Genomic DNA, 54,418 nt, shown 5'->3' on the forward strand with positions numbered 1-54,418 from the left:
GCGGCCGTCGCTGGCGCGTCTCTTGTACAGCCCGGTATCGAAGTCGCCGCGGCCGAGCTTCTCCCAGAACAGCCGATAGCCCGGCGAGCGGGCGTGCTCGGGTTCGCAGAAGATCCGGTGATGCTTGCCGCGCACCTCGTCCAGGCTGTAACCCATGGCCGACAGGAAATTCTCGTTGGCGGTCAGGATATTGCCGTGCAGATCGAATTCGATCACCGCCTGGGCACGATCGATGGCGGCCATCTTGCCTTCGAACTCCGCGGCCTGCAGTTGCGCATCGGTGACATCGGTGGCGAACTTCACCACCTTGTAGGGCCGACCGTCGCTGTCGAGGATGGGGTTGTAGGTGGCCTGGATCCAGATCGGCCGGCCATCGCGGCGGATGCGCTTGTAGACGCCGGTATCGAAGACGCCCTGCCCCAGGCGATTCCACAGCAGGGCGTATTCCGCCGAGCGCGCATAGTCGGCCGGGCACATCAGGCTGTGATGACGCCCGCGCAGCTCGTCCAGCGCATAGCCGGTCATGCCGAGGAAATTGTCGTTGGCCCAGAGCACGTTGCCCTGCAGATCGAATTCGATCACCGCCTGGGAACGATGGATCGCCTCGATCTTGCCCTCGTACTCGACCGCCTGCAGGCGCGTCTCGGTGATGTCGGTGGCGAACTTGATGATGCGCTGCGGGCGCCCTTGCGCATCCAGCAACGGATTGTAGGTGGCGCGGATCCACCTCAGGCTGCCGTCCTTGTGCCTGCGGCGATAGACACCGCTATGGAAATCGCCGCGCCCCAGCGTTGCCCAGAAATCCTGATAGTCATCGCTTTCCGCTACCCCGGGCGGGCAGAACAGCCGGTGATGCCGCCCACTGATCTCCTCGAGACGATAGCCGAAGGTCTCCAGGAAGTTGTCGTTGGCGTGCAGCACATTGCCCTGCAGATCGAATTCGATCACCGCCAGGGAGCGGTCCAGCGCCTGGCGCAGCGCGTGATAGGCAGAGGCGTCGTCAACAGCGACGAATTCGGCAGTGGCGGAGGACATGGGACAGCTCCAGGAAAGGACTCGGCGATCAGGTTATCGGCAATCGCGATAACAGTTTTAATACCGCCTATCCTAGAGATGTTTTGCACTAGCGGATCGCCAGTAGTCGTCCGATGAACGACCTTAAGTTTTCCATCTAGGCTCAGACCACCAGCTTGGTGCCTATGACCAGCAGCATGACCGCCAGGCAGGGCCGCAGGACAGCGTCCGGTACCCGTCCGGAGAGATGACTGCCCAGGAAGATGCCCGGCAGCGAACCCAGCAACAGAAAGCCCAGGACATGCCAGTCCAGATTGCCCAGGCCGGCGTGTCCCAGCCCTGCCACCAGTGTCAGGGGGACCGCATGGGCGATCTCGGTGCCGACCAGACGCCGGGTCGCCATCAGCGGATAGAGCAGAAAGAGCGCCACCGTACCCAGGGCACCCGCGCCGATGGAGGTCAGGGTCACCATGAAGCCCAGTACCGCGCCGGTCAGGACCGTCAGGGCATTGAGCCGCCCGGCGCTCAGGTGGAATCTGTCGCCGGCATGGCGGCTGGCAAAGACGAAGATCTGCTTTTTGAACAGGATGGCCAGGGCCGTCAGCAGCAACACGATGCCGAGGGCATGCTTGATCAGTGTATTGGTCGCCTGCTGATCACCGGGTAGCAGGGCCAGGGCGAGCAGCGTCAGGGCCGCCGCGGGCACGCTGCCGGCGGCCAGCCAACCGGTCACCTTCCAGTCGATGTTGCTATTGCGCTGGTGGACGAAGACGCCGCCCGCCTTGGTGATGGCGGCATAGAGCAGATCGGTCCCCACCGCTGCGGCCGGATTGATCCCGAACCAGAGCAGGATGGGCGTCATCAGCGAGCCACCGCCCACCCCTGTCATGCCGACGATGAAGCCAACCACCAGCCCCGCGACCACGAAGCCCATCGACCCTACTTCCATTACAGCCCCAATTGCCGTTGTCGGCTCATCTTGCGGCCGCACAGGATAACCACTCAGGTTATGCCGACCTATATGAAAAGAGTCTTTGCTTATAACCGAAAACGCTAAACCAGGGGATCATCGGCCCTGGTGGGCATTCAGATAGGCCGCCACCTCGTCGTCGCCATAGCCGGCGCGCCGCGCATGGGTTTCGATGGCGGCGCGACAGGCAGGGTCGGTGATGGTCGCTGGTAGGGTGGACCCGCACGGCGTCAGGGCCGCCTGGGCCAGGAAGCTCGCGAGATCCTGCTTGTGTTCGTCGGCGACGGGATGGGTACCCGTGGTGGGTGCATGGGCCGCTACCGGCGGCGTGGTGGTGGCCACCACGGCCGGCTCGCTGCCGGTCGAGTCGCTGCGATGGGTAGTGGCCACCGCGGCGATCACCAGCAGGCCGAAACCTGCGGTCAGCTTCAGCAACTTGCGCGTCGAATTCCCGCTCATGATCTGTTCTTCCCTCTATAAAGCTGACATCTCGGACCTGAAAACGACATGAGCTGCCGAAAGTCCGACTTTTGACCAATCAAGTCAGACAATATTTTTCCCACCTGTGTTCAGTCGAAGCTCCCCCATGCCACACTCCGAAGCGTCAGGAGATAGGAGCGGCTCATGCAGCAGAAGGATTTCATCGGGCCCCGCCTGCGCCAGCTCAGTGCGGATCTCTCGCTCGCCGATCGGCTGGCGGAGAGCGCCCAGGTCGATCTCAACGCCGATCTCAAGCGCCGGGTTCGCGAAGACCTGGAACAGGCGCTGCGCGAAGTGGGTCAGCTCAGCGAAGAACAGACGCTCTGGCTGAACTGGGCGAACAGCTAGCCTTGATGCGACCGGTGTCGTCGCGCTGTAACGCGCGGTTGCTATCTGTAGCGGCATCTACCTTCTGGAGCCCAGCATGAAAGCGGAATACGAAATCAGTGATGACATCGCCCAGTTCGTGGGCGGCGCCTTGATCAGCCTGGTCCTGATCAGTGGCGGAGCCCTCGGCGGCGCCTTCTTCCTGCTGACCTCAACACTCAACTGACCGTTGGTCGCCACCTCCTGCCTGACCCGCCCTGGGGCGCGGCCGTCCCTGACCGGCTGCGCGGCCAGCGGCGCCGCCGCCACTCGTCCGGGCTCTCCAGGCAGCTTGCATTACCCGCCCAGCGCATTATCTTGAAGGTGCCAATAACAATTAGTGCATACGGCAAGAGGTCGGATCATGCGAACCCAATTGACCCGCTCGATCACCCTGTTCGACAGCGCCATCGATCAGTCCGCCACGGCAGGCTCGCCGCCGCCCGTGTGCCACAGGCGCACCGCGCAACGCTGGACCCGGGCCCTGCTGTTCGGCACTTCGTTGGCCTTCGCCCTCTGCGCGCCGCTGCTGCGGCATCTGCACTGAGGTCCGGCGCCGACGCTAGCGATCCTCTGGCCGCCCGCTAAATCGCGGGCACAAAAAAACCGGCACTGGGCCGGTCTCTTGCTGTGCATCTTGATTGGTGCGGACGGAGAGACTCGAACTCTCACACCTTGCGGCGCCAGAACCTAAATCTGGTGTGTCTACCAATTCCACCACGTCCGCGAGACGCTTGAAACACGAACGCCAGACACAAGGTCTGGCGTTCGCTAAATATGGGGTGGACGATGGGAATCGAACCCACGACACCAGGAGCCACAATCCTGTGCTCTACCAACTGAGCTACGCCCACCATATCTTACCTGCTTGCCGTCGCCGAACCGCCAATGGCGCGCCCGGCAGGACTCGAACCTGCGACCATCCGCTTAGAAGGCGGATGCTCTATCCAGCTGAGCTACGGGCGCCTGTTACGGCAGCTGCCCTAGCAGAGACTTCCTTGGTGAGAAGCCTCTTGCCTGGCCCTTGTCAGTGACTTGGGCTGTGCTCGGCAAGCGGGGCGAATGTTATAAAGCTCGCGCAGGTCCGTCAACTAATTTTTTAAAAATTTTTAAGCAGAAGAATGAGTTAGCCGCCGCAGAGGCTTCTCTGTTGCGAGCGGGCCCGTCCATGCGAAAATAGCCGACCCTTTTCCGTCACCACCAGAAATCGCCCATGACCGCCCAACTGATCGACGGCAAGTCCATTGCCGCCCGCCTGCGCCAGGATATTGCCCAGCGAGTCTCTCAACGTCGTAGCGCCGGACTGCGCGCCCCTGGCCTCGCCGTCATCCTGGTCGGCGACGATCCCGCCTCGCGCGTCTATGTGGCGCACAAGCGCAAGGACTGCGAAGAGGTCGGTTTCGACTCCTATGCCCATGACCTGCCGGCCACTACCAGCCAGGCCGAGCTGGAAGCCCTGATCGATCGTCTGAATGACGACACCGGCGTCGACGGCATCCTGCTGCAACTGCCCCTCCCCGCCCACCTGGACGCCACCGGGTTGCTGGAGCGCATCCGCACCGACAAGGACGTGGACGGCTTCCACCCCTACAATTTGGGCCGGCTGGCGCAGCGCAATCCCCAGCTGCGTCCCTGCACGCCCAAGGGCATCATGACCCTGCTGCACAGCACCGGCGTCGACCTCTATGGCCTGGATGCGGTGGTCGTCGGCGCCTCCAATATCGTCGGCCGCCCCATGGCGCTGGAATTGCTGCTGGCCGGCTGCACCACCACCGTGACCCACAGGTTCACCCGCTCCCTCGAGCACCATGTCAGCCAGGCCGACTTGGTGGTGGTCGCCGTGGGCAAGCCCGGACTGGTCAAGGGTGAATGGATCAAGCCCGGCGCCATCGTCATCGACGTCGGCATCAATCGTCAGGCCGATGGCCGCCTGGTCGGCGACGTCGAATACGAAAGCGCCTGCGAACGCGCCAGCTGGATCACCCCGGTCCCGGGTGGCGTCGGCCCCATGACGCGGGCCTGCCTGCTGGAGAACACGCTGTACGCGGCCGAGCAGCTGCACAGCTAGCAAAACGGGCCCCGCGGGGCCCGTTCTTCATTCGGCCAACCCTCAGGGCAGCCAGGACTTCACGCGATCCGGATGGGCAGCGATCCAGGCCTTGGCCGCTTCTTCCGGCTTCTTGCCTTCTTCCACGGCCAGCATCACCTCGTTCACCTCACCCGGCTGCCAGGCGAATTTCTTCAGGAAATCCCAGACCGGCTTGGCCTTGGCTTCGAGGGCCGGGTTGGCCACGGTGTCCACATGCTCGGAGCCACCGAACACGCCCTTGGGATCTTCGAGGAACTTGAGCTTCCACTTGGCGAACATCCAGTGCGGTACCCAGCCCGTCACCACGACCGGCTTCTGGTCCTTTTCCGCCCGGGTCAGCTCGGCGATCATGCCGCTGCCCGAACTGGCCACCAGCTTGTAGTCCAGGCCGTAATCCTTGATCGCCTGGTCGGCCTTGAGCATGACCCCGGCACCGGCGTCGATACCGACGATCCGGCCGCCGAAGTCGGCCTTCTGCGCCTGCAGATCGGCGATGCTGTTGGCCTTGACGTACTCCGGCACGATCAGACCGATCTTGGCATCGGGGGTATTGACGTTCAGATCGACCACCTGGTCCTTCATCTTCTCGTAGTAGGCGCCGTGAGTGACCGGCAACCAGGCGGAGAGCATGGCGTCGAGCTTGCCGCGCGCGACCCCCTGCCACATGATGCCGGCGGCGACCGGCATGAGCTTGACCTCATAGCCCAGATTCTGGCGGATCACTTCAGCTGCGGTATGGGTCGTGGCCACGCTATCGGCCCAGCCATCGACATAGCCGATGGTGATTTCCGGCTTGGCCGCCTGGGCCAGGCTCATGGCCGAGGTCAGCGCAACACCGAGTCCTATTCCCAACAGTTTCTTCACCATGCTCATGCAGCAGTCCTCTCGCTATGGAAGTCGGGCGGTTGCCCCACCCCCATCATTCGGGCAATGCAAGATGGCCACTACCGCCTGGACGACGCATAACGACCGGTTAGCGACAAGAGCTGCACTTTTCGCGACATCCGATGTCGCTTGACGCAGCCCGTCGACCGCTCTGTAATCGACGCCTCGCAGAAACCTTCGCTTGCCGATGCAACCTATCGGCGAGTCGTTGTCTTACCTACGCTCTCAAGCCCTCTGAAAGGACTCTGTCCATGCGTCTTCCGTTGCGCGTCGCCGCCCTGCTGGGCGCGCTGTTTTCCGGCCTCTGGGGTACCGCGCACGCGGCCGCCGAAGTGGATGCCGCCACCTATGGCTATCCACTGGTCAATCCTTTCGAAGCCACCATCGTCACCACGCCGGAAAAATTCCGCCCCGAGCTGCCGCCCGAAAGCACCATCGACCAGGATGACTACAGTCTCAACCTGCGTCCGGAGCGGGAATACCAGCTGCCCGGCAACTTCTGGCCGGTGAAGAAATTCCACTACCGCCTCGCCCGCCAGGACCATCCGGCGCCGCTGATCTTCCTGATCGCCGGCACCGGGGCCAACTACTCTTCTAGCACCCAGGAATACCTCAAGCGGCTGTATTACGCGGCCGGCTACCACGTGGTGCAGCTGTCCTCGCCCACCAGCTGGGACTTCATGGTGTCGGTGTCGCGCACCGCCACCCCGGGCTACACCCCGCACGATGCCGAGGACCTCTATCGGGCCATGCAGGCGGTGCGCGCCCAGCATCCCAAGCTGCCCGTCACCGACTACTACCTGACCGGCTACAGCCTGGGCGGCCTGGACGCCGCCTTCGTCTCCTACCTGGACGAAAGCCAGCGCAGCTTCAATTTCAAGAAGGTGCTGATGGTCAATCCGCCGGTCAATCTGCTTACCTCGGTACGCAACCTGGATCGCCTGGTGCAGACCGAGGTGAAGGGCGTCACCAACAACCGCACCTTCTACGAGCTGATCCTGTCCAAGCTGACCCGCTACTTCCAGGAAAAGGGCTACGTCGACTTCAACGACGCCGTGGTGCGCGACTTCCAGCGCTCGCCGGAGCGGCTGAGCAACGAAGAACTGGCCATGCTGATCGGATCGTCCTTCCGCTTCTCGGCAGCCGACATCGCCTTTACCTCCGACCTGATCAACCGTCGCGGCCTGATCACCCCGCCGACCTACCCGATCAGCGAGGGCACCAGCCTGACGCGCTTCTTCGCCCGTTCGCTGCAGTGCGACTTCGACTGCTACATGACCGAGCAGGTGATGCCGTTCTGGCAAAAGAACTTCAAGGGGCAGAACCTCGACGATCTGGCGCGCAAGTCCAGCCTCACCGCGCTGGAGGACTATCTGAAGAGCAGCCCGAAGATCGGCGTCATGCACAATGCCGACGACATCATCCTCGGCCCGGGCGACCTCGGTTTCCTGCGCAAGACCTTTGGCGATCGCTTGACCGTCTATCCCCACGGCGGCCATTGCGGCAATCTCAACTACCGCGTCAACGCGAACGCCATGCTGGAGTTCTTCGCCCGTGGTTAAGTCCCTGCTCGCTCTTCTCCTGATGGCCAGTGCCTCGGTATTCGCTGCCGAATCGAGCCCGCCGCCCTCCTCCACCCTGACCATCGGCTCGGACACCATGCCGGCCGCGCCCGTGGGCGCCGACGGCTTCAGCAATCCGCTGTCGACCCTCAAGTACAACCCGGGGCTGGACCAGCGCGAATTCGAACGGGCGTCACTGGTGGCGCTGGACGTCTACGACCCCTTCGAATCCTGGAACCGCCACGTCTACCACTTCAACTATCGGCTGGACGAGTGGGTCCTGCTGCCGGTGGTCAATGGCTATCGCTATATCACCCCGCGCTTCGTCCGCTCGGGCGTGAGCAACTTCTTCAGCAACCTGGGCGACGTCAACAACCTGCTCAACAGCCTGCTGCAGTTCAAGGGCCGCCGCGCCCTGGACACCACCGGCCGGCTGCTGCTCAACACCACCGTGGGGGTGTTCGGCCTGTGGGATCCGGCGACCCGCGTCGGGCTGATCAAGCAGCCGGAAGACTTCGGCCAGACCCTGGGCTTCTATGGCGTGGGTGACGGTCCCTTCCTGATGCTGCCGATCCTCGGCCCGTCCAACCTGCGCGACACCGGTGGCCTGGCGGTGGACTTCGCCGCCGAGGCGCAGATCAACTTCCTCAACGTCAGCGACGAGAGCAGTCGTCATCCGGAGATCATGGTGCTGCGCGGCATCAACCTCAGGTACGTGACCGACATGAGATACGGCCAGCTCAACTCGCCCTTCGAGTACGAGAAGATCCGCTACTTCTACACCAAGGCGCGGGAACTGCAGATCGCCGAATAAGGCCTAGGCGCCGGCGAGAAAGGCCCGCAGCTCCGGTAGGCGGGCCTGGGCATCGGCCCGTCCCAGCGCCATGAGTTCCTGGCAATAGGCCGCCTCGAACAGCAGATAGCTGAGCAGTGCACTGCCCGAAGGCCGGTTCACCCCGACGCCGCGCAGCAACTGCCGCAAGGCCGGCGGCAGGCGCTTGCGATGGTGGGTGGCGATATCCGCCAGCGGCTGGCTGGGCGCGATCACCAGCATCTCCACGGGACGGCAGAACCGTCCGCTGACCGGATCCCCCGCCGGCAGCGCACTGCTCAGCAGATTGAGACGCCGCAGGGTTTCGGTGTCGCTGTCCAGGGCATCGACGAAGGTGCTGTTGAGCAGGTGGCCGCCGATCTGCGCCACCGTCGGCGGCCGACCCTGCAGGCCGTGCTCGTGCCCCCCGGGCGCGCCGAGCCCTATGACCAGGATGCGATCCGCCCCCAGATGCAGCGCCGGACTGATGGGCGCCGTCTGCCGCACCGAGCCATCGCCCAGGTATTCACGCCCCACCTTCACCGGCGGAAAGAACAGCGGAATGGCCGTGCTGGCGAGCAGGTGGTCGACCGCCAGCCGCGCCGGAACCCCGACGCGCCGATGGCGAAACCAGGGATCCAGGGCGCCATGACTCTGATAGAAGGTCATCGCCTGGCCCGAGGCGTAACCGAACGCCGTGACTGCCACGGCGCGCCGGGCGCGCTGGCGCAAGGCGGCGGTGATGCCGGAGAAATCCAGCTCGCGGCTGAGCAGGGCTCGCAGCGGGGCGTTGTCGAGCAGGGCCAGGGGCTCCTGGCGCCAGGCGCCGAACAGCGTCTGCAGCCCGAAGCGCACGGCCTGGCGGGTCGCCCCCGCCCAGTCGCTGCGATAGATCATCGCCGTGTCCAGCCCTGCCCAGACCGCCGCCAGGCGATCCACCGCGCGGCCGAAATCCAGGGCGCCACAGCCCAGCACGGCGGCGTTCAGCGCCCCCGCCGAGGTACCGACGAGAATCGGAAAGGGATTGTCGGAACGGACCGCCAGGGTGTCCGCGACCACCTGCAGCACCCCGACCTGATAGGCGGCCCGCGCGCCACCGCCGGCCAGAATCAGCCCCGTGCGCCCTTCGCCGCCCAAACTCATCTAGCGTTTCTTCTTCGGATAGAGCTTGGGCTCACCGGCCGGGCGGGTCTTGAAGCGCCGGTGGGCCCAGAGGTACTGCTCGGGCAACTGGCTGACGCAGTGCTCCACCCACTGGTTGATGCGCAGGCAGTCGGCTTCCTCGCTGTCGCCCGGGAAGTCGGCTAGCGGCGGATGAACGACCAGGCTATAGCCCGAACCGTCCGCCAGCCGCTCCTGGGTGAAGGGCAGCACCCTGGCCCGCCCCAGTCGGGCGAACTTGGTGGTGGCCGTCACCGTCGCCGCTTGGATGCCGAACAGCGGCACGAAGAGGCTCTGCTTGGCGCCGTAGTCCTGGTCGGGCGCGTACCAGATGGCGCGACCGGCGCGCAGCACCTTGAGCATGGCGCGCACGTCCTCGCGCTCGATGGCGGTGGCGTCCAGGTTGTGGCGCTCGCGACCCCGGCGCTGGATGAAGTCGAACACCGGATTCTTGTGCTGGCGGTACATGCCATCGATGGTATGCCGCTGACCGAGCAGCGCCGCACCGATTTCCAGGGTGGTGAAATGCAGCGCCATGAGGATCACGCCCTGCCCGTCGCGCTGGGCGGCCTGCAGGTGCTCGAGGCCTTCGATATGGGCCAGCCGGGCCAGGCGCTGCCGCGGCCACCACCAGCTCATGGCCATCTCCAGCAGGGCCATGGCGCTGCTGGCGAAGTTGCGCCTGAGCAACAGGTCACGCGCCTGTTCGTCGAGCTGGGGAAAGCAGAGTTCCAGATTGCGGCGGGCGATGGCCCGGCGCTGCCCGGCGACGTGATAGAAGATCCAGCCGAGTCCCCGGGCCAGACGCAGCAGCACGGCGTAGGGCAGTTGCACCAGCAGCCAGAGCAGACCGAGCCCCAGCCAGAGCGGCCAATAACGTGGATTGAGAAAGGCGAGGCGGAAAGACGGCCGCTCCATCGGAACTCCTGCATGAAAAAGTCGCGCCATTCTACAGGCCTCGCGCAGATTTCCCGTAGCCTTCACAGTCACGGCCCCCCGCACCCGGTGAGGGTTGCGACACGCGGGGCATCCCGCTATAAGTCCCGCCATCCAAGCACAAGTACCCACCATGACCGCAGCCGATCCTTCCGAAAGCGACTCCGTCTTCCAGCTAAAGGGCAACATGCTCGCCGTGACCGTGCTGGAGCTTCTCCGCAACGACCTGGGGCGCCTGGACCGGCAACTGGCCCAGAAGGTCGCCCAGGCCCCCAACTTCTTCCAGGAAACGCCGCTGGTGCTGGGCCTGGACAAGCTTGCCGAGGATGCCGGCCCGCTCGACCTGGGCGCCCTCCTCGATCTCTGCCGCCGCCACGGTCTGCGCACCCTGGCCCTGCGTGCCAGCCGCAGCGGGGACCTGGCCGCCGCCAACGACTACGACCTGCCGATCCTGCCGCCCAGCTCCGGTGGCCGCGAGCGCCAGGTCGAGCCGCGCGATCGCGAACCGGTGAAGCCGGCGGAACCGCCCAAACCGGTCGTACCGCCCGCCCCGCCGATCAATCCGACCAAGATCATCACCGCACCGGTGCGCGGCGGCGTGCAGCTCTATGCCCCGGCCGGTGATCTGGTGGTGCTGGCACCGGTCAGCCCGGGCGCCGAACTGCTCGCCGACGGCAATATTCATGTCTACGGCCCCATGCGCGGCCGGGCACTAGCCGGCGTCAAAGGTGATACTAAAGCGCGGATTTTCTGCCAGCAGCTGACCGCGGAACTGCTTTCCATCGCCGGCCAGTACAAGGTCGCCGAAGACCTGCGACGCCATCCACAATGGGGCAATCCGGTGCAGGTCAGCCTGGTGGGAGATGTGTTGAACATCACCCGTCTTTAACGGATACTTCCGCGAATTTTTCGCACTTGGCGCCTAAGCCGCCAACGGCAACACGAAGCGCGACACTGCCTGCAATCTCGTCACCGAGGGCACCGAGTCGCTTCAGTTATTACTTTCGATCAAGGTGAATCAGTTTGGCCAAAGTACTCGTAGTCACCTCCGGCAAGGGCGGCGTCGGCAAGACCACCAGCAGCGCCGCCATCGGTACCGGTCTCGCCCTGCGCGGCCACAAGACCGTCATCGTCGACTTCGACGTCGGCCTGCGTAACCTCGACCTGATCATGGGCTGCGAGCGCCGCGTGGTGTACGACTTCGTCAACGTGATCAACAACGAAGCCACCCTGAGCCAGGCCCTGATCAAGGACAAGCGTCTCGAGAACCTGTTCGTGCTGGCCGCCAGCCAGACCCGTGACAAGGACGCCCTGACCCAGGATGGCGTCGAGCGCGTGATCAATGAACTCAAGCAGACCTTCGATTTCATCGTCTGCGATTCCCCCGCCGGCATCGAGAAGGGCGCCCACCTGGCGATGTACTTCGCCGACGAGGCCATCGTGGTGACCAACCCCGAAGTCTCCTCGGTCCGCGACTCCGACCGCATGCTCGGCCTGCTGGCCAGCAAGTCGCGGCGCGCGGAAAAGGGCGAGGAAGCCATCAAGGAACACCTGCTGCTGACCCGCTACAACCCCGAGCGCGTGACCAAGGGCGAAATGCTCGGCGTCGAGGACGTGGAAGAGATCCTGTCCATTCGCCTGCTGGGCGTGATCCCCGAATCCCAGGCGGTGCTCAAGGCGTCGAACCAGGGTATTCCGGTGATTCTCGACGAACAGAGCGACGCCGGTCAGGCCTACAGTGATACCGTGGAGCGACTGCTCGGCAAGGAAGTGGCCTATCGCTTCCTCGACGTGAAGAAGAAAGGCTTCCTGCAACGTCTGTTCGGGGGTGGTGGCGAATGAGCATCTTCGACTTCTTTCGCGATCGGAAGAAGCAGAACAGCGCTTCGATAGCCAAGGAGCGGCTGCAGATCATCGTGGCCCACGAACGCGGGCGCCACGAGCAGCCGGACTATCTGCCGCAACTGCAGAAGGACCTGCTGGAAGTGATCCGCAAGTACGTGCCCATCGAGCAGGACCAGATCCAGGTCGAACTGGAAAACCAGGGCAGCTGCTCGATCCTCGAACTCAACATCACCCTGCCCGACCGCTAAGGCGCGTCTTGCAGGACAGCGGCGGCCCCAGGGCCGCCGTTGGCGTTTAAGCCATGTCGAATCCGCTGCGCCCGTCAGGCGCGGGCCGGCTTCGCAAGCAGGCCCCCAGGAAGCCCATGCCCCTCTCCAACATCCGTATCATTCACCAGGACGATGCCCTGCTGGTGGTCGACAAGCCCACCCTGCTGCTATCGGTCCCCGGTCGCGCCGAAGACAACCGTGACTGCCTGGTGACCCGCCTACAGGAAAACGGCTATCCGGAGGCCCGTATCGTCCACCGCCTGGACTGGGAGACCTCCGGGGTCATCGTGCTGGCGCGGGATGCCGACAGCCACCGCGAGCTGTCCCGGCAATTCCATGACCGGGAAACGGAAAAGGCCTATAGCGCCCTCTGCTGGGGCGAGCCGGAGGCCAACAGCGGTCGCATCGAATTGCCGCTGCGCTACGACCCGCCGACCAAGCCGCGCCACGTGGTGGATCACGAACTGGGGCGCCATGCCCTGACCTTCTGGCAGGTGCTGGAGCGTCACGGTCACTACAGCCGGGTGGAACTCACCCCCATCACCGGCCGCTCCCACCAGTTGCGCGTCCATATGCTCAGCATCGGTCATCCGCTGCTGGGCGATCAGCTCTATGCGCAGGGCGAGGCGCTGGCGCTCCGGCCCCGCCTCTGCCTCCACGCCAGCCTGCTGACGCTGACCCATCCCGTCTCGGGCGAGCGGATGAGCTTTACCAGTCCCGCGCCTTTCTGATCCTTCGCTGGCCTCCTGAGGCACTCGACCGGAGGAACGCCGCTTGTCGCAATGGACGTCCTACTACACCGCCACCGCCGCAGGCGGTCCGCGTGAGACCTTGCTGCAGGCGCTCTCGTCCTGGTCGAGTCCGCCAGGCTTGGCGCTGGACCTGGGCTGTGGCACCGGTCGCGACACCCTAGTGCTGCTGGAGCAGGGCTGGCAGGTGCTGGCCCTGGATGCCGAGCCCGAGGCCCTGAGCGCGCTGCGCGAGCGCACGCCGGCCCTGCTGCAGGGGCGCCTGGAAACCCGCCAGGCCCGCTTCGAGACGGTCACCCTCCCCCGCTGCGACCTCCTCAATTCCAGCTTCGCCCTGCCCTTCTGTGAACCGGCCCATTTCCCCGCGCTGTGGAACGGGATCACGGCGGCGGTCCGTCCGGGTGGTCTGTTCTGTGGCCAGCTCTTCGGCGAGCGGGACAGCTGGGCCAGCAAGGGCGTGACGGTAGTCGACGCCGCGGCCCTGCGGCGGTTGCTCCAGGACTGGGACGTCCTCCTGCACCGGGAAGAGGAAGAGGACGGCCATACCGCGGTCGGGCGGCCCAAGCACTGGCACATCCATCACCTGGTGCTGCAGCGCCGCTGAGCAAGGCGGTGCCGCTGGGCCCGGCGCTACGCTCGACTCCCCCGGGTCCAGAACCTAGACTGGACGCCTTGTCGTCCGGAGTCGTCCATGCGTACCGATCAGATCCAAGGCCTCATCGATTTCCTCGCCAGTTCCCCCACCCCCTTCCATGCCACCGCCACCCTCGCCCGCCGTCTCGAAGCCGCCGGCTACCAGCGCCTGGACGAGCGCGAGAGCTGGTCCGTGCAGCCGGGAGGCCGCTACTACGTCACCCGCAACGATTCCTCGCTGATCGCCGTACGCCTGGGCGCCCAACCCCTGGAGCGCGGTCTGCGCCTGGTCGGCGCCCATACCGACAGCCCCTGCCTCAAGGTCAAGCCGCAGCCGGAGTTGCAACGGCAGGGCTTCTGGCAACTGGGCGTCGAGGTCTACGGCGGCATGCTGATGGCGCCCTGGTTCGACCGCGACCTATCCCTAGCGGGCCGGGTGACCTTTCGCGCCGGCGGCCGGGTGCAGAGTCGACTGATCGACTTCCGCAAGCCGCTGGCGATCATTCCCAACCTGGCCATCCACCTCAATCGCGAAGCCAACCAGGGCTGGGCCATCAATGCCCAGAACGAATTGCCGCCGATCCTGGCCCAGGTGCCGGCCGGCGAGCGACGCGACTTCCGCGCCCTGCTGGCCACCCGCCTGCAACAGGAGCACGGCCTCAACGACGCCGAGGTGCTGGATTTCGAACTGAGCTTCTATGACGTCCAGCCCGCTGCCCTGGTCGGCTTGGAAGACGATTTCATCGCCGCCGCGCGCCTGGACAATCTGCTGTCCTGCTATGCCGGTCTGGAAGCCCTGCTGGCCGACGAGGGCAACGAAAACGCCGTACTGGTCTGCACCGATCACGAGGAAGTGGGCTCCACCTCCTGCTGCGGTGCCGACGGCCCCTTCCTCGAACAGGTGCTGCAGCGCCTGCTGCCCGCCGGAGATGCCTTTACCCGCACCCTGCAGCGCTCGCTGCTGATCTCGGCTGACAACGCCCATGGCGTGCACCCCAACTATGCCGACAAGCACGATGGCAACCACGGCCCGAAACTGAACGCCGGACCGGTCATCAAGGTGAATGCCAACCAGCGCTATGCCACCAGCAGCGAGACCGCGGCCTTCTTCCGCGATCTCTGCCAGCGCGAAGGGGTGCCGGTGCAGAGTTTCGTGGTGCGCAGCGACATGGGTTGCGGCTCCACCATCGGGCCCATCACCGCCGGACAGCTGGGCGTGCGCACCGTGGACATCGGCCTGCCCACCTTCGCCATGCACTCCATCCGCGAATTGGCCGGCAGCCACGACCTGGGCCATCTGATCAAGGTGCTGACGGCCTTCTATTCGAGCAGCGAATTGCCGCTCTGATGCCGGACTAGTCCGGTACCTCGACCCTGACCTGGATGGCGTCATGCCGCCAGAATTCCAGGTCGCAATCGATCAGGCGTCCCTGCTGGTCGTGGTTGATGCGGGTAATGTGCAGCGCCGGACTGCCCTGCGCTACCCGCAGCGCCTGGGCCGCTTCCGGCAGCAGCGCCGTAGGCAGGATCTCGAAGCGCACCTCGCCGTAGCGGATATCGTAGCGGTCGCGATACAGCTCGGTGAGAGAGCGCTGCAGGTCGTGCTCCAGCAGGCCCGGGAAATAGGCGGCATTGAGGTAGTGCTCGACATAGAGCACCAGTCGGCCATCCACGCGGCGGACCCGGCGGATCTGATAGACGCTGGACAGCGCCGGCAACTCCAGCAGGCGGCAGATCTCCGCGGACGCCAGCATCTGCCGCGCCGCCAGGACCTCGGTAGCCGGTCGGCGACCCTGGGCTTCCACCATGGCATGGAAATGGGTCCGCGCCAGGGGGTTGTAGGCCAGGCGCGGCGGGGCGACGAACCAGCCGCGGCGTTCCTCGCGATAGATCAGCCCCAGGGCCTCCAGCTGCAGCAGGGCTTCGCGCAGGGTGATGCGGGTGGTGGCGAAGAGTTCGCTCAGCTGGCGCTCGGACGGCAGGCGCTCCATGGCCGGCAGCAGCCCATGGGCGATCTGCTCCTGCAGAGCCTGGCGGATGGCGCCGGCACCTGGCGCACTTCTTTGGACTAGACCAGTTTCAGATTGGTGCACCCGTAACGCCTCGACTAGGGTTTGGTTGGAGACTAAGACGGCCAGATGACCGCTTGGTGACGACTGCAGCGCCCGTGCCAGCAGAGAACCTGGGCGGATTGCCATCAAATCGTCATACCCTGGTCCTAGATTGGCCTGTGTCTTGCTGACCTAGACCAAGCCCTAATCCCTGGAGCGCCCGTATGACCCGTCTGCTTGCTTCCCTGTTGGCCACAGCCGTTGCGGTACAGGCCGGTACCGCCTTCGCCGATACCGTCGATCTCAAAGCCCTCGAAGCCGCCGCCCGCAAGGAAGGCGAGGTGAACAGCGTCGGCATGCCCGATACCTGGGCGAACTGGAAAGGCACCTGGCAGGACCTTGAGCAGAAGTACGGACTCAAGCACCAGGATACCGACATGAGCTCCGCCCAGGAGATCGCCAAGTTCGCCGCCGAAGGCGAGAACGCCTCCGCCGACATCGGTGACGTCGGTGCTTCCTTTGGCCCCATCGCCGTGCAGAAGGGCGTTACCCAGCCCTACAAACCCAGCACCTGGGACCAGGTCCCGAGCTGGGCCAAGGACAGCGACGGTCACTGGGCGCTGGCCTACACCGGCACCATCGCCTTCATCGTCAACAAGCAGACCGTCAAGGACGTTCCCCATTCCTGGGCCGACCTGCTCAAGGGCAACTACAAGGTCACCATCGGCGATGTCAGCGCGGCCTCCCAGGCGGTGAGCGGCGTGCTGGCGGCGGCCTATGCCAACGGGGGCGACGAAAAGAACATCAAGCCGGCGCTGGATTTCTTCGCCAAGCTGGCCAAGCAGGGCCGCCTGGCCTTCACCAACCCGGTGGTGGCCAACCTCGAGAAGGGTGAAGTGGAAGTCGGCGTGGTCTGGGACTTCAATGCCCTCAACTATCGCGACCAGATCGATCGCTCGCGCTTCGAGGTGCTGATCCCCTCCGATGGCTCGGTGACCTCCGGCTACACCACCATCATCAACAAGTATGCCAAGCACCCCAACGCCGCCAAGCTGGCCCGCGAGTACATCTTCTCCGACGCCGGCCAGATCAACCTGGCCCAGGGCTATGCCCGGCCGATCCGCGCCGAGCACCTGACCCTGCCGGCCGATGTCCAGGCCAAGCTGCTGCCCCAGGCGCAATACGCCAAGGCCCGCCCCATCGCCGATGCCAAGGCCTGGGAAGAGACCTCCAAGCGCCTGCCGCGGCTCTGGCAGGAACACGTTCTGATCAACATGCAGCAGTGACATCATGAAGGTCATCCTGGTCGTGCTGGACGGACTCGCCCTGAGGGTCGCCGAACACGGACTCGGCTTCCTCCAGGCGCTCTGCCTGGCCGGCCGGGGTCGCCTCTACCGGCTGGAATGCGAGTTGCCCTCGCTCTCTCGTCCGCTCTACGAATGCCTGCTCACCGGGGTGCCCCCGGTGCGCAGCGGCATCGTCCACAACGGCGTGGACCGGCTGTCCAACCAGACCAGCCTCTTCCACCTGGCCCGGGCCGCCGGCCTCACCACAGCGGCGGCGGCCTATCACTGGGTCAGCGAACTCTACAATCGCAGCCCCTTCGACCGGGCACGGGACAGGCACGTCAGCGACACCGCCCTGCCGATCCAGCACGGCCACTTCTATTACGCCGACCACTATCCGGATTCCCATCTGTTCGACGATGCCGAGCACCTGCGCCTGGCCCATGACCCGGACATCCTGCTGGTGCATCCGATGAACATCGACGATGCCGGTCACCGGCACGGGCTCTCCAGCCCCGAGTACCGCAACGCCGCGCGCCGCGCCGACGGTTTGCTGTCCCACTACCTGCCCGCCTGGCTGGACGCCGGCTACCAGGTGCTGGTGACCGCCGATCACGGCATGAACGACGACCGCAGTCACGGCGGGACGCTGCCGGAAGAACGCGAGGTGCCCCTGTTCGTCTTTGGCGCAGGCTTCTCCCTGGGCGAGGCGACGCCGCTGCAGGTGGAGCTCTGCGGCACCGTCTGCACGCTGCTGGGCCTCGCCCATGACAAGCCCCTGTGTCTGGAGCTGCTGGCATGAAGCGGCCCCGACTCGCCCTGCTGCTGATCCTGCCTTTCCTGCTGGTGTTCGGCGCCTTCCAGCTGGCGCCCCTGGCCTGGATCGCCTTCAACAGCTTCAACTCCAGCGAAAGCGGCTGGGGCCTGGGCAACTACGCCGAAATCCTCGGCTCGCCCTTCTACCTGCAGGCCATCCGCTTCTCCCTGGAGATTTCGCTCTGGTCCAGCGTCTGCGGCCTGCTGATCGCGCTGCTCGGCGCCTATTCGCTGACCCGGGTCGACTCGCGGCTGCGCGGCTTCGTAGTGGCCTTCACCAACATGACCAGCAACTTCGCCGGGGTGCCGCTGGCCTTCGCCTTCATCATCCTGCTGGGCATCAACGGCTGCCTGACCCTGGCGCTCAAGCAATTCGGGCTGATCGAAGGCTTCAACCTCTACACCAAGGGCGGCCTGATCCTCATCTACACCTACTTCCAGATTCCCCTGGGCGTGCTGCTGCTTTTCCCGGCCTTCGAAGCCCTGAAGCAGGACTGGCGCGACGCGGCGGCGCTGCTGGGTGCCGGCACCTGGCAATACTGGCGGCACATCGGCCTGCCGGTGCTCAGTCCGGCGCTGGTCGGCACCTTCATCATCCTGCTCGCCAACGCCCTGGGCGCCTACGCCACGGTCTATGCCCTCACCACCGGCAACTTCAACGTGGTGCCGGTGCGCATCGCCGCCCTGGTTTCCGGCGACATCTATCTGGAGCCCAACCTGGCCGCGGCGCTGGCCATGCTGCTGGTGGCCTTCATGACCCTGATCACCCTTGTCCATCAGTGGCTGCTGCGGCGGAGTCGTCATGTCCAGAGCTGAGCGCCTCTACCATCGGCTGGTGGTCTGGATCCTGTTCCTGATCCTGTTCACGCCCCTCGCCGCGACCCTCATATATTCCCTGGCCACCCAGTGGTCGGCGACCCTGCTGCCGGCGGGCTTCACCTTCAAGTGGTACCTGCAGCTGTGGAGCGATCCGCGCTTTCTCGCCGCCTTCGGTCGCTCCCTGGCGATCTGCTTTGGCGCCCTGGCGCTGTCCTGCGTGCTGATCCTGCCGGCCATGTTCGCCATCGCCTATCACTTCCCCCGGCTGGATGCGCTGATGAACGTGCTGATCCTCCTGCCGTTCGCCGTGCCGCCGGTGGTCTCGGCGGTGGGCCTGTTGCAGCTCTATGCGAGCGGGCCGCTGCCGCTGACCGGCACGCCCTGGATCCTGGTGTTCTGCTACTTCACCATCGCCCTGCCCTTCATGTACCGCGCCATCAGCAACAACCTCCAGGCGCTGAATCTGCGCGACCTGATGGACGCCGCCCACCTGCTCGGCGCCAGCTCCTGGCGCGCCGCCCTGCTGGTGGTGCTGCCCAATCTGCGCACCGGCCTGATGGTGGCGCTGTTCCTGTCCTTCTCCTTTCTCATCGGCGAATTCGTCTTCGCCAACCTGCTGGTGGGGACGCGCTACGAGACCCTGCAGATCTATCTCTACAACCTGCGCAACGGCAGCGGCCACCTGACCAGCGCCCTGGTGATCTCCTACTTCCTCGCGGTCCTGCTGCTGACTTGGATCGCTAATCGCCTGAATCGGGAGCGGACATGAGCTATCTCGCGGTCAAGGGACTGCACAAGCGCTACGGCGCCAATACCCTGTTCACCGACATCGAATTCCATGCGGAACAGGGCGAACTGGTGACCCTGCTCGGCCCCTCGGGCTGCGGCAAGTCCACCCTGCTGCGCTGCCTGGCCGGGCTCACCGAGGTCGATCGCGGCGCCATCGTGCTGGCGGGACAGGACATCACCCACCTGCCGCCGCAGCGCCGTGGCATCGCCATGGTGTTCCAGAGCTATGCGCTGTTTCCCAACATGACCGTGGCGCAGAACGTCGCCTTCGGCCTGCGCATGCAGCGCCTGGCGCGGGACGAAATCGAACAGCGGGTGCGCGAGGCCCTGACCCTGGTAGAACTGCAGGGCTTCGCCGAGCGCTATCCGCACCAGCTCTCCGGCGGCCAGTGCCAGCGCGTGGCCCTGGCGCGCTCGCTGATCGTGCGGCCGCGGCTGCTGCTGCTGGACGAACCCCTCTCGGCGCTGGATGCCCGCATCCGTCGCCACCTGCGCGAACAGATCCGCGCCATCCAGCAGGAGCTGGGCCTGACCACGGTGTTCGTCACCCACGATCAGGAAGAAGCCCTCACCCTGTCCGATCGCATCGTGCTGATGCGCGAGGGGCGCATCGTCCAGAGCGGCGATGCCGAGACCCTCTACACCGCACCGGTGGATGCCTTCGCCGCCGGCTTCATCGGCAACTACAACCTGCTCAGCGCCGACCAGGCCAGCCGCCTGTTCGGCCAGACCTTCCAGGGGCAGGTGGCGATTCGCCCCGAGGCCATCCGACTCGGCGTCGCCGGCGGTTTCAGCGGCCGCATCGTCGGTCACAGCCTGTTGGGCAACGTGATCCGCTACCGGATCGCCACCGAAGCCTGCGAACTCAATGTCGACGTTCTCAACCATGGGCCGACGGCCTTGCAGCCGAACGGCACAGCCGTCACCCTGGCCGTCGATTCCGACAGCCTGAGAGAAGTGGCATGACCCTGGCGATTTTCGATCTCGACGAAACCCTTATCGACGGTGACTGTTCCAGCCTGTGGAGCCAGCAGATGGGCGTGCTCGGCTGGGTCGACCGCGAGTCCTTCGTGCGGCGCGACAGCGAGCTGATGGCGGCGTACGCCCAGGGCGAGTTGGCCATGGAAGACTACATGGCCTTCCACCTCGAACCCCTGGTGGGCCGCACGCCCGAGGAAGTGGATTTCGAGGTCGGGCCCTGGGTCGAGGACGTCATCGAACCCCTGATCTTCAGCGACGCCATGAAGTGCATCGCCGCCCACCGCGCGGCCGGCGACCGGGTGATCATAGTCTCGGCTTCCGGGGTGCATCTGGTGGAGCCCATCGCCGAACGCCTCGGCGTGGAAGAAGTGCTGGCCATCGACCTGCAGGTCAATCACGGCGTCTACAGCGGCCAGGTGGAGGGCGTCATGACCTTTCGCGAAGGCAAGCTGACCCGCCTGCTGGAACTGCTCGGCGGCGACCGCAGCCTACTGGCTGGCGCCAGCTTCTACTCCGACTCGCGCAACGACCTGCCGCTGCTCGAAGCGGTGGGCAAGCCGCACGTGGTCAACCCCGATCCGGTACTACGCGAGCGCGCGGCACAGGCTGGCTGGCCGATCCTCAGCTGGCGGTAGAGTCAGTCAGACACGCATGCTATCGCGGCCATGGGCCGCCCCTACAGAAGCATCACCCCTCGTAGGAGCGGCCCATGGCCGCGATAAAGACAGTTGCGCCTACAGCGGACTCGATCTGTAGGAGCGGCCGTAGCGGCGGACCGCCATGGCCGCGATAACCCTGGCCGTGGGTGCTACTCCAGCCCTTCGTCCAGCACCAGCACCACCTTGCCGTTCACCTCGTTGCTTTCCAGGGCGGCAAAGGCGGCTTCGGCGTTCTGGGCGGCGAAGCGGCGTTCCAGGTTGACGTTCAGCTTGCCTTCGGCGAACAGCGGCCACACCTTGGCCTCCAGGGATCTCATGGTCTTGGCCTTGAATTCCACGGATCTGTTGCGCAGCGTCGAGCCGATGATGCGGATGCGCTTGCCGAGCACCTTGCCCAGATCCATCTCGGCCTGGCGACCGCCCATGAGGCCGATCAGCACCCAGCGTCCGTCCTGGCCCAGCAGATCCAGATTGAGCGACGCATAGTTCGCGCCGACCGGATCGAGGATGACGTGGAAGGGGGCGAAATCGCGCAGCCCTTCCAGATCGGTCTTGCGCAGCACCCCGCCCTCGGCACCGAGGCGCTCGCAATGCGCCAGGCGATCCTGGGAGCCGACGCTGACCCAGCAGGGATTACCGAAGGCCTTGCACAGCTGGATGGCGGCCGAGCCGACACCGCTGGCGCCGGCATGCAGCAGTACCTTTTCGCCCGGCTGCAGCGCGGCCAGATCGAACAGGTTGCTCCAGGCGGTCGCCCACACCTCGGGCAGCGCCGCGGCCTCGATCAGCGACAGGCCTTCCGGCACTGAGGCCGCCTGACGCCCGTCCACCACCACCTCGCTGGCCATGCCACCGCCAGCCAGCAGCGCGCAGACGCGGTCACCGACCTGCCAGCGCGAATCCGCAGTGGTCTCGCTGACCACCCCGGCACATTCGAGGCCCAGGGTCGCCGGCGCGCCGGGCGGCGGCGGATAGTTGCCCGCCAGCTGCAGCAGGTCCGCGCGGTTGAGACCGGCGGCCGCCACCTTGATGCGAATTTCCCCAGGCGCCAGCGCGCGCGCGCTCAGTGACTGCCATTCCAGTTGCCCTTCGATACCTTGCAATGCGTTCACGGTGCCTCCATAGTGGCTCAGGCTTTGACGAAAAGCGCCTGCGCCGGCGGGTTCTGCGGGAGTCGAGCGGACCGGAAGACGCGGGGCTGTCACAGCCTTCCCCTCTGATCGCCGCTACCCTTAAGACCGCCGTCAGACGACTTTCGTCAGCGCCCGTCATACTTCCCCTGGCCGCGGAACCGCCCGGGCCGGGAAGGGCCTATAGCCTATTCCTTTCCGTGCATTAGTCGAATACACATGAAGCAGCTCTTGTCCCGTACCGCCCTCGTTGTCCTGCTTGGCGTCAGCGCAACGCCCCTCTTCGCCAAGCCCAACGCGCCGGTAGGCGCCGAGAAACTGCAACCCGATCGCGACCAGGTCATCGCCAGCCTCAACATCGTCGAGCTGCTCAAGCGGCACCACTACAGCAAGCCGCCGCTCAACGATGCCCAGTCGATCAAGATCTACGACAGCTATCTGAAGATGCTTGATCCCGGCCGGCTGTATTTCAATGCCGCCGACATTCGCGAATTCGACGCCTCGCGGACCCGCTTCGACGACTACCTCAAGCAGGGTAACCTCGAACCGGGCTTCGCCATCTACCGTCGTTATGCCCAGCGCATGACCGAGCGGCTGAACTACGGCCTGGGCCTGCTCAACGCCGGCATCGGCAAGCTCGACTTCACCGTCGACGAATCCTTCAACACCAATCGCGAGAAGGCGGCCTGGCCGGCGGACACCGCTGCGCTGGACGATCTCTGGCACCGCAAGCTCAAGGACGAGGTCCTGCGCCTGCGCCTGTCCGGCAAGACCGATCAGCAGATCCAGCAGCAGCTGACCAAGAGATACAAGAATCAACTGGCACGGCTCAACCAGACCCGCAGCGAAGACGTCTTCCAGACCTACATCAACGCCTTCGCCGAGTCCTACGACCCGCACACCCAGTATCTCTCCCCGGAAAGCGCGGAAAACTTCGACATCAACATGAGCCTGTCGCTGGAAGGCATCGGCGCAGTGTTGCAGAACGACAACGACTACGTGCAGATCCTGCGCCTGGTACCGGCCGGCCCGGCCGACAAGTCCAAGCAGATCGCGCCGGCGGACAAGATCGTCGGCGTCGCCCAGGGCGACGGCGAGATGGTCGACGTCATCGGCTGGCGGCTGGACGAGGTGGTCAAGCTGATCCGCGGACCCAAGGGCTCCAAGGTCCGCCTGGAGGTCATCCCGGCGAGCAATGCGCCGAACGACCAGAAGACCAAGATCGTCACCATCACCCGCGAAGCGGTCAAGCTCGAAGAGCAGGCGGCGCAGAAGCACGTGATCGACGTGCCCCACGAGGGCAAGCACTACAAGCTCGGCGTGATCGACGTGCCGGCCTTCTATCTGGACTTCAAGGCCTATCGCGCCGGCGACCCGAACTACAAGAGCACCACGCGTGACGTGAAGAAGCTCATCGGCGAGCTGCAGAAGGAAAAGGTCGATGGCATCGTCCTGGACCTGCGCAACAACGGCGGCGGCTCGCTGCAGGAAGCCACCGAACTGACCGGGCTGTTCATCGACCAGGGTCCCACCGTGCTGGTGCGCAATGGCGACGGCAAGGTCGAGGTGCTGGCCGACGACGAAGGCGGCGCCTTCTACAAGGGCCCGCTGACCGTGCTGGTCAATCGCCTGTCCGCCTCGGCCTCGGAGATCTTCGCCGGCGCCATGCAGGACTATCACCGGGCGCTGATCGTCGGCGGCCAGACCTTCGGCAAGGGCACCGTCCAGACCATCCAGCCGCTCAACCATGGCGAGCTGAAGCTGACCATCGCCAAGTTCTACCGCGTCTCCGGCCAGAGCACCCAGCACCAGGGTGTACTGCCGGACATCGACTATCCGGCGGTGGTGGACACCAAGCAGATCGGCGAGAGCGCCCTGCCCGACTCCATGCCCTGGGACACCATCGCCCCGGCGGTGACCGGTCTGAGCAATCCCTTCGCCAACTACCTGCCGGAACTGGTCAAGCGCCATGACGTGCGGGTGCAGAAGGATCCCGACTTCATCTTTGCCCGCGAGCGCCTGAAGCTGGCCCAGGAACTGGCGGCGGATACCACCGTCAGCCTCGACGAGAAGAAGCGCCGCGCCGAGCAGACCGCGCTGGACGAGCGCCAGCTGGCCATGGAAAACCAGCGTCGCAAGGGCAAGGGCGAAGCCCCGCTCAAGGAGCTGAAGAAGATCGACGAGGACAACCCGGCGATCGACGACGACAAGACCAAGCCGCAGGACGACGCCTATCTCATGGAGTCCGGCCATGTGCTGCTGGACTACCTGGACCTGAGCCAGACGCCGCCCAAGCGCTGACATCAAAACGTCACATCTCTGTCGTGAAATGCCCGGGGGTCGCCACCTGCGACCCCCGGGCATTTTCGTTTCCGGGTTCCTGCAGGCTTATCATGACGCTTAACGACCAGGCTGGGGTGTTGGATCGCATTCTCGCCAATCGCGAGTTGCATTCGCTCTTTCAACCCATAGTGTCCTTGAGCGAGCGACGCATCCTCGGCTACGAGGCGCTCATTCGCGGCGCCTCGAATACCCCGCTGCAATCCCCCCTGCCCCTCTATGCCACCGCCCGCCAGGCCGGTCGCCTGTCCGAACTGGAAATCGCCGCACGCCAGCAGTCCTGCCAGACCTTTCGCGAGCTGGCGCTGGATGGCCTGCTGTTTCTCAACGTCTGTCCGGAAACCCTGCTGGAACCGGCGCACCAGTCGGGCCAGACCCTCAAACTGCTGCAGCGCCTGGGTCTCTCCCCGGCGCAGGTGGTGATCGAGCTCACCGAGCAGGCGCCCATCGATGACTTCGCGCTGCTGGCCACCGCCCTGCACCACTACCGCGCCATGGGCTTTTCCATCGCCCTCGACGACCTGGGCGCCGGCTATTCCAGTCTCAGGCGCTGGTCGGAATTGCGCCCGGACTTCGTCAAGATCGATCGCCACTTCATCGAGTCCATCCACCGCGATGCGGTGAAGCGCGAATTCGTCGGCTCGATCCTGAAGATGGCCGAAGCCTCCCGCGCCCAGGTGATCGCCGAAGGCATCGAGACCCACGAAGAGCTCTCGACCCTGGCGAGCATGGGCGTGGATCTGGTCCAGGGCTATCTGCTGGGTCGACCGACCGCCGCCCCACCGCGCGAGATCCAGACCATGCTGCCGGTGATGGAAGTCCGCAGTTCCGAGCTTGCCGAAGAATCGACCACCGTTGCCAGTCTCAGGGTCGAGCAGGTCGCGGTCGGCCAGGACATGCTCATTCCCGAAGTGCTGGAGCGTTTCCGCCTGCAGCCGAGCCTCAACACCCTGGCGGTGGTGGACGAAGACGATCGCCCGGTGGGCATCGTCCACCATCACGAACTGAGTTCGGCGCTGCTCAAGCCCTTCGCCCACGAGGTGTTCGCGCGCAAGCCCATCGCCCGACTGATGAGCCAGGACTTCCTGGCGACCGAATCCGGCCAGTCACTGCAGCAGGTCAGCCGTCTGCTCACCGCCCGGGCACGCCAGCGCATCGAAGAGGATTTCATCATCACCGAAGGCGGTCGCTATGTCGGCGTCGGACGGGTGATGGACGTGCTGCGCCTGATTACCGAACAGCGCATCCAGCAGGCCAAGCATGCCAACCCCCTCACCCAGCTGCCCGGTAACGTGCCCATCCAGCAGTGCCTGACCCGGCTGCTGGATCAGCAGCGCGAAGCCGTGGTCTGCTACGTCGACATCGACGGCTTCAAGCCCTTCAACGACCTCTATGGCTACGCCAAGGGCGACGAGGTCTTGCTCTGCCTGGCGCAGACCCTGTCCGAGCGCCTGGATCCACAGCAGGACTTCGTCGGCCACATCGGCGGTGACGACTTCCTGGTGGTGCTGGGGTCGGCGGACTGGCGGCGGCGCCTCAATGGCCTGATGGCGGCCTTCCAGGAGCGCTGCCGACATTTCTATCGCAGCGAGCACCTGGAGGCCGGCTGTTTCCTGGCCTACGACAGGGACGGCCGCCGGCGCGAGTATCCGCTGCTGTCGCTGTCCCTGGGAGTGGTGGAACTGGACCGGGAGGCCGGCCAGCGGGTGGATGCCAGCGGGGTGGCGGCGCTGGCCTCGGAGGCTAAGCGCAATGCCAAGAGGGTGCCCGGCTACAGCCTGCACCTGATGCGGGCCTGACGCCTATTCCTGGCGATGGTCGGGGTAGCGGTGATCGAACACCCGGGTCACCTCGGCCGCATGCCAGCTGATGGCGTCAGTGACGGGCGGCGAACCTTCCAGGGCGCCCAGGCGCAGGGCACAGTCGAAGAAACCTTCACGGGGGATACGCGTCCCGCTCTGGCTGACCACCAGGGCACTGCGCAATGGCCGCCCCTCACGACGGTCGAGGGCTGCCAGATACTCTAGCGCCGTGGTCAGGGTCACCATCGCCGGCTGTGGCAGCCCCAGCCGTTCAATCACCGAGCGGTAGGTCAGGAGACTGCGGCTGCGCCGCGCGCTCTCCAGTTCATCCAGCAAGGCCAGCCAATGCTGGCGACTGATGCGTACGCTCAAATCGCTCAATCCCGCAACTGATCGAGGGCGACGCCGGGCGCCGGCCGCTCGTGCTTGTCGGGCAGGGCCGCCAGGGCCGCCTGCTGGCTCGCGGTGCGGTTGGCGCGCCAGGCCCGAAAGCCGTCCAGCTCATCGCTGCAGGCCTTGCCGACCCAGGCCAGCACGGCGAGGTCGTCGAACAGACCGAACATGGGCACCCAGTCGGGAATGAGATCGATGGGCAGCAGGAAGTAGACCAGACCGCCGGCGACGGTCAGCAGCGTCTTGCGACTCACGCCGCGGTATTCGCCTCGCCACCAGGCCAGCAACAGCTGATGGAACAGACTCAGGGTGTCGCGGGCCTCGCCCAGCTTGAGTCCGCGCTTGCTGGTCTTGCGCGCTACGCCGAGCAACAACGCGGGCAGGCGGCCACGGATCAGCAGGCGCTGGGCGATACCAAGGTAGCGATCAAAATTCTTCGGCGGCTTCATGGACACCTCGAGCAGGAGAGAGCATTGGCCAGAGACCCTTAAACCACAAGTCTTGCGCCCTTGCTTGGATCGCACCGCTGCGGCAGGGTTTCCCGCCGTCCAATGTAAAACGCCCTGCTAGGCAGGGCGTTCGGTACAAAGAGTGCGGCTTACTTCTTGGCCGGAGCCTTTTCGGCAGCGGCCGGCGCATCGGCAGCCGGAGCGGCCGGAGCGTCTTCGGCGTCCGCGGCAGCGGCGTCCTTGATGCCGAGCAGTTCCAGGTCGAACACCAGCACGGAATTGGCCGGGATCGCCGGGCTCGGGCTCTGGGCGCCGTAGGCCAGCTCGGAGGGGATGTACAGCTTGATCTTCTCGCCGACGTGCATCAGTTGCAGCGCCTCGACCCAACCCGGAATCACGCCGTTGACCGGCAGGTCGATCGGGGTGCCACGCTTGATGGAGCTGTCGAACACGGTGCCGTCGACCAGCTTGCCCTCGTAGTGCACGGTGACCACGTCGGTGGGCTTGGGCTGCGGGCCATCGGCCTTCTTGACCACTTCATACTGCAGGCCGGAAGCGGTGGTGATCACGCCAGGCTTCTTGCCGTTCTCTTCGAGAAACTTCTTGCCGGCCTTGGCGTTGTCTTCGCTGACCTTGGTCATCTTCTCTTCGGCGCGCTTCTGCAGGGCGGCGAAGGCTTCGGTCAGCTGCTGATCGGTCAGCTTCTGGTCCTTCTTGCCGACGGCGTCCTCGATACCCAGGGCGACGGCCTTGGGATCCAGGTCGTCGATGCCTTCCTGGGCCAGGCTCTTGCCCATGTTCAGGCCGATGCCGTAGGACGCCTTCTGGGCCGGGCTTTCCAGCTCGACCTTGGGCTTGGAGTCGCAGCCGCTCAGAACCAGACCCACCAGGGCCACCGCTGCTGCCAACCGATACTGTTTCATGTTGATTCCTTATCCGTGCGCATTGTGCGCGTTCAAATAACTGATCGAGCTTACAAGGAGACCTGCTCGCTTGCCATCGCCAGGCCTCTAAATGGCTGCAAAGGATAAGATTTCAAGCTTATGTCTGCCTGAACATCGCGTGAACGAGCGGCGGGCTATCCCTGCGACGTCTTGTCCGGGGTGCCCGGGCAGTGGCGACCGGCGCGAGTCCAGGCGCTAAACTAGCGCCTTCTTCAGAGCCTGCCAGAGACCTCCATGTTCGAGCCCAACGATCTGAATCGCCCACCTCTCGACCTCGCCCGCGAATCGCGCAAGGCCGGTGGCTACGGCCTGCTGTACTCGGTGCTGCTGGCGATCGGCATCCTGCTCTATCACCACTGGGTGCCCAGCGCCTTCCCCGGCAGCCTGCTGCAGATGTCCCTGGCACTGCCCATCATCCTGTTCGCCGGCAGCGCCGTGTACTACCTCACCATGGTGCGCAAGTGCGAGCGTCTGCAGCGCGAGGAAGACGAGAAGACCGGCAAGGGCAAGGCCAAGCGCCGCTAGCCGCGCTGAACGTCGCCGCCCCCGCCCGGTCGATTGCAGACCACGACCGGCGCTGGAGGCGCGATGCTGACCATCACCGATCTGCACAAGAGTTATCCGACGCCCCAGGGCCCGCTGCCGGTCCTGCGCGGCGTGGACCTCAGCCTGGCGCGGGGCGCGAGTCTGGCGCTCATGGGCGAATCCGGCAGTGGCAAGAGCACCCTGCTGCACCTGGTCGCCGGCCTCGACCGGCCTGACCGAGGCCACATCCAGGCCGCCGGCCAGGCACTCGACAGTCTCAACGAACGGGCCCTGGCCGCCTGGCGCCGCGAGGGCATCGGGCTGATCTTCCAGCAATTCAATCTGATCGCCAGCCTCACGGTGGCCGACAATCTCGCCTTCCAGGCGCGCCTGGCCGGGCGCCATGATCCGCGCTGGCAAGCCGAGCTGGCCGAGCGCCTGGGGCTGACCGCCCTGCTGGAGCGCTATCCGGAACAGCTTTCCGGCGGCCAGCAGCAGCGCGTGGCCCTGGGACGCGCCCTCGCCTCCCGGCCGCCCCTGCTGCTCGCCGACGAACCCACCGGCAATCTCGACGAAGCCAGTGGCGACCAAGCCCTGGCTCTGCTGCTGGAACTGGTCGCCGAGACCGGCAGCAGCCTGCTGATGGTGACCCACAGCGCGCGCATCGCCAGCCATCTGGATCGCACCCTACAACTGGAACGCGGGCGTCTCGGCGACGCAGCCGTGGGCCAGCCATGAGACTGCTCTACTGGAGTCTGCACAGCCTGGCCAGCCATTGGCGGCGTCATCCGCTGCAACTGGCCGGCCTCGTAGCCGGGCTATGGCTGGCGACGGCGCTGCTGATCGGGGTGCTGGCGCTCAATGCCCAGGCCCGCCAGAGCTATGCCCAGGCCAGCGCCTTCTTCGGTGCCGACCAGTCGAGTCTGGAAGCCCGTGACGGTAAACGCTTTCCCCAGGCGGTGTTCGTCGAATTGCGTCGTCAGGGCTGGCCGGTGTCGCCCGTCCTGCAGGGCCGCCTGACCCTGGCCGAGCGCGAGGGCGCCCTGCCGCTGCTGGGCATCGAGCCGGTCACCCTGCCCAGTGACCGGGGGGTGGCGGCCCGCGCTTCGCCCGAGGCCCTGTTCGACTTTCTCGGTCCGACTGGCACCACCTGGATCGCGCCGGAAACGCTGCGCGAATGGCGGCTCCAGGCCGGTGAAGTGCTGCACCGCGCCGATGGCCTGGCGCTACCACCGCTCCAGCCGCGCCCCGGCCTGGCGCCTGGCACCCTGGTCATGGACATCGGCCAGGCCCAGCGCCTGCTGGACGCACCGGACCAGCTCTCCCGACTGATCCTGCCAAAGACCTTTCAGCGCGCCTTGCCCACCCTGGACGGGGTCGACCTGCAACGGCTGGAGAACGACCAGGGCGCCGAACTGGACCGCCTGACCGACAGCTTCCACCTCAACCTGCTGGCGCTCGGCCTGCTGGCCTTCGCCGTCGGCCTGTTCATCGTCCATGCCGCGACCGGTCTGGCGCTTGAGCAACGCCGCGCCCTGCTGCGCACCCTGCGCGCCTGTGGTCTGTCGGCCGCGACCCTGGTGCTGGCGCTGACCCTGGAACTGGCACTGATCGCCCTGGTGGCGGGCGCCCTGGGAGTTGCCAGCGGCTATCTGCTGGCGGCGCTGCTGCTGCCCGACGTGGCGGCCAGCCTGCGCGGCCTCTATGGCGCCGAGATCGCCGGCAGCCTGACCCTGAGCCCGGCCTGGTGGCTGGCCGGCCTTGGCCTCAGCCTGGGCGGTGCCCTGCTGGCGGGTGCCGACGGCCTCTGGCGCGCGGCGCGGCTGCCGCTGCTGGCGCTGGCCCAGGGTGAGGCCTGGCGCGCCGCCCATGGCCGCTGGCTCCAGCGCCAGGCCCTGGGCGCCCTGCTGGTGGGGCTGGCGGCGCTGGGGCTGTGGCTGGGTGGCAACAGCCTGGCCAGCGGCCTGGCCCTGCTCGGTTGCCTGCTGCTGGCGGCGGCCCTGGCATTGCCGCCGCTGCTGAGCGCCCTGCTGGATCTGCTCCTCAAGCAGGCCCGGCGCCCGCTTTCACGCTGGTTCCTGGCCGACGCCCGCCAGCAGCTGCCCGGGCTGTCCCAGGCGCTGATGGCGCTGCTGCTGGCGCTGGCGGCCAATGTTGGCGCGGGCAGCATGACCGAAGGCTTCCGCCGCACCTTCGATGGCTGGCTCGACCAGCGCCTGGCCGCCGAACTCTACCTGCGCCCGCAGGATGCTACCCAGGCCGCGGCCCTGCTCGCCTGGCTACCCCAGCAATCCAGCGTCCGCGCGGTGCTCCCGGTGTACGAACTAGAGACCAGGATTGAAGGCCAGCCGTCCACCCTGAGCGGGGTGCTGGACGCTGACCTCTATCGCCAGCACTGGCCGCTGCTCGATGCCGGTGGCGACGCCTGGACGCCCTTCTTCGCCGGAGAGGGCGTGATGCTCAGCGAGCAACTGGCGCGCCGCCTGGGGGTGGCCAAAGGGCAGCGGGTGGAGCTGCAGGGCAGCCAGGGGCGCTGGTCCGCGCCGGTGCTCGCCACCTATGCCGACTATGGCAATCCGCGCGGCCATCTGCTGTTGTCCCAGGCGCGCCTGCGGGCGCTATGGCCAGATGCCGCCCTGGTGCGCATCGTCATCCGCATGGCGCCGGCGCAGGTAGAGGCCCTGCGCGGCGAGCTGCAACAGCGCTTCGGGCTGGACGCCAGTCATTCCATCGACCAGGGGCAGTTGCGGCGCTATGCCGACCAGGTCTTCGAGCGCACCTTCAGCGCCACCGCCGCGCTCAACGCCCTGACCCTGGCGGTGGCCGGTCTCGCCCTGTTCATCGCCCTGCTCGGCCAGGCGCAGCGGCGTCTCGGTCAGCTCGCGCCGCTCTGGGCGCTGGGCATCGAACGACCGCGGCTGATCCTGCTCAGCCTGGGGCAGCTGCTGGGGCTCGCCCTTCTCACCCTGGCCCTGGCCATGCCGCTGGGCATTCTCCTGGCCTGGTGCCTGGTAGCGGTGGTGAACGTCCAGGCCTTTGGCTGGCGACTGCCGCTGCAGGTCTTTCCAGGTCAGTTGCTGGCGCTTTCCGCCATTGCCCTGCTGGCTACCCTGTTGGCGGCCGCCTGGCCGCTGCTGCGGCTGCAACGCAGTCAACCGCTGGATCTGCTGCGAGAACTCGGCAATGAACGCTAGGGCCCTGCTGGTCGCACTCCTGCTGCTTACCGGTTGCGACCAGCAACCGGCTTCCGAAGGTTTCGCCGGCCTCGGCCAGGGCAGCGAGAATTTCGCCCCCGTCGTGCCCGGCAAGGTCTTCAGCTTTCCCGCCGATCACGGTGCTCATCCGGATTTCCGCATCGAATGGTGGTACGTCACCGCCAACCTCAGCGATGCCGAGGGTCATCACTACGGCGTGCAGTGGACGCTGTTCCGCAATGCCCTGCGGCCCGGCGCCGACCAGCCCGGATGGAGCAATGGCAACCTCTGGCTGGGCCACGCCGGCCTCACCACCGAGACCCGCCAGTTCTCTGCCCAGACCCAGGGTCGCGGCGGCATCGGCCAGGCCGGCGTGACGGCCGCGCCCTTCGCCGCCTGGATAGACGATTGGCGCCTCGCGGGCGACCTGGCCGGTCGGGCGCAGGTCCAGGCACGAGGCCCGGGCTTCGCCTATCGGCTGGAGCTCGCCGCCACCGGCCCGCTGGTGCTCCAGGGCGAAGGCGGGGTCAGCCGCAAGTCCGCCAGCGGCCAGGCGTCCTACTACTACAGTCAGCCCTTCTTCCAGGCCCAGGGCGAATTGGAGATCGAAGGACGGCGCGTGCCGGTCAAGGGCCTGGCCTGGCTGGATCGCGAATGGAGCAGCCAGCACCTGGCCGCCGACCAACTGGGCTGGGACTGGTTTTCCCTGCACCTGGACGACGGTCGCCAGCTGATGCTCTATCGCCTGCGCCAGGCCGACGGCCAGCATTATCTGTTCGGCAATTTGATCGCTGCCGATGGCCACAACCAGCCGCTGCATCCCGGCGATATCCGCCTGGCGCCAGAGTCCACCCACAGGGTCGCCGGCCGCGAGGTGCCGGTACGCTGGTCCATCACCCTGCCGGGGCAGCAGCTCGAACTGCATATCGCGGCAGTCAATCCCGATGCCTGGATGGCCCTGGGCACGCCCTACTGGGAAGGTCCGGTCAGGGTGGAGGGCAGCGCCAGGGGGATGGGCTACCTGGAAATGACGGGGTACTGACAAGAGCGGAGAGACACCTCCCGGACGCATCTCACTCCGGAACTCCCGGCCCCGCTCCCGCCTCGAATCCTTACCTACTCCTGCCGCTGCGCAGGGCTCGTTAGCGTGATAACCGAGGTGTGTCGATGAATGTCAAAGAGCTGAATCAGCAGGTCAAGGCCGGCGCGGTCAAGGAAGTCAATCTGGTGTCCATGGAAGGCGGCTCCTACGTCATCCATGCGCTGGTGGAAGGCACCTCGGTCCCCGTCGCCGATGACAAGGGCGCCACCCTGCACGTGGCCTCGGTGGAAGAAGCCCGGCGCATCCTCGATGACGTCAAGGACGTGCGCCTGTTCATCGCCCAGCCGGCGGTCTATGAAGAGATGGTCGGCCAGCCGGTGAGCCAGACCGATTCGCGCGAAGAGATCCCGCTGCGGTCGAAGGTCGAGAATCGCTGATCCACCTCGCCCCCGCCGTCGCCGGCAACCGGCGGCGACACCTCCGTGCCCCGGACGCCTCGCGCAGGCGTCACCCTCGAGCGATAGGTCGCCACAGCGCAACCACCCGGGATTGATTGTTATATTATAACAGTCACCTATCAGCCCGAGGATTCCGTCATGTCGATCGCCGCTCCTGCCCGCTCCAACGAAGAGATCGCCTGCCTGGCCGGCGCCAAGGCCGCGCTGTACACCTGGGCCGCGACCGTTGCCACCCGCGACGTGGAGGCCATCCTTGCGCTCTATGCCGCGGACGCCATCCTGGTGCCCACGCTCTCCAACGAGGTACGCGACAACGAGGAAAGCCGCCGCGAATACTTCCGCAACTTCCTCGCCAACGACGGGCTGGTGTGCGACGTCCAGATCTTCAAGAAAAGGGTCAGCAGCAAGCTCGGCACCGTGGTGGTCGGCGGGCTCTATGTCTTCCACTATCGGGAAGGCGAGCAGGCCATCAGCGTGCCCGCGCGCTTCCTCTTCACCTTCGAGCAGATCGACGGCCGCTGGCTGATCACCGGCCACCACTCCTCCCGAGAAGCCTGAGCTAGAGCGGTTGCATTTTGTAAAACTGCAATCCTTGCCGAATGTGCGCGAGTTCGAAATCCTGTTCTGGTGACCCGGGCCCCTCTGACGGCGTGTGCCGCCATGTCGAGTCATAGTCTTGAAACTTGACTAAGGAGGGGCTCATGAACGCCCTGCATGCATTCTTCTTCGCCGACTTCCTCGGCACCGCCACCTGGATGTGGCTGACCTTCTTCGCCGTCGTCATCGCCCTGCTGGCCTTCGACCTGGGTGTGCTCCACAAGGAGAACAAGCCCATCGAGGTCAAGGAAAGCCTGCTGCTGTCCGCCGGCTACATCAGTGCGGGTCTGCTGTTCGCCCTCTTCGTCTGGCAGCTCAAGGGCGCCGACGCCAGTCTCGACTACGTCACCGGCTTCCTGATCGAGAAGTCGCTGTCCATGGACAACGTCTTCCTGATGGCGGTGATCTTCGGCTTCTTCGCCATCCCCCGCGAGTACCAGCACCGGGTGCTGTTCTGGGGCATCCTCGGGGTGATCGTGCTGCGCGCCATCATGATCGGCCTGGGCGCGGCCCTCATCCACCAGTTCGACTGGATCCTCTATATCTTCGGCGCCTTCCTGGTGATCACCGGGGTCAAGATGCTGTTCGCCAAGGTGGATGAAGAGCCCAACCTCGACGACAACGTCTTCATCAAATTCCTGCGCAAGAAAATGCGGGTGACCGATGAGCTGCATGGCGATCATTTCTTCGTGCGCCAGCCCGATGCCAGTGGCAAGGCGGTGCTCTGGGCGACCCCGATGTTCCTGGCGCTGATCGTGATCGAGTGCGCCGACCTGGTGTTCGCGGTGGACAGCGTGCCGGCGATCTTCGCCATCACCCAGGACCCCTTCATCGTCTACACCTCCAACGTCTTCGCCATCCTGGGCCTGCGCGCGCTGTACTTCGCCCTGGCGGCGATGATCCATCGCTTCGCCTACCTCAAGTACGCCCTGGCGCTGGTGCTGGTGTTCATCGGCTGCAAGATCTTCCTGGTGGGCATCATCGGCAAGATTCCGCCGGCGATCTCCCTGAGCGTGACCCTGGGCCTGCTGGCCGGTGGCGTGCTGGTCTCGCTGTACAAGACCCGCGGCGAAGCCAAGCACAGCGCCGCCGGTCATGAGCCGCGCGATTCGCTGAAGCGGCCTTCATAACAAGGAGCGGACGAACATGAGCACCAAAGCCATCCTCGGACTCGCCGGCATCCTGCTGCTGCTCGGCCTCGGCGGCTGCGACAGCGCCGAGAAGGCAGCGGACAGCTTCGCCACCAAGGTGGAAGAAGCCGCCCGCGAACAGGCCCGGGAAACCCTGGGCGGAACCCTCGACGAGCTGAACAGGAAGGTCGACGAAGCTCAGCAGCAGAGCCGCGCCTGGCTGGATCAGCACCGGCCGAAGCAGGAAAAGGAAGAAGCCGCACCGCCCAGAGCCAACCGGTCGGTGGAAGGGGTGGAGACCTGAGAGAGGGATTGCCCTGGCGGCAATCCTGAAATCACGGCAGACCTCATCGTCCCTTGATCGCGGCCATGGCGGTCCGCCGATGCGGCCGCTCCGACGGCCAACCTGAATGGTTGGAGCACTGTCCTAATGGCACAAAATGGTCGACGCCCTGAAGCGAGATCGGTAGGAGCGGCCCACGGCCGCGATCATCATCAACGGCGTCTCATGGCGTCGTAGCGTGGAAAACGGCGTAGCCTTTTCCACTGGGGCTTAGTGGAAGGACACCCTCACCCCAACCCTCTGCCGAGAGGAGAGAAGCTATCCGAGCGGGCATTCATCTCCATTGGGCCCAGCAAGCCTCCGATCCGCCGTCATTGCCCAGTCCATGGGAGCGGACCAAGGCCACGACGGAGATAGGACATTACCTCTGCCCTACGCTAATACACCGCCAGAATCTCCTGCCGGTGCACCTTGCCTTCAACGGTCACCGCCACCTCGTCGCCCTCCTCCCGCCCGAGCAATGCCTGACCGAGGGGCGCGCGCGGGGAGATCACCAGCACCTCCTGACCATCCAGCCTGACCTTGAGTCCCGCCGCATCCGGGCCGAGGAACAGCCAGCGGCTGGCCGTGGCGGTAGTGAGTTCGATCAGGGCGCCGACGCGGACACCGTCGCTCATGGCCACGGGTGTCAGCGCGCGGTAGGCGGCCAGGGCCAGCTCGATCTCGTGCAGACGGCGGCGTTGGCCATCGGCCAGGTAGGCCGCTTCCAGACCGCGGGTGTCGTACTTGTTCTCGGCCTTGCTTTCGCTGTGGGTGGCCGCTTCATGGCTGGCCGCCAATTGCTGGCTGATGACCTCGCGGTCGGCTTCCAGCGCCTGGAGAATGAGGGTGAGCAGTCGAGCTTTGTCCATGAAACTGTCGCCGAGGCAAAGGGTGCGAGCCTAAGGCCTAACGCCGCGTCCCGCCAGCATCCCCGGTGCGCCTGTCCGCCCGCCAGAACCCGTACGCGGGCCGCCGGTCAGTACAAGGCAGGATGTAACAGGACATAACAGATGCGCACCCGTACCGGACTCACTCTCCTGGCCCGATGCGGCTATGCCGCCCGCGGTCTCGTCTATCTCATCATCGGCGTGCTGGCGCTGCTGGCCGCACGCGGCTCCGGCCAGCCGGCGGACAGCCATGACAGCCTCGAAGCCCTGCTCGCCCAGCCCTTCGGCCACTTCCTGGTCGGCCTGGTGGTGGTCGGCCTGGTCGCCTTCGCGGCCTGGCGCATCCTCCAGGCCATCCGCGATGTGGATGACCATGGCAGCAAGCCCAAGGGCCTGGTGATCCGCGCCGGCCTGCTGGTGGGTGGCATCACCTATGGTGCCCTGGCCTTCTTCGCCCTGGGCCTGCTGGTCAGTGGTCTGCGCCAGGGCGGTGGCTCGGGTGGGGAAACCAACGACCTACTGCAGACGCTCCTCGGTTGGCGCTATTCCAACCTGCTGGTGTACGTCGCTGCGCTGATTCCGCTGGGCGTGGGCCTTGCCCATTTCGTGAAGGGCTGGAAGGCCAGCTTCGAGCGTTATCTCGAAGCCAGTCCGGAGCAGCTGCGATTGATCCGGCCCATCGGCCGCTTCGGGCTGATCGCCCGGGGCGTGGCCTTCGTCGAGATCGCCGTCCTGCTGGTGGTCAGCGGCTCGCGCTATCAGGCGCTGCATCCGCCGGGCATGAAGGACGCCCTGAACGGCCTGCAGAATCTGCCCTTTGGCGGACTGGTGCTGTCCGTGGTCGGCCTCGGCCTGATCGCCTTCGCCTGCTACAGCTTCGCGGAAGCCTGGTGGCGGCGCATCGAGATGGACCTGCCGGACGTGGGTGGCTCGCTGCGCCAGGTATTGCCGCGTTAGACCAGCGCCAGCCGCTCGCGCATGGCGCGCCAGTGGCTGCCTTCCCAGAATAGCTTGTCGCAGTGCGCACAGTGCAGGAAATGCCAGTGGCGTTCCCGCACGCGCGGAGGCAGGCGGTCGGCGACCTCTGCCAGGCTGACCGCCTGCAGACTCGAGTTGCAGGCCAGACAGCGCGAAAAGGGCAACGCCCAGGGACGCAGACCCAGGCGCTGGTAGAGCTCCTGCAGCTGCGCCTCCGGACGCAGGGCATGCACATAGCAGCCATGCAGCACCTGCCGTCGCTTGAGCAATTCACGATCCCGGGTGAGCAGGATACGTTCCTCGCGCCGGGCGAGATCGGCCAGGGCCGGATCGGCATAGGCGTTGTCGTACAGGGTATCGAAGCCCGCCATGCGCAGACGCCGCGCCAGCGCGCCGAGGTGTGCATCGGCGACAAAGCGCGGACGCCCTGTCCCTGGATGACCAAGCGCGGATTCGCCTGAGCTCTCGGCCTGCGCCGGATGAACGATGACCTCATCGCCGTCGTCCAGTCGCTGCGTCAGCGCAGCCGCCTCGCCGTTGATCAGCAGCAGACCCACCTCGGTATGGGGCACACCGAGGGCTTCGATCTGATGCTTGACGCTCGCCACCGCGGCGCATTCGACCCGGATCACCCGGCCGCGACGGGTCGGGGCCAGAAAGCGTTCGAGGGCGCCGTGGAAGCGAAAGCTGGCCTGGGTCATGGCCTCACTATGCCAGCGGCCGACCCGGGCCTGGGAGGGTTCCGATGGATGACCGCGCTAGGCCTCCACCAGACTCCACTGCTTGTTCAATCGCTTGTCCGACACCGGCATCCGCGTGCCCAGCTGCTGGGCCCAGAGGGATACGCGGTATTCCTCCAGCATCCAGCGATAGAGCTCCAGATTGGCGTCGCGCTTGCCCTCCTGGCCATGCTTGGCGGCGCGGGCGCGATACTGCTCCCAGAGCCCGGCCAGCTCCCCGCTCCAGACGCGATCGCGCTGCACCTGGCTGCCGAGCTTGTCAAAGCGCTGCTCGATGGCCTTCAGATAGCGCGGATACTCCTTGAGCCATTCCAGCGGCGTATCCCGGACGAAACCGGGATAGACCAGGCTGGACAGTTGCGCCTTGATGTCGTTCAGCGCCACCGCCTGGGCCAGGTCGATGCGACCCTTGAATTTCTTCTGCAGGCCATGCCAGAGCTTGAGGATTTCCAGGGTCAGGCGCGCGATCCGTTCGGCCTGCTCGGTCCAGCCGCCCTTGCGCCGCTCGGCCAGTGAAGCCAGGCCGGCGCCATCGCGGGGCAGCTCGGCGTCGTCGGCGAGGATGGCCGCGTCCAGACTGGCCAGCAGGATGTCTTCCACTAGCGCCTCCGGCCGACCCAGTTCGCGGTGCAGCAGGCCCAACTCGGTGAGGCCGGGCAACTTGCCGCGCAGGAACTTGGCCTGCTCCGCCAGTTGCTGCAGCAGCAGTCGCTGCAGGGCGCGGCGATGCTGGTAGCGCGCTTCGGCCTGGGTGGCGAAGCGGCCTTCGCGCACCGTGCCCTGCTCGTCCACCAGCGCCGGATAGACCGTCATGGAAAGGCCGGCCACCTGCTGCTGGGTCTTGGCCGCCACTTCGGCGAAGGCCTCGGCCTCCACCGGGCGCTGCTCCTGGCGTTTCTGCGTCGGCAGGGCCAGCGCTGCCTGGCTCTCCTGGGCGAAGCGCGCCGTCACCTCGGCCAGGTCGCGGCCTTCGCCCAGCGGCTTGCCCTGGGCATCGACGACTTCCAGGTTCATACGCAGATGGGGATCGAGACCCGCCTCGGCTTCCGGCCAGGCCTCGTCGGGAATACGGGCGCCGGTCATGCGCTGCAATTCGCGCCCCAGGGCCTCGTGTAGCGAGCCCTCGCCGAAGGGGATCTTGTCCAACGCCGCGCGAACGAAATCCGGTACCGGCACGAAGTTCTTGCGCAGCGCCTTGGGCAGGTTGCGCACCAGGGCCACGCAGCGGTCGTAGAGCAATCCCGGCACCAGCCAGTCGAGCCGCTGCGGCGGCAGCTGCGGCAACAGCGGCGCCGGCACTCGCAGGGTGACGCCATCGCGCGGATGGGTCGGGTCGAATTCGTAGGACAGCGGCAGCGTCAGCTCGCCCAGGCGCAGGGTGTCCGGATACTGGGCAGCGGTCACCTCGCTGGCTTCGCGGGCGAGGACGTCTTCCTCGCGCATGATCAGCAGATCGGGCTGCTTGGCGCTTTCGCGGCGATACCAGCTGTCGAAGGTGGCGGTCTGGTAGACGTCCGCCGGCAGACGCGCAGCATAGTAGTCGAACAGCGTTTCCTCATCGGCGAGGATGTCGCGGCGGCGGGCCTTGGCTTCCAGTTCGTCCAGCCGCTCCAGCAGCGCCCGGTTGGCGGCCAGGCACTTGGCGCGGCTGTTGATCTCGCCGCGCACCAGGCCTTCGCGGATGAACAGCTCGCGGGCGGCAGGCGGATCTATGGGGCCGAAGTGCACCGGGCGGCGGCCGACCACGATCAGGCCATAGAGCGTGACCTGCTCATAGGCCACCACCTGGCCGCGCTTCTTCTCCCAGTGGGGCTCCAGGTGCGTCTTCTTGACCAGGTGGCCCGCCACCGGCTCGATCCAGTCCGGTTCGATCTTGGCCACCATACGGGCGAACAGCTTGGTGGTCTCCACCAGCTCCGCGGCCATGATCCAGTTGGGTTTCTTGCGGCCGATGACGCTGCTGGGATGGATCCAGAAGCGCCGCTGGCGCGCGCCCAGGTAGTCGCCGTCCTCGCTCTTCTGGCCGATCTGGCTGAGCAGGCCGGCGAGAATGGCCTTGTGCAGCGCCGCATAGCCGCGGGCGCGTACCGCCGCCTCGCTGGCTTCGGCCTGTTGCTGGGCCTTGGCGTTGACGTGCTTGTCGGTGGTCGGCGCAGGTCGGTTGCCGACTTCCGCCGGTGCCGGCGCCGGACTGTCGGCCTTGCGCGCCTGGAGCCCCAGTTCGCGGCACAGCAGGGTCAGCTGGCGATGGGCATCGCGCCACTCGCGCAGCCGCAGGTAGTTGAGGAAGTGCTTGCGGCACCAGCTGCGCAGGGCGTTGGAGCCCAGCGCCTGGCGCTGCTCTTCGAAGCCGTGCCAGAGATTGACCAGGGCGGCGAAGTCGGAATCCGGGTCCTTCCACTGGGCATGGGCCTGATCGGCCTGGGTCTGGCGGTCAGCTGGGCGCTCGCGCGGGTCCTGCACCGACAGGGCGCTGGTGACGATCAGCACCTCGGCGAGACTGCCCTGCTCGGTCGCTTCGAGCAGCATGCGGCCGAGGCGCGGATCGACGGGCAGGCGCGCCAGTTGCCGCCCCAGGGGCAGCAGGCGCCCCTCGACGTCCACCGCCGAGAGTTCCTGCAACAGGGTGAAGCCGTCCTTGATCGCCTTGCCATCCGGCGGCTCGATAAAGGGGAAGTCTTCGATGCGACCCAGGCGCAGATGCAGCATCTGCAGGATCACCGCCGCCAGGTTGGTGCGCAGGATCTCCGGATCGGTAAAGGTCGGTCGACCGAGGAAATCCTCTTCGCTGTAGAGGCGGATGCAGATGCCCGGCTCGACCCGGCCGCAGCGGCCCTTGCGCTGGTTGGCACTGGCCTGGGAGATGGCTTCGATGGGCAGGCGCTGGACCTTGGCTCTATAGCTGTAGCGACTGATGCGCGCGGTGCCGCTGTCGATCACGTAGCGGATGCCCGGCACGGTCAGCGAGGTCTCGGCGACGTTGGTGGCCAGCACGATCTTGCGCCCCGGACGCGGCTGGAAGATCTTCTGCTGCTCGGCCGGCGTCAGGCGCGCATAGAGCGGCAGCACCTCGGTGAATTTCAGCTGGGCCTTGCGCAGGACCTCGGCGCAGTCGCGGATCTCGCGCTCGCCGGGCAGGAACACCAGGACATCGCCCGGACGCTGACCGACGCTGCGCTCATGGGCCTCGATCTCGTCCAGTGCCTGGAGGATGCCCTGGTCCACCGAGAGATCGTCCACCAGGCGCTCGCCGTCTTCGTCCACCTCGGCGCTGAGGGGGCGATACCAGGTCTCCACCGGATAGGTCCGCCCGGACACCTCGACGATGGGCGCGCCGTCGAAGTGCCGGGAGAAGCGCTCCAGGTCGATGGTGGCCGAGGTGATGATCAGCTTGAGATCGGGGCGACGCGGCAGCAGGGTCTTGAGAAAGCCCAGCAGGAAGTCGATGTTGAGACTGCGCTCGTGGGCCTCGTCGACGATGATGGTGTCGTAGCGTTCGAGAAAGCGGTCGTGCTGGGTCTCGGCCAGCAGGATGCCGTCGGTCATCAGCTTGATCAGGGTGGCATCGGTGCTCTGATCCTCGAACCGCACCTGATAGCCGACCAGTTCGCCCAGCGGCGAACCCAGTTCCTCCGCCACCCGGGCGCCCACGCTGCGCGCAGCCAGCCGGCGCGGCTGGGTGTGGCCGATCAGCCCCTGCACACCCCTGCCCAATTCCAGACAGATCTTGGGCAGCTGGGTGGTCTTGCCCGAACCGGTCTCACCGGCGATCACCACCACCTGGTGGCCGGCGATGGCGCGCTTGATCTCCTCGCGCTTGGCGGCGATCGGCAGGGCGTCGTCGTAACGGATGGTCGGCACGCTGGCACGCCGCGCCTCGACCTTGGCGCAGGACGCCTGGAAACGCTCCAGCCACTGGGCTTCGCGGGCCGGATCAGGCTGTTTCTGCAGGGCCTGGAGCTGGCGCCTCAGGCGATGGCGATCGGCGTTGAAGGCCTGATCCAGGTTGGCGGCGAGACGGGCAACGGAGGGGGTATCGGTCATGAAACTCTTTCGACGGCGGTCGCTTGGACCGGTAAGTGTAAAAGAGTTGGGGGGTGCGGCGGGGCTTTACAAGAACGGCGGGCGGAAAACCGCTGCGCGGCCGGACGGCGCGCAGCGGCGGAACGGACTCAGCGCTTGGCCTGGACGCTGGCTACGTTCAGCTTGGCCGGCGGCGTGCGTAGGGCCATGTCCAGCGACTGTAGGGCCTTCCAGGCGTCCTGTTGCAGATCGGCGGGATCGGCATGATCGAACTTGATCTTTTCGCCGGCGGCCGGCAGCGGCGGACGGGTGCCGTAGATCAGGGCATAGAAGACCGAGGCGGTCAGGTAGGTACCGGTAAAGGACGGGTGGCTGCCATCGGGCAGGAACAGACCCGGTTGCGGCTGATCAGCCAGGGCCTTCTGCCAGGCCTGGCCCACCGGGGCCAGCAGCGCGCCGGTTTCCTTGGCCAGGGGGGTGTAGACGCTGTCCAGCTGCGCCTGCATGGTCGGGTTGTTCTGCCGGGCCCAGGTCAGGTAGAGGATCGGCTGGGCACCGTCCTTGCGCGCCAGGTCGGCGATCAGGCGCACGTACTGACGGGTCAGGTCCGGATTTTTCACCGGCATCATGCTGTGGTCCTGGATCACCACGTAGTCGTAGTTGGCCTTGGCCAGCTCGTCCTGCACGTCGTGGCGCTTCCAGTGTTCCTCGAGGCTGGCGCCGCTGAAGGTCACATGCTTGACGTCCAGCGGGCGCGACTGACCGGCGTCAACGGACATTTGACGGACCATCGCCGGCAGATCGTTGACGAAGGTGTAGCTGTTGCCCACGAACAGGACGCGGATGGGTTCACCGGCCTGGACCTGACCGAGCACGCTGGAGCCCAGCAGGAAGAGGCCCAGCACGGCCTGGCGTACGCTAATTCGCATGGTGTGTCCTCAAGGAAAGAGGTCGGAGAGGTGACAGCAAAATGCCGCCTGCGGTTTATACCCGAACCTCTTGCGAAAACCATGCTTGGAAACCGGTGGCACCGCTACCAGTCGACGAGAGGTAGCGGCGCGGGGGACATAGTGAAGTCCTGTTACGCCTTCTTGAGTTCGGCGTCACGCAGTTCGCGACGCAAGATCTTGCCAACGTTGGTGGTCGGCAGGCTGTCGCGGAATTCCACCAGCTTGGGTCGCTTGTAGCCGGTGACGTTGTCGTGCATGTGCTTGAGCACCTGCTCGGTGGTGAGGGATGCACCGGGCTTGGGCACCACGAACACCTTGATCTTCTCCCCCGCCACCTCGTCGGGGATGCCGATGGCCGCGCACTGCAGCACCCCCGGCAACTGGGAGAGCACCTCTTCCAGCTCGTTGGGATAGACGTTGAAGCCGGACACCAGGATCATGTCCTTCTTGCGATCGACGATGCGCAGATAACCATCCGGCTCGATCACGGCGATGTCGCCGGTGCGCAGCCAGCCCTCGGCGTCCAGCACCTCGGCGGTGGCCTCGGGACGCAGCCAGTAGCCCTTCATGACCTGGGGGCCCTTGACGCACAGTTCGCCGGGGGTATCGAAGCCCTGGGCCACGCCATCGGCATCCACCACCTTGCAGTCGGTGCCCGGCACCGGCACGCCGATGGTACCCAGCCGGCGCCGCTCCAGCGGATTGAAGCTCACCACCGGACTGGTCTCGGTCATGCCATAGCCTTCGCAGATGCCGCAGCCGGTCACCTCTTCCCAGCGCAGGGCCACGGATTGCTGCAGCGCCATGCCACCGGAAAAGGTCACCTTGAGCTGGGAGAAATCCAGCTGGCGGAAATCCTCGTTGTTGCACAGGGCGGCGAACAGGGTGTTGAGGCCGACGAAGCCGTTGAAGCGCCACTGCCGCAGTTCCTTGACCAGCGCCGGCAGGTCGCGCGGATTGGTGATCAGGACGTTGTGGTTGCCCTGGATCAGCATGGCCATGCAGTGAATGGTGAAGGCATAGATGTGATAGAGCGGCAGCGGCGCGATCATCACCTGGGCACCGCCGCCCAGGTACTTGGTCATCAGCACCTGGCACTGCAGCATGTTGGCCACCAGATTGCGGTGGGTCAGCATGGCGCCCTTGGCGATGCCAGTGGTGCCGCCGGTGTACTGCAGCACGGCGACGTCCTCGGCCGCCGGGTCGGCGTCGACGAAATCGACGTGCTCGCCCTTGGTCATGGCATCGACGAAGCGGATGGAATGGGGAATGCGATAGGCCGGCACCATCTTTTTGACGTGGCGGACCACGGCGTTGACCAGCAGGCGCTTGAAGGTCGGCAGCAGGTCGCCGACCTCGGTGATGATGACGTGCCGGATGTCGGTCTGCGGCAGCACCTGTTCGGCCAGGTGCGCCATGTTGGCCAGGCAGACCAGCGCCCGGGCGCCGGAATCCTTGAACTGGTGCTGCATCTCGCGGGCGGTGTACAGCGGGTTGGTGTTGACCACCACCAGGCCGGCACGCATGGCGCCAAAGACCACCACCGGATACTGCAGCACATTGGGCATCTGCACGGCGATGCGATCGCCGGGTTGCAGGTCGGTATGCTTTTGCAGGTAGGCGGCGAACTGACCGGACAGCTCATAGAGTTCGCGGTAGCTCAGGGTGCGGCCCAGGTTGCTGAACGCCGGGCGCTCGGCGTAGGTCTGGCAGGCCTCGCGGAATACCGCCAGGACGTTGCGATAACGGTCCAGGTCTATGTCTGTCTGGATGCCCTCGGGATATTTGTCACTCCAGAAATTCGGCATCATGCAGCCCGCTCCCGCTCTATGGTTATTGTTCGTTGGAGTGCCGTGATCAGCGCTGAACCGGCCCTGCGAGCCTAGCAGCTTTGCCCTGCCCGCAACAGCATCAATATCCGCCCTGAACGTCACCTAATGACCAGATGGTCACTTATGGTCACCTTCTCCCGGGGCTTTTCCGGGCGTCGATTAGCCTCGGGCGGCGAGCCTGGGTAGAATGCCCGGCTTCGCGGCGTCCGCCGCCTTGTCACAGCTGCCGGAGCGCGTCATGAGCCTGACCGAAAACATCCCTTATGAAGCCCTCGAGATCGGCCAGAAGGTGACCGTGACCCGCACCATCGAGCAGCGCGATGTGCTGCTGTTCGCCGCCCTCTCCGGGGACTGCAACCCGCTGCACCTGGACGCCGAATTCGCCGCCAAGACGCTGTTTCGCGAGCCCATCGCCCACGGCATGCTCAGTGGCGCCCTGATCAGCGCCGCGGTGGCATGCAACCTGCCGGGCCCGGGCACCCTCTATGTCGACCAGACCATGACCTTCGAGAAGCCGGTCAAGCTGGGCGATACCCTGACGGTGGAAATCGAGGTGCTGGAAAAGCTGCCGAAGTTTCGCGTGAACCTGGCCACCCGGGTGTTCAACCAGCACGGCGACAAGGTCGTCGACGGGGTCGCCAAGGTGGTCGCCCCGCGCAAGCCGGTGCAGGTGCAGCAGGTCGAACTGCCCCCCGTCACCGTCGGCTGAGTCGCCCTCCCCGCCTCAACTCAGATCGGCCAAGCCTCGCTGCAGCGGGGCCTGCAGACTGAAGTCGCTGAACGCCACCTCCATGCCACCCCGCTCCGGGGTGCCACAGACCGGGCCGACCCGGTACTCGGCGGCGACGGGCAGGCTGGCCAGGCGCAGCAGCGGCCAGCGCTGACCGTCGAGCGAGGCCTGGACCCGCAGGGTACCCTGGGTCAGGGTAATCCTCAGCCACAGCTCTTCGCGCTCGCCCAGCGGTGCGCCTACGGCCAGATCCGAGCGTCCCAGGGTCAGGACGCTGAGCAATTGCGGGGTATCATCGAAGTAGCCGATGCCGGCCCGCAGCCAGTGCTGCTCGTCGATCCGCACCATCAAGCCGGCATGGTCGCCCTGGTTCTTGCAGCGCGCAGCCACCCGCAGCTGGGCGGTGAAGCCGCTGGTAACCCGGGCGCCGAAGAAGTGGCCACTGTGGCGCTCGCCGCCGTCGTGGGTGTGGTTCCAGAAGTCACTGTGGCGATCGGTGATGACCCGCAGCCGCTCGGGCTCGGCCAGCCAGGTTTCAGGCTCGTTGATCCAGTGGCAGATGTCGAACATGGGGCTCTCCTCGCGTGCTCGCGCTTGGAGTCCCGCCTGCCCCGCAAGTTCGTCTAGACCCCACCTTTGAGGATGGCGGCGGCGATCTGGTTGAGGCCGATCTCCTGCTCCACCGCGCCGAGCTTCATGGCTTCCTTGGGCATGCCGTAGACCACGCAGCTGTCTTCGTCCTGGCCGAGGGTACGGCCACCGACGTCGCGCAACTCCTTGAGGCCACGGGCGCCGTCGTCGCCCATGCCGGTCATGATGATCCCCAGGGCATTGCTGCCGGCGGCCCGCGCCACCGAGCGGAACAGCACGTCCACCGAGGGGCGATGACGACTGACCGGCGGGCCGTCGACCACGTCCACCTGGTACTGGGCACCGCTGCGCTTGAGCAGCATGTGGCGACCACCCGGCGCGATCAGCACCCGTCCCGGCAGGACCCGATCGCCATGCCGCGCTTCGCGCACCTCCAGCTCGCAGAGGCGATCCAGGCGCTCGGCGAAGGCGGCGGTGAAGCGCTCGGGCATGTGCTGGACCACCACGATGCCGGGGCAGACCCGCGGCAGCGAGGTCAGCACCGCTTCCAGGGCCTGGGTGCCGCCGGTGGAGGTACCCAGGGCGACGATGCGCTCGGTAGTGCGCGCCATGGCCGGGCTGCCGCCGGACGGTAGGATGGCGTCGGCGCTGAGCTTGGGCGTCGGCACCACCGGCACGCCACGCGGCGCCAGGCGCTTGAGATTGGCCCGAGCGGCGGCCTTGACCGCGCTGGTGAGGTCGTCCGAGGCGTCCTTGAGGAATTGCTTGAGGTTGGCCTGGGGCTTGGTGACGATGCTGACCGCCCCGGCGGCCATGGCCTGCAGGGTGGTGGCGGCGCCCTTCTCGGTCAGGGTCGAGCAGATCACCACCGGGGTCGGGCGCTCGGCCATGATCTTCTTGAGAAAGGTGATGCCGTCCATGCGCGGCATCTCCACGTCCAGCACGATGACGTCGGGCCATTGCTTGCGCATCTTGTCCTGGGCGAACACCGGGTCGGCGGCGACCCCCAGCACCTCGATGGCCGGATCCTCCGCGAGACTCTGGGCGAGCACCTGCCGCACCACGGCGGAGTCGTCGACGATAAGGACCTTGATCTTGTTCATGGAGTAAGTCTCGTAAGCGGCGGAACATAGGGTAGCTCCACCTGTTGCATGAGCACCCGGCCGTCGACGAGGTCCAGGGACAGTTTGCGATGGCCGGCGCCGCGGACGTGGGTCCGCACCGTGTGGATACCGGCCTGGGCCAATTGCGCCAGCGCCGCCTCGACATTGACGTCGCCAATGTTGCGGACGCGCCCGCGCAGAAGCTGGGGAAACATGTTGCCACCCCCGTAGAGGTGCACCTGGTAGCCGGAGAGATCACCGCCGTGGCGGGCGATCGCCCCCAGCATCAATTGCAGGGATTCGTCGACATAGTGGCCGTCGGCGGGTGCGCCGGGAGCGGCGCGCTGACGCGTGGGCAGCAGCGCATGGGTCATGCCGCCGAGGCGTCGCTGCGGGTGCCAGAAGACAAAGGACACGCAGGAGCCCAGGATGGTCCGGATCCGCAAATCGCCCTGGCCGAAATACCAGTCGCCAGGACGCAAGAACAGTTCCGGCGCGGCTGCCATGGCTAGAGCGGACGTTGATAGATGGAAGGACTGACCATTTTCAGGGCGTCGGTCACCCCGTTGAGGCTCTCGGAATGGCTGACGAAGAAGTAGCCACCGGGTCGCAGGTGGCGAACCAGACGGGCCACCACCTGGCGCTTGGTGGGCACGTCGAAGTAGATCATCACGTTGCGCAGAAAGATGATGTCGAAGGTGCCCAGCTCCGGCAGCGAGTTGTTCAGATTGATCTGGCGAAAGGCGATCCGCGCGGTCAGCCGCGGATCCACCAGAAAGGTGCCGTCGTTCTCGCCCACGCCCTTGAAGCAATAGCGCCGCAACAGCGCCGGCGGGATGTTCTCGGCTTCGGCGAGCGGATACTGGGCGTTGCGCGCCTTGGCCAGCACCCGGGTGCTGAGGTCGGAGGCGACGATTTCCCAGGGGCGCTCGCCCAGCCCTTCGGCCAGGGTCATGGCCAGGGTATAGGGCTCCTCCCCCGAGGAGCAGGCGCCGCTCCACAGCCGCAGCGGCTGGCGTCTGTCCCAGTTCGGCAGCACCTGCTCGCGCAGGAAGTCGAAGTGCTTGGGCTCGCGGAAGAAGTAGGTCTCGTTGGTGGTCAAGAGATCGACCGCCATCTGGCATTCCGCCTGGTCACGCTGGATCAGCTGGAAATAGGCGTCGTAGCTGGGCGTGCCGCGCTGGCGCACGCGCTTGGCCAGGCGGCCGCTCACCAGCGGGCGCTTGGCATCGGACATGCTGATGCCGGCGACCCGGAAGATGAAGCTGCGAAACTGGCGGAATTCGCTGTCGGTCAGCGCGGGGAGTTCCATGGCCGGCGACTCAGGCAGCCGTCATGGCGGCGAGCTGGGCGAGATCGTCTGCGCCCAGGACCCGATCCATGTCGAGCAGGATGACGAAACCGGCACCCTGCTTGGCCATGCCGAGGATGAAGTCGGTGCGGATCGAGGCGCCGAAGCGCGGCGCCGGCTCGATGCCGTCGGCGGCGATCTCCAGCACCTCGCAGACCGCGTCCACCACGATGCCGAACACCTGGGGGCCACCGTCGACCTGGATCTCCAGCACCACGATGCAGCTGCGGCGGGAGGTCTCGGTCACCTCGTTGCGAAAGCGCACGCCGAGGTCCATGACCGGCACGGCGGCGCCGCGCAGGTTGATGACGCCACGGATCGCCGGCGGCAGCATGGGCACCGTGGTGACCGCGCCGTACTCGATGATCTCCCGCACGCAACTGGTGTTCACGCCGTAGAGATCACCGGCGAGCTGAAAGGTCAGAAACTGGCGCAATAGCATCAGGCTTGCTCCTCGAAACGGGCGAAACCGGCCGGCACGCTGCCACGGGGCGCACGCCGGGGTGAATCGATCAGTGCCGAAGCGCGCTCGGCCAGGCTCGGACCCGAGCGCTTGGCACCGGGACGGGCGACCTGCTGGGCCACCGGCGAACCGCTCAGGGTGAAGTATTCCATCATCTGCTGGAGCTGCTCGGCCTGGCCGCTCATCTCTTCCGCGGTGGCGGCCAGCTCTTCGGACGCCGAGGCGTTCTGCTGGGTGATCTGGCTGAGCTGCAGCATGGCGCCATTGATCTGCTCGACCCCGGCGCTCTGCTCTTCGGAGGCGGCGGTGATTTCCTGCACCAGGTCGGAGGTCTTGTTGATGGAAGGCACCATCTCGCTCAGCAGGGACCCGGCGCGTTCGGCCAGGGCCACGCTGCTCTTGGCCACGGTGCCGATTTCCTGGGCGGCGACCTGACTGCGTTCGGCCAGCTTGCGCACCTCGGCGGCCACTACGGCGAAGCCCTTGCCATGCTCGCCGGCACGGGCGGCCTCGATGGCGGCGTTGAGCGCCAGCAGATTGGTCTGGTAGGCGATGTCGTCGACGATGCCGATCTTGTCGGCGATGGTCTTCATGGCCACCAGGGTCTCNATGGCGGCGTTGAGCGCCAGCAGATTGGTCTGGTAGGCGATGTCGTCGACGATGCCGATCTTGTCGGCGATGGTCTTCATGGCCACCAGGGTCTCACGCACGGCCTGGCCGCCCTCGTCCGCTTCCCGCGCGGCCTTGCCGGCCATGCCGTCGGTGACCTTGGCGTTCTCGGTGTTCTGGGCGATGGAGGCCGACATCTGCTCGATGCTGGCGCTGGTTTCCTCGACGGAAGCCGCCTGCTCGGTGCTGGCCTGGCTCATGCTCTGGGCGGTGGCCGAAACCTCTTCGGAGGCGCTGGCCAGGCCATCGGCCGAGCTGCGCACGTCACTGATGATCTGCGCCAGGGTGGTGGTCATGGTGCGCACGGCGGCCAGCATGCTGGTGGTATCGCCCTCGCGGGTCGCCACCTCGACGCTCAGGTCGCCGCGGGCGACGCGCTGCACCACCTCGGCGGCATAGGCGGGTTCACCACCCAGCTGCCGGATCAGGCTGCGGGTGATCAGGTAGCCGAGCAGGATGGAGATCAGGACTGCCACCGTACCTATCACGATCATCAGATTGCGGGCATCTACATAGGCGTCGGTCGCCGCTTCACCAGCTTCCTGCATGCGCTGGGCCTGCAGGTCGTTCAGGGCGCCAAGGGCGGCCACCAGCTCGTTGTTGTTGGGGGCGAAGACGTTCAGCAGATAGTCACGAGCCTGGCCGCGGTCGGTGTCCAGCAGGCGAAAGAATTCGCCGTACTTGTCCTGCAGGCGCTGACGGGCATCCACGGCAGCGGCCAGCTTCTGCTTGCCTTCGTCGCTGGTGATCTTCTTCTGCAGATCGGCAAGGATCTCGCCGTTGCCCGAACGGACCTTGGCGATGTCTTCCTTGGTCTTGGCCAGGGCGCGCTCATCGTCCAGCAGCAGCAGGTTGCGCATCAGGCGGCCGCTGTCGAGGGTGTTGCGTACCAGGGTGTTGGCCTGAACGGTCATGGGGAAACGGAATTTCGACATGTTGTCGGCCGAGTCCTTCATGGTGCCCATGTTCAGCAGGGCGACACCCATGACCAGCAGCAGCATCAGGATGGCGGTCCCGAAACCGATCGCCAGCTTGGTCGAGACGCGAAGAGTGTTCAGCATGGTGGAAGCGCCTCCGGCGCCGGTTACGACTGTTTCGTTTTAGAGGCGCCGGTTAACGTCGCCCGTGCAATGCGGGGATGTCTCAGCTGGCGGCCTGGGCCAGGCTCGCCAGTTCCTGCACATCCAGTACCTGGGCCACGTCGAGCAGGGTCAGAAAGCCGTCCTCGGACTTGACCATGCCGGCGATGAAGTGCGGCGCCAGGCGACTGCCAAAGGCCGGCGCCGGACGGATGTCCGCCGCGGCGATTTCCAGCACCTCGCTCACCGCATCCACCACCACGCCCAGCACCTGGGTGTCTTCGTCGGCGCACACTTCCAGGATGACGATGCAGGTCCGCGGGCCGACCCGGGTCGGTCGCCCGCCGAAGCGGGCTTCCAGATCGACCACCGGGACCACGGCGCCGCGCAGATTGATCACCCCACGAATGCAGGCCGGCATCAGCGGGACCTGGGTCAGCTGACCGAACTCGATGATCTCGCGTACCGCTAGGGTATCCACCGCATAGGTTTCCCCATCCACCACGAAGGTCAGGTGCTGATGGCCAAGGTGTTCGTGGGCGATGTCGCCAAGGGTCAGGGCTGTCATGAAGCCATTACTCCGGGAAGCGGACGTAACCGTCCGGCAGGCCGCCCGCGGCCATCTGCGGACGACGCGAGGTTGGCTGGGCCGTGCGGCTGGCGACCGGGCGCGTCTGCTCGATGGCACGCTCCAGGTCCTGGATTGCACGACCCTCGCCAGTGTGGAAGAAGCCCATCAGGCGCTGCAGCTGCTCGGCCTGACCGCTCATTTCTTCGGCGGTCGCGGCCAGCTCTTCCGAGGCCGAGGCGTTCTGTTGAGTGATCTGGTTGAGTTGCAGCATGGCGCTATTGATCTGAGTGACTCCGCTACTCTGTTCTTCGGACGCAGCGGCGATTTCCTGTACCAGATCGGAGGTCTTGCTGATGGACGGTACCATTTCGTCGAGCAGTGACCCGGCGCGCTCGGCCAGGGCCACGCTGCTCTTGGCCACGGTGCCGATTTCCTGGGCGGCGATCTGGCTGCGTTCGGCCAGCTTGCGCACCTCGGCGGCCACCACGGCGAAGCCCTTGCCATGCTCGCCGGCGCGGGCCGCCTCGATGGCCGCGTTGAGCGCCAGCAGGTTGGTCTGGTAGGCGATGTCGTCGACGATGCCAATCTTTTCGGCGATGGTCTTCATGGCCACCAGGGTCTCACCCACCGCTTCGCCGCCTTCGTTGGCCTCGCGCGCGGCCTTGCCAGCCATGCCATCGGTGACCTTGGCGTTCTCGGTGTTCTGGGCGATGGAGGCCGACATCTGCTCGACGCTGGCGCTGGTCTCCTCGACCGAGGCGGCCTGTTCGGTACTGGCCTGGCTCATGCTCTGGGCGGTGGCGGAGATCTCTTCCGAGGCACTGGCCAGGGCATCGGCGGACAGGCGCACGTCGCCGATGATCTGGTTCAGCTTGCCCACGGTGCCGTTGATCGACTCCTTGAGCTCCAGCAACTGGCCCTGGTAGTCACCGCGCACGGTGCGGCTCAGGTCGCCCTGGGCGAGCCCGGCCATGACGCCCATGGCTTCGTTGACCGGGGCGACGATGGCGTCGAGGGTGCCGTTGATGCCGGCGACGATGCGGCGGAAGTCGCCCTGGTGGGCACTGGCATCGGCACGGGTATCGAGGCGACCGGCCATGGCCGCCTGGCTGAGCTGGTTGGCGTCTTCGACCAGGCGCTGGATGTTGCCGCGGACCTGTTCGAGGTTGTCGTTGATCACCGCCTTCTGGCCGGGGAAGCGCTCCAGCGCCACCGACAGATCGCCCTCGCCAAAGCTCTTGACGCAGGCCATGGCCTTGGCGGAATCGCTCAGGTGGCCGGCGACCATGCCGTTGACCCCTTCGGCCATGTTGCGATAGGCGCCCTGGAAGCGCTCGGCCGGGATGCGCACCACGGTCTCGCCGCGGTCGTGGGCCGCCGACATGCTGCTCATTTCGCCGATCAGGCCGCGCAGGGTGGTGACCATGTTCTGCATGGCCGCCATCAGGCTGGTCTTGTCGTCGCCGCGCAGCTTGATGTCATCGGGCAGATCACCGGCGGCCACACGGCCGGCCAGGGTCGCCACCGCGGCCGGCTCACCGCCAAGCTGACGCAGCAGGTTGCGGGTGATGAAGAAGCCCAGCAGGGCCACGGCCAGCAGGGTCGCCAGGGCGATGGACAGGGCCAGCCAGGTGGCCTCGACCTTGGTCTTCTGAGCGACCTGCACGCCCTGCTGCGCGAGGCTCTCGTTGTAGCCGACGTGCTCGTCGAGGGCCTTGTTGATGGCCAGCATCACGTCGGTGCGGCTGCGCATCAGGGCCTGGGCGTCGTCGTTGCGATTCTGCCGCGACAGGGCGATGACCTGGTCGCCCAGGTTGAACAGCGCCGTGAAGGCGGCGCGATCGGCGGCCAGCAGGCCACGATCGCGGTCGTCCGAGACCAGCGTCTCGTACTTGGCGAGACTCTGGCCAATGCGTTCCTTGGCCGCGGCCAGGTCCTGCTCGGCGGTGGTCATGGCTTCGCTGCTGGTCGACAGCACATGGCGATAGATGCCCACCACGTAGTCGGAGCGGCTGTCATTGACATCACCCAGCGCCTTCAGGCTGGGAACGGTATTGTCGTTGCCGTAGTTGGCCGCCTGGAACACCTTGTCGATTTCGTATTGCCCGGTGCCGGCCAGTACCAGGATGCCCAGTAACGCGGACAGCACCAGCAGCAGCATTTTCTTGATGACGGTCATGTCGGTGGTCTCAAAAAGGCCACCCGCAGGTGGCCGTAGGATAGGGATCAGGATTCGAAGGGGACGTAGCCGTCAGGCACGCCCGAGGTACCCGTACGCAGTGCCTTGCCCGGGACCTGCATGGCCTTCGGCCGCGAGGCCTCCAGCGCGCGCTCCAGGTCCTGTACCACCCGGCTTTCGCCGGTATTGAAGAAGCCCATCAGGCGCTGCAGCTGCTCCGCCTGGGTACTCATTTCTTCGGCGGTGCCGGCCAGCTCCTCGGACGCCGAGGCGTTCTGCTGGGTGATCTGGCTCAGTTGCAGCATGGCGCCGTTGATCTGGCTCACCCCGCTGCTCTGTTCTTCGCTGGCCGAGGCGATTTCCTGGACCAGGTCGGAGGTCTTGCTGATGGACGGCACCATTTGTTCCAGCAAAGTGCCGGCGCGTTCGGCCAGGGCCACGCTGCTCTTGGCCACGGTGCCGATTTCCTGGGCCGCGACCTGGCTGCGTTCGGCCAGCTTGCGCACCTCGGCGGCCACCACGGCGAAGCCCTTGCCATGCTCCCCGGCACGGGCGGCCTCGATGGCGGCGTTGAGCGCCAGCAGATTGGTCTGGTAGGCGATGTCGTCGACGATGCCGATCTTGTCGGCGATGGTCTTCATGGCCACCAGGGTCTCGCTGACGGCCTGACCACCCTCCCCGGCTTCCCGCGCGGCCTTGCCGGCCATGCCATCGGTGACCTTGGCGTTCTCGGTGTTCTGGGCGATGGAGGCCGACATCTGTTCGACACTGG

Annotated in this window: 53 protein-coding genes, 3 tRNA genes and 2 pseudogenes (2 of these 58 running past the window's edge); 30 read left to right on the top strand and 28 right to left on the bottom strand. The window is 66.0% G+C overall.

Annotation, left to right across the window (positions count from 1 at the left end; translation table 11 throughout):
* From PSEK12I1_RS0108265 to PSEK12I1_RS0108275, 3 genes and pseudogenes are all read right to left on the bottom strand, one after another.
* Positions 1 to 1,035, bottom strand: a pseudogene (locus tag PSEK12I1_RS0108265) (PAS domain S-box protein); its annotated part reaches 834 nt to the left of the window's first position; the annotation flags it as partial.
* A 142-nt stretch (positions 1,036 to 1,177) separates the two neighbouring features.
* Positions 1,178 to 1,963, bottom strand: a complete 786-nt coding sequence (locus PSEK12I1_RS0108270) for a sulfite exporter TauE/SafE family protein (RefSeq protein WP_027597679.1) — start codon at positions 1,961 to 1,963, stop codon at positions 1,178 to 1,180.
* Positions 1,964 to 2,080: 117 nt separating this feature from the next.
* Positions 2,081 to 2,443, bottom strand: coding sequence for a hypothetical protein (locus PSEK12I1_RS0108275; RefSeq protein ID WP_027601253.1), 363 nt, complete (start codon positions 2,441 to 2,443; stop codon positions 2,081 to 2,083).
* Positions 2,444 to 2,608: 165 nt separating this feature from the next.
* Between PSEK12I1_RS0108275 and PSEK12I1_RS0108280 the strand changes: the two genes are divergently transcribed.
* From PSEK12I1_RS0108280 to PSEK12I1_RS0108290, 3 genes are all read left to right on the top strand, one after another.
* Positions 2,609 to 2,812, top strand: coding sequence for a hypothetical protein (locus PSEK12I1_RS0108280; protein WP_007162186.1), 204 nt, complete (start codon positions 2,609 to 2,611; stop codon positions 2,810 to 2,812).
* 76 nt (positions 2,813 to 2,888) lie between these two features.
* Complete coding sequence (locus PSEK12I1_RS24920; protein ID WP_007162185.1) at positions 2,889 to 3,017, top strand: hypothetical protein; 129 nt, start codon at positions 2,889 to 2,891, stop codon at positions 3,015 to 3,017.
* Between the two features lie 177 nt (positions 3,018 to 3,194).
* Positions 3,195 to 3,377 carry a hypothetical protein gene (locus tag PSEK12I1_RS0108290; RefSeq protein WP_007162184.1) on the top strand — a complete coding sequence of 61 codons (183 nt, stop codon included), beginning with the start codon at positions 3,195 to 3,197 and terminating at the stop codon, positions 3,375 to 3,377.
* A gap of 95 nt (positions 3,378 to 3,472) precedes the next feature.
* Here the strand turns inward: PSEK12I1_RS0108290 and PSEK12I1_RS0108295 are convergent.
* From PSEK12I1_RS0108295 to PSEK12I1_RS0108305, 3 genes are all read right to left on the bottom strand, one after another.
* Positions 3,473 to 3,557: transfer RNA gene (locus tag PSEK12I1_RS0108295), tRNA-Leu, on the bottom strand.
* Between the two features lie 51 nt (positions 3,558 to 3,608).
* A tRNA-His gene (locus PSEK12I1_RS0108300) sits at positions 3,609 to 3,684 on the bottom strand.
* Positions 3,685 to 3,719: 35 nt separating this feature from the next.
* Positions 3,720 to 3,796: transfer RNA gene (locus PSEK12I1_RS0108305), tRNA-Arg, on the bottom strand.
* A 247-nt stretch (positions 3,797 to 4,043) separates the two neighbouring features.
* On the opposite strand from PSEK12I1_RS0108305, the gene folD reads away from it, so the two are divergent.
* Positions 4,044 to 4,898 (top strand): bifunctional methylenetetrahydrofolate dehydrogenase/methenyltetrahydrofolate cyclohydrolase FolD, encoded by an 855-nt coding sequence (gene folD, locus PSEK12I1_RS0108310; RefSeq protein ID WP_007162183.1) that lies wholly within the window; start codon positions 4,044 to 4,046, stop codon positions 4,896 to 4,898.
* Between the two features lie 42 nt (positions 4,899 to 4,940).
* Here the strand turns inward: folD and PSEK12I1_RS0108315 are convergent, their stop codons facing one another.
* The gene (locus PSEK12I1_RS0108315) at positions 4,941 to 5,786 is read right to left on the bottom strand and encodes a glycine betaine ABC transporter substrate-binding protein (protein WP_371099721.1); all 846 of its coding nucleotides are present in this window, start codon (positions 5,784 to 5,786) and stop codon (positions 4,941 to 4,943) included.
* Between the two features lie 269 nt (positions 5,787 to 6,055).
* Between PSEK12I1_RS0108315 and PSEK12I1_RS0108320 the strand changes: the two genes are divergently transcribed.
* Both PSEK12I1_RS0108320 and PSEK12I1_RS0108325 read left to right on the top strand, forming a co-directional pair.
* Entirely contained in the window at positions 6,056 to 7,366 is a 1,311-nt protein-coding gene (locus tag PSEK12I1_RS0108320) for an alpha/beta fold hydrolase (protein ID WP_027597678.1), read from the top strand.
* Positions 7,367 to 7,463: 97 nt separating this feature from the next.
* Positions 7,464 to 8,180 (top strand): VacJ family lipoprotein, encoded by a 717-nt coding sequence (locus tag PSEK12I1_RS0108325; protein ID WP_223855461.1) that lies wholly within the window; start codon positions 7,464 to 7,466, stop codon positions 8,178 to 8,180.
* 3 nt (positions 8,181 to 8,183) lie between these two features.
* On the opposite strand, the gene PSEK12I1_RS0108330 is transcribed toward PSEK12I1_RS0108325, so the two are convergent.
* The gene (locus PSEK12I1_RS0108330; RefSeq protein WP_027601254.1) at positions 8,184 to 9,320 is read right to left on the bottom strand and encodes a patatin-like phospholipase family protein; all 1,137 of its coding nucleotides are present in this window, start codon (positions 9,318 to 9,320) and stop codon (positions 8,184 to 8,186) included.
* Positions 9,321 to 10,256 carry a lipid A biosynthesis lauroyl acyltransferase gene (locus tag PSEK12I1_RS0108335; protein WP_027601255.1) on the bottom strand — a complete coding sequence of 312 codons (936 nt, stop codon included), beginning with the start codon at positions 10,254 to 10,256 and terminating at the stop codon, positions 9,321 to 9,323.
* Positions 10,257 to 10,407: 151 nt separating this feature from the next.
* On the opposite strand from PSEK12I1_RS0108335, the gene minC reads away from it, so the two are divergent.
* The 6 genes from minC (at position 10,408) to PSEK12I1_RS0108365 (ending at position 15,118) form a co-directional block, all read left to right on the top strand.
* Positions 10,408 to 11,163 carry a septum site-determining protein MinC gene (gene minC / locus PSEK12I1_RS0108340; protein WP_027597674.1) on the top strand — a complete coding sequence of 252 codons (756 nt, stop codon included), beginning with the start codon at positions 10,408 to 10,410 and terminating at the stop codon, positions 11,161 to 11,163.
* 134 nt (positions 11,164 to 11,297) lie between these two features.
* Positions 11,298 to 12,116, top strand: a complete 819-nt coding sequence (minD, locus tag PSEK12I1_RS0108345; RefSeq protein ID WP_007162176.1) for a septum site-determining protein MinD — start codon at positions 11,298 to 11,300, stop codon at positions 12,114 to 12,116.
* On the top strand, positions 12,113 to 12,367 hold the full coding sequence (minE, locus tag PSEK12I1_RS0108350; protein ID WP_007162175.1) for a cell division topological specificity factor MinE: 255 nt from the start codon (positions 12,113 to 12,115) through the stop codon (positions 12,365 to 12,367). Before minD ends, minE begins: the two co-directional genes overlap by 4 nt.
* Positions 12,368 to 12,483: 116 nt before the next feature.
* On the top strand, positions 12,484 to 13,119 hold the full coding sequence (locus tag PSEK12I1_RS0108355; protein WP_007162174.1) for an RluA family pseudouridine synthase: 636 nt from the start codon (positions 12,484 to 12,486) through the stop codon (positions 13,117 to 13,119).
* Between the two features lie 43 nt (positions 13,120 to 13,162).
* The gene (locus PSEK12I1_RS0108360; protein WP_027601256.1) at positions 13,163 to 13,741 is read left to right on the top strand and encodes a trans-aconitate 2-methyltransferase; all 579 of its coding nucleotides are present in this window, start codon (positions 13,163 to 13,165) and stop codon (positions 13,739 to 13,741) included.
* A gap of 87 nt (positions 13,742 to 13,828) precedes the next feature.
* Positions 13,829 to 15,118, top strand: coding sequence for a M18 family aminopeptidase (locus tag PSEK12I1_RS0108365; RefSeq protein ID WP_027601257.1), 1,290 nt, complete (start codon positions 13,829 to 13,831; stop codon positions 15,116 to 15,118).
* Positions 15,119 to 15,125: 7 nt separating this feature from the next.
* On the opposite strand, the gene PSEK12I1_RS0108370 is transcribed toward PSEK12I1_RS0108365, so the two are convergent.
* On the bottom strand, positions 15,126 to 15,863 hold the full coding sequence (locus tag PSEK12I1_RS0108370) for a UTRA domain-containing protein (protein WP_044341329.1): 738 nt from the start codon (positions 15,861 to 15,863) through the stop codon (positions 15,126 to 15,128).
* 182 nt (positions 15,864 to 16,045) lie between these two features.
* Between PSEK12I1_RS0108370 and PSEK12I1_RS0108375 the strand changes: the two genes are divergently transcribed.
* From PSEK12I1_RS0108375 to PSEK12I1_RS0108400, 6 genes are read left to right on the top strand one after another with little or no spacing between them, the layout of a single operon-like run.
* Positions 16,046 to 17,107, top strand: coding sequence for an ABC transporter substrate-binding protein (locus tag PSEK12I1_RS0108375; RefSeq protein WP_027601259.1), 1,062 nt, complete (start codon positions 16,046 to 16,048; stop codon positions 17,105 to 17,107).
* 4 nt (positions 17,108 to 17,111) lie between these two features.
* Positions 17,112 to 17,909: an alkaline phosphatase family protein gene (locus PSEK12I1_RS0108380; RefSeq protein WP_027601260.1), complete on the top strand. Its 798-nt coding sequence runs from the start codon at positions 17,112 to 17,114 to the stop codon at positions 17,907 to 17,909.
* A complete protein-coding gene (locus PSEK12I1_RS0108385) occupies positions 17,906 to 18,739 on the top strand; it encodes an ABC transporter permease subunit (RefSeq protein ID WP_027601261.1) in 834 nt (277 codons plus the stop codon). The genes PSEK12I1_RS0108380 and PSEK12I1_RS0108385 overlap by 4 nt, the downstream gene beginning before the upstream one ends.
* Entirely contained in the window at positions 18,726 to 19,511 is a 786-nt protein-coding gene (locus tag PSEK12I1_RS0108390) for an ABC transporter permease (protein ID WP_027601262.1), read from the top strand. Before PSEK12I1_RS0108385 ends, PSEK12I1_RS0108390 begins: the two co-directional genes overlap by 14 nt.
* A complete protein-coding gene (locus PSEK12I1_RS0108395) occupies positions 19,508 to 20,497 on the top strand; it encodes an ABC transporter ATP-binding protein (protein ID WP_027597664.1) in 990 nt (329 codons plus the stop codon). The genes PSEK12I1_RS0108390 and PSEK12I1_RS0108395 overlap by 4 nt, the downstream gene beginning before the upstream one ends.
* On the top strand, positions 20,494 to 21,147 hold the full coding sequence (locus tag PSEK12I1_RS0108400; protein ID WP_027601263.1) for an HAD family phosphatase: 654 nt from the start codon (positions 20,494 to 20,496) through the stop codon (positions 21,145 to 21,147). The genes PSEK12I1_RS0108395 and PSEK12I1_RS0108400 overlap by 4 nt, the downstream gene beginning before the upstream one ends.
* A gap of 173 nt (positions 21,148 to 21,320) precedes the next feature.
* Here PSEK12I1_RS0108400 and PSEK12I1_RS0108405 read toward each other — a convergent pair whose 3' ends face one another.
* Complete coding sequence (locus PSEK12I1_RS0108405) at positions 21,321 to 22,283, bottom strand: NAD(P)H-quinone oxidoreductase (RefSeq protein ID WP_027597662.1); 963 nt, start codon at positions 22,281 to 22,283, stop codon at positions 21,321 to 21,323.
* Between the two features lie 237 nt (positions 22,284 to 22,520).
* Between PSEK12I1_RS0108405 and PSEK12I1_RS0108410 the strand changes: the two genes are divergently transcribed.
* The gene (locus PSEK12I1_RS0108410) at positions 22,521 to 24,602 is read left to right on the top strand and encodes a carboxy terminal-processing peptidase (protein WP_007162163.1); all 2,082 of its coding nucleotides are present in this window, start codon (positions 22,521 to 22,523) and stop codon (positions 24,600 to 24,602) included.
* Between the two features lie 92 nt (positions 24,603 to 24,694).
* Positions 24,695 to 26,440, top strand: coding sequence for a bifunctional diguanylate cyclase/phosphodiesterase (locus tag PSEK12I1_RS0108415; protein WP_027601264.1), 1,746 nt, complete (start codon positions 24,695 to 24,697; stop codon positions 26,438 to 26,440).
* A gap of 3 nt (positions 26,441 to 26,443) precedes the next feature.
* Here PSEK12I1_RS0108415 and PSEK12I1_RS0108420 read toward each other — a convergent pair whose 3' ends face one another.
* The 3 genes from PSEK12I1_RS0108420 to PSEK12I1_RS0108430 form a co-directional block, all read right to left on the bottom strand.
* Positions 26,444 to 26,815, bottom strand: a complete 372-nt coding sequence (locus PSEK12I1_RS0108420; protein ID WP_007162161.1) for a hypothetical protein — start codon at positions 26,813 to 26,815, stop codon at positions 26,444 to 26,446.
* A gap of 5 nt (positions 26,816 to 26,820) precedes the next feature.
* Entirely contained in the window at positions 26,821 to 27,285 is a 465-nt protein-coding gene (locus tag PSEK12I1_RS0108425) for a YkvA family protein (protein ID WP_007162160.1), read from the bottom strand.
* A gap of 149 nt (positions 27,286 to 27,434) precedes the next feature.
* A complete protein-coding gene (locus PSEK12I1_RS0108430) occupies positions 27,435 to 28,208 on the bottom strand; it encodes an FKBP-type peptidyl-prolyl cis-trans isomerase (protein WP_017642777.1) in 774 nt (257 codons plus the stop codon).
* 255 nt (positions 28,209 to 28,463) lie between these two features.
* Between PSEK12I1_RS0108430 and PSEK12I1_RS0108435 the strand changes: the two genes are divergently transcribed.
* From PSEK12I1_RS0108435 to PSEK12I1_RS0108470, 8 genes are all read left to right on the top strand, one after another.
* Positions 28,464 to 28,754 (top strand): hypothetical protein, encoded by a 291-nt coding sequence (locus PSEK12I1_RS0108435; protein WP_007162158.1) that lies wholly within the window; start codon positions 28,464 to 28,466, stop codon positions 28,752 to 28,754.
* Between the two features lie 63 nt (positions 28,755 to 28,817).
* Positions 28,818 to 29,492: an ABC transporter ATP-binding protein gene (locus PSEK12I1_RS0108440; RefSeq protein WP_007162157.1), complete on the top strand. Its 675-nt coding sequence runs from the start codon at positions 28,818 to 28,820 to the stop codon at positions 29,490 to 29,492.
* Entirely contained in the window at positions 29,489 to 31,948 is a 2,460-nt protein-coding gene (locus PSEK12I1_RS0108445; protein ID WP_027601265.1) for an FtsX-like permease family protein, read from the top strand. Before PSEK12I1_RS0108440 ends, PSEK12I1_RS0108445 begins: the two co-directional genes overlap by 4 nt.
* A complete protein-coding gene (locus PSEK12I1_RS0108450) occupies positions 31,938 to 32,990 on the top strand; it encodes a lipocalin-like domain-containing protein (RefSeq protein ID WP_027601266.1) in 1,053 nt (350 codons plus the stop codon). Before PSEK12I1_RS0108445 ends, PSEK12I1_RS0108450 begins: the two co-directional genes overlap by 11 nt.
* Before the next feature lie 125 nt (positions 32,991 to 33,115).
* Positions 33,116 to 33,427, top strand: a complete 312-nt coding sequence (locus tag PSEK12I1_RS0108455; protein WP_027601267.1) for a DUF6482 family protein — start codon at positions 33,116 to 33,118, stop codon at positions 33,425 to 33,427.
* Between the two features lie 159 nt (positions 33,428 to 33,586).
* Complete coding sequence (locus PSEK12I1_RS0108460; RefSeq protein WP_007162146.1) at positions 33,587 to 34,006, top strand: DUF4440 domain-containing protein; 420 nt, start codon at positions 33,587 to 33,589, stop codon at positions 34,004 to 34,006.
* 143 nt (positions 34,007 to 34,149) lie between these two features.
* Positions 34,150 to 35,175: a TerC family protein gene (locus PSEK12I1_RS0108465; protein ID WP_027601268.1), complete on the top strand. Its 1,026-nt coding sequence runs from the start codon at positions 34,150 to 34,152 to the stop codon at positions 35,173 to 35,175.
* Between the two features lie 16 nt (positions 35,176 to 35,191).
* The gene (locus PSEK12I1_RS0108470) at positions 35,192 to 35,479 is read left to right on the top strand and encodes a hypothetical protein (protein ID WP_027601269.1); all 288 of its coding nucleotides are present in this window, start codon (positions 35,192 to 35,194) and stop codon (positions 35,477 to 35,479) included.
* A gap of 416 nt (positions 35,480 to 35,895) precedes the next feature.
* Here PSEK12I1_RS0108470 and PSEK12I1_RS0108475 read toward each other — a convergent pair whose 3' ends face one another.
* The gene (locus PSEK12I1_RS0108475) at positions 35,896 to 36,369 is read right to left on the bottom strand and encodes a GreA/GreB family elongation factor (RefSeq protein WP_027597652.1); all 474 of its coding nucleotides are present in this window, start codon (positions 36,367 to 36,369) and stop codon (positions 35,896 to 35,898) included.
* Positions 36,370 to 36,510: 141 nt separating this feature from the next.
* On the opposite strand from PSEK12I1_RS0108475, the gene PSEK12I1_RS0108480 reads away from it, so the two are divergent.
* Positions 36,511 to 37,344 carry a DUF1206 domain-containing protein gene (locus tag PSEK12I1_RS0108480; protein ID WP_027601270.1) on the top strand — a complete coding sequence of 278 codons (834 nt, stop codon included), beginning with the start codon at positions 36,511 to 36,513 and terminating at the stop codon, positions 37,342 to 37,344.
* On the opposite strand, the gene PSEK12I1_RS23615 is transcribed toward PSEK12I1_RS0108480, so the two are convergent.
* The 4 genes from PSEK12I1_RS23615 to PSEK12I1_RS0108500 form a co-directional block, all read right to left on the bottom strand.
* Positions 37,341 to 38,066, bottom strand: coding sequence for a Mut7-C RNAse domain-containing protein (locus PSEK12I1_RS23615; RefSeq protein WP_037006830.1), 726 nt, complete (start codon positions 38,064 to 38,066; stop codon positions 37,341 to 37,343). The two genes, PSEK12I1_RS0108480 and PSEK12I1_RS23615, sit on opposite strands and share 4 nt — an antisense overlap.
* 57 nt (positions 38,067 to 38,123) lie before the next feature.
* A complete protein-coding gene (gene hrpA, locus PSEK12I1_RS0108490; RefSeq protein ID WP_027601271.1) occupies positions 38,124 to 42,149 on the bottom strand; it encodes an ATP-dependent RNA helicase HrpA in 4,026 nt (1,341 codons plus the stop codon).
* Positions 42,150 to 42,277: 128 nt separating this feature from the next.
* Positions 42,278 to 43,057, bottom strand: a complete 780-nt coding sequence (locus tag PSEK12I1_RS0108495; RefSeq protein WP_007162139.1) for an SGNH/GDSL hydrolase family protein — start codon at positions 43,055 to 43,057, stop codon at positions 42,278 to 42,280.
* A 152-nt stretch (positions 43,058 to 43,209) separates the two neighbouring features.
* On the bottom strand, positions 43,210 to 44,889 hold the full coding sequence (locus PSEK12I1_RS0108500; protein ID WP_007162138.1) for a long-chain fatty acid--CoA ligase: 1,680 nt from the start codon (positions 44,887 to 44,889) through the stop codon (positions 43,210 to 43,212).
* 259 nt (positions 44,890 to 45,148) lie between these two features.
* Here PSEK12I1_RS0108500 and PSEK12I1_RS0108505 point away from each other — a divergent pair, with 259 nt between their 5' ends.
* Positions 45,149 to 45,619: a MaoC family dehydratase gene (locus PSEK12I1_RS0108505; protein ID WP_007162137.1), complete on the top strand. Its 471-nt coding sequence runs from the start codon at positions 45,149 to 45,151 to the stop codon at positions 45,617 to 45,619.
* A 15-nt stretch (positions 45,620 to 45,634) separates the two neighbouring features.
* Here PSEK12I1_RS0108505 and PSEK12I1_RS0108510 read toward each other — a convergent pair whose 3' ends face one another.
* The 9 genes and pseudogenes from PSEK12I1_RS0108510 to PSEK12I1_RS25290 all read right to left on the bottom strand — a co-directional run.
* Positions 45,635 to 46,210, bottom strand: a complete 576-nt coding sequence (locus PSEK12I1_RS0108510) for a DUF1349 domain-containing protein (protein WP_027597649.1) — start codon at positions 46,208 to 46,210, stop codon at positions 45,635 to 45,637.
* 53 nt (positions 46,211 to 46,263) lie between these two features.
* The gene (locus tag PSEK12I1_RS0108515; protein WP_027597648.1) at positions 46,264 to 47,334 is read right to left on the bottom strand and encodes a chemotaxis response regulator protein-glutamate methylesterase; all 1,071 of its coding nucleotides are present in this window, start codon (positions 47,332 to 47,334) and stop codon (positions 46,264 to 46,266) included.
* Positions 47,331 to 47,816 (bottom strand): chemotaxis protein CheD, encoded by a 486-nt coding sequence (locus PSEK12I1_RS0108520; protein ID WP_231501051.1) that lies wholly within the window; start codon positions 47,814 to 47,816, stop codon positions 47,331 to 47,333. The genes PSEK12I1_RS0108515 and PSEK12I1_RS0108520 overlap by 4 nt, the downstream gene beginning before the upstream one ends.
* A gap of 26 nt (positions 47,817 to 47,842) precedes the next feature.
* Entirely contained in the window at positions 47,843 to 48,646 is an 804-nt protein-coding gene (locus tag PSEK12I1_RS0108525; RefSeq protein WP_027597646.1) for a protein-glutamate O-methyltransferase CheR, read from the bottom strand.
* A gap of 10 nt (positions 48,647 to 48,656) precedes the next feature.
* Positions 48,657 to 49,127 (bottom strand): chemotaxis protein CheW, encoded by a 471-nt coding sequence (locus tag PSEK12I1_RS0108530; RefSeq protein WP_027601273.1) that lies wholly within the window; start codon positions 49,125 to 49,127, stop codon positions 48,657 to 48,659.
* Complete coding sequence (locus tag PSEK12I1_RS0108535) at positions 49,127 to 50,878, bottom strand: methyl-accepting chemotaxis protein (RefSeq protein WP_027601274.1); 1,752 nt, start codon at positions 50,876 to 50,878, stop codon at positions 49,127 to 49,129. Before PSEK12I1_RS0108535 ends, PSEK12I1_RS0108530 begins: the two co-directional genes overlap by 1 nt.
* An 82-nt stretch (positions 50,879 to 50,960) precedes the next feature.
* Positions 50,961 to 51,464: a chemotaxis protein CheW gene (locus PSEK12I1_RS0108540; protein WP_027597644.1), complete on the bottom strand. Its 504-nt coding sequence runs from the start codon at positions 51,462 to 51,464 to the stop codon at positions 50,961 to 50,963.
* A 7-nt stretch (positions 51,465 to 51,471) separates the two neighbouring features.
* Entirely contained in the window at positions 51,472 to 53,646 is a 2,175-nt protein-coding gene (locus PSEK12I1_RS0108545) for a methyl-accepting chemotaxis protein (RefSeq protein WP_027601275.1), read from the bottom strand.
* 187 nt (positions 53,647 to 53,833) lie between these two features.
* A pseudogene (locus PSEK12I1_RS25290) lies at positions 53,834 to 54,418 on the bottom strand (methyl-accepting chemotaxis protein) (its annotated part continues 133 nt past the right edge of the window); the annotation flags it as partial.

The sequence above is a fragment of the Pseudomonas sp. MOIL14HWK12:I1 genome (genome assembly GCF_000510705.1).
Lineage (GTDB): Bacteria > Pseudomonadota > Gammaproteobacteria > Pseudomonadales > Pseudomonadaceae > Chryseomonas > Chryseomonas oryzihabitans.

Excerpts from the sequence above, each read along its gene's own strand:
- PSEK12I1_RS0108270 (WP_027597679.1), bottom strand. The coding sequence starts at position 1,963 with ATGGAAGTAGGGTCGATGGGCTTCGTGGTCGCGGGGCTGGTGGTTGGC.
- PSEK12I1_RS0108275 (WP_027601253.1), bottom strand. The coding sequence starts at position 2,443 with ATGAGCGGGAATTCGACGCGCAAGTTGCTGAAGCTGACCGCAGGTTTC.
- PSEK12I1_RS0108280 (WP_007162186.1), top strand. The coding sequence starts at position 2,609 with ATGCAGCAGAAGGATTTCATCGGGCCCCGCCTGCGCCAGCTCAGTGCG.
- PSEK12I1_RS24920 (WP_007162185.1), top strand. The coding sequence starts at position 2,889 with ATGAAAGCGGAATACGAAATCAGTGATGACATCGCCCAGTTCGTGGGC.
- PSEK12I1_RS0108290 (WP_007162184.1), top strand. The coding sequence starts at position 3,195 with ATGCGAACCCAATTGACCCGCTCGATCACCCTGTTCGACAGCGCCATC.
- folD (WP_007162183.1), top strand. The coding sequence starts at position 4,044 with ATGACCGCCCAACTGATCGACGGCAAGTCCATTGCCGCCCGCCTGCGC.
- PSEK12I1_RS0108315 (WP_371099721.1), bottom strand. The coding sequence starts at position 5,786 with ATGGTGAAGAAACTGTTGGGAATAGGACTCGGTGTTGCGCTGACCTCG.
- PSEK12I1_RS0108320 (WP_027597678.1), top strand. The coding sequence starts at position 6,056 with ATGCGTCTTCCGTTGCGCGTCGCCGCCCTGCTGGGCGCGCTGTTTTCC.
- PSEK12I1_RS0108325 (WP_223855461.1), top strand. The coding sequence starts at position 7,464 with ATGCCGGCCGCGCCCGTGGGCGCCGACGGCTTCAGCAATCCGCTGTCG.
- PSEK12I1_RS0108330 (WP_027601254.1), bottom strand. The coding sequence starts at position 9,320 with ATGAGTTTGGGCGGCGAAGGGCGCACGGGGCTGATTCTGGCCGGCGGT.
- PSEK12I1_RS0108335 (WP_027601255.1), bottom strand. The coding sequence starts at position 10,256 with ATGGAGCGGCCGTCTTTCCGCCTCGCCTTTCTCAATCCACGTTATTGG.
- minC (WP_027597674.1), top strand. The coding sequence starts at position 10,408 with ATGACCGCAGCCGATCCTTCCGAAAGCGACTCCGTCTTCCAGCTAAAG.
- minE (WP_007162175.1), top strand. The coding sequence starts at position 12,113 with ATGAGCATCTTCGACTTCTTTCGCGATCGGAAGAAGCAGAACAGCGCT.
- PSEK12I1_RS0108355 (WP_007162174.1), top strand. The coding sequence starts at position 12,484 with ATGCCCCTCTCCAACATCCGTATCATTCACCAGGACGATGCCCTGCTG.
- PSEK12I1_RS0108365 (WP_027601257.1), top strand. The coding sequence starts at position 13,829 with ATGCGTACCGATCAGATCCAAGGCCTCATCGATTTCCTCGCCAGTTCC.
- PSEK12I1_RS0108375 (WP_027601259.1), top strand. The coding sequence starts at position 16,046 with ATGACCCGTCTGCTTGCTTCCCTGTTGGCCACAGCCGTTGCGGTACAG.
- PSEK12I1_RS0108380 (WP_027601260.1), top strand. The coding sequence starts at position 17,112 with ATGAAGGTCATCCTGGTCGTGCTGGACGGACTCGCCCTGAGGGTCGCC.
- PSEK12I1_RS0108385 (WP_027601261.1), top strand. The coding sequence starts at position 17,906 with ATGAAGCGGCCCCGACTCGCCCTGCTGCTGATCCTGCCTTTCCTGCTG.
- PSEK12I1_RS0108390 (WP_027601262.1), top strand. The coding sequence starts at position 18,726 with ATGTCCAGAGCTGAGCGCCTCTACCATCGGCTGGTGGTCTGGATCCTG.
- PSEK12I1_RS0108395 (WP_027597664.1), top strand. The coding sequence starts at position 19,508 with ATGAGCTATCTCGCGGTCAAGGGACTGCACAAGCGCTACGGCGCCAAT.
- PSEK12I1_RS0108400 (WP_027601263.1), top strand. The coding sequence starts at position 20,494 with ATGACCCTGGCGATTTTCGATCTCGACGAAACCCTTATCGACGGTGAC.
- PSEK12I1_RS0108410 (WP_007162163.1), top strand. The coding sequence starts at position 22,521 with ATGAAGCAGCTCTTGTCCCGTACCGCCCTCGTTGTCCTGCTTGGCGTC.
- PSEK12I1_RS0108415 (WP_027601264.1), top strand. The coding sequence starts at position 24,695 with ATGACGCTTAACGACCAGGCTGGGGTGTTGGATCGCATTCTCGCCAAT.
- PSEK12I1_RS0108425 (WP_007162160.1), bottom strand. The coding sequence starts at position 27,285 with ATGAAGCCGCCGAAGAATTTTGATCGCTACCTTGGTATCGCCCAGCGC.
- PSEK12I1_RS0108430 (WP_017642777.1), bottom strand. The coding sequence starts at position 28,208 with ATGAAACAGTATCGGTTGGCAGCAGCGGTGGCCCTGGTGGGTCTGGTT.
- PSEK12I1_RS0108435 (WP_007162158.1), top strand. The coding sequence starts at position 28,464 with ATGTTCGAGCCCAACGATCTGAATCGCCCACCTCTCGACCTCGCCCGC.
- PSEK12I1_RS0108440 (WP_007162157.1), top strand. The coding sequence starts at position 28,818 with ATGCTGACCATCACCGATCTGCACAAGAGTTATCCGACGCCCCAGGGC.
- PSEK12I1_RS0108445 (WP_027601265.1), top strand. The coding sequence starts at position 29,489 with ATGAGACTGCTCTACTGGAGTCTGCACAGCCTGGCCAGCCATTGGCGG.
- PSEK12I1_RS0108450 (WP_027601266.1), top strand. The coding sequence starts at position 31,938 with ATGAACGCTAGGGCCCTGCTGGTCGCACTCCTGCTGCTTACCGGTTGC.
- PSEK12I1_RS0108455 (WP_027601267.1), top strand. The coding sequence starts at position 33,116 with ATGAATGTCAAAGAGCTGAATCAGCAGGTCAAGGCCGGCGCGGTCAAG.
- PSEK12I1_RS0108460 (WP_007162146.1), top strand. The coding sequence starts at position 33,587 with ATGTCGATCGCCGCTCCTGCCCGCTCCAACGAAGAGATCGCCTGCCTG.
- PSEK12I1_RS0108465 (WP_027601268.1), top strand. The coding sequence starts at position 34,150 with ATGAACGCCCTGCATGCATTCTTCTTCGCCGACTTCCTCGGCACCGCC.
- PSEK12I1_RS0108470 (WP_027601269.1), top strand. The coding sequence starts at position 35,192 with ATGAGCACCAAAGCCATCCTCGGACTCGCCGGCATCCTGCTGCTGCTC.
- PSEK12I1_RS0108475 (WP_027597652.1), bottom strand. The coding sequence starts at position 36,369 with ATGGACAAAGCTCGACTGCTCACCCTCATTCTCCAGGCGCTGGAAGCC.
- PSEK12I1_RS0108480 (WP_027601270.1), top strand. The coding sequence starts at position 36,511 with ATGCGCACCCGTACCGGACTCACTCTCCTGGCCCGATGCGGCTATGCC.
- PSEK12I1_RS23615 (WP_037006830.1), bottom strand. The coding sequence starts at position 38,066 with ATGACCCAGGCCAGCTTTCGCTTCCACGGCGCCCTCGAACGCTTTCTG.
- hrpA (WP_027601271.1), bottom strand. The coding sequence starts at position 42,149 with ATGACCGATACCCCCTCCGTTGCCCGTCTCGCCGCCAACCTGGATCAG.
- PSEK12I1_RS0108495 (WP_007162139.1), bottom strand. The coding sequence starts at position 43,057 with ATGCGAATTAGCGTACGCCAGGCCGTGCTGGGCCTCTTCCTGCTGGGC.
- PSEK12I1_RS0108500 (WP_007162138.1), bottom strand. The coding sequence starts at position 44,889 with ATGATGCCGAATTTCTGGAGTGACAAATATCCCGAGGGCATCCAGACA.
- PSEK12I1_RS0108505 (WP_007162137.1), top strand. The coding sequence starts at position 45,149 with ATGAGCCTGACCGAAAACATCCCTTATGAAGCCCTCGAGATCGGCCAG.
- PSEK12I1_RS0108510 (WP_027597649.1), bottom strand. The coding sequence starts at position 46,210 with ATGTTCGACATCTGCCACTGGATCAACGAGCCTGAAACCTGGCTGGCC.
- PSEK12I1_RS0108515 (WP_027597648.1), bottom strand. The coding sequence starts at position 47,334 with ATGAACAAGATCAAGGTCCTTATCGTCGACGACTCCGCCGTGGTGCGG.
- PSEK12I1_RS0108525 (WP_027597646.1), bottom strand. The coding sequence starts at position 48,646 with ATGGAACTCCCCGCGCTGACCGACAGCGAATTCCGCCAGTTTCGCAGC.
- PSEK12I1_RS0108530 (WP_027601273.1), bottom strand. The coding sequence starts at position 49,127 with ATGCTATTGCGCCAGTTTCTGACCTTTCAGCTCGCCGGTGATCTCTAC.
- PSEK12I1_RS0108540 (WP_027597644.1), bottom strand. The coding sequence starts at position 51,464 with ATGACAGCCCTGACCCTTGGCGACATCGCCCACGAACACCTTGGCCAT.
- PSEK12I1_RS0108545 (WP_027601275.1), bottom strand. The coding sequence starts at position 53,646 with ATGACCGTCATCAAGAAAATGCTGCTGCTGGTGCTGTCCGCGTTACTG.